The organism is Variovorax boronicumulans NBRC 103145, assembly GCF_001591345.1.
GTDB lineage: Bacteria > Pseudomonadota > Gammaproteobacteria > Burkholderiales > Burkholderiaceae_C > Variovorax > Variovorax boronicumulans.
This window is the reverse complement of the sequence record NZ_BCUS01000024.1, coordinates 1-54,483: the sequence shown is the minus strand read 5'-3', so window position 1 is coordinate 54,483 and position 54,483 is coordinate 1. Positions and strand designations below refer to the sequence as shown.

The 54,483-nt window shown below is 65.7% G+C and carries 56 protein-coding genes, 1 tRNA gene and 1 pseudogene (1 of these 58 only partly in view); 36 read left to right on the top strand and 22 right to left on the bottom strand.

Translation table 11 applies throughout. The annotated features are described in order from the left end of the window. The 3 genes from VBO01S_RS09855 to VBO01S_RS09845 all read right to left on the bottom strand — a co-directional run. Positions 1-58, bottom strand: the start of a protein-coding gene (locus VBO01S_RS09855) for a Gfo/Idh/MocA family protein (RefSeq protein WP_062473475.1). The gene continues 1,118 nt to the left of window position 1, outside the view; 58 of the gene's 1,176 nt are visible here — the first part of the coding sequence; it begins with the start codon at positions 56-58; its stop codon lies beyond the left edge, outside the window. Positions 59-187: 129 nt separating this feature from the next. Beyond that, a complete protein-coding gene (locus tag VBO01S_RS09850; protein WP_062473474.1) occupies positions 188-1,171 on the bottom strand; it encodes a tripartite tricarboxylate transporter substrate binding protein in 984 nt (327 codons plus the stop codon). 155 nt (positions 1,172-1,326) lie between these two features. Further along, entirely contained in the window at positions 1,327-1,983 is a 657-nt protein-coding gene (locus VBO01S_RS09845) for a TetR/AcrR family transcriptional regulator (protein ID WP_062473472.1), read from the bottom strand. A gap of 95 nt (positions 1,984-2,078) precedes the next feature. Between VBO01S_RS09845 and VBO01S_RS09840 the strand changes: the two genes are divergently transcribed. Continuing rightward, complete coding sequence (locus VBO01S_RS09840) at positions 2,079-3,803, top strand: thiamine pyrophosphate-binding protein (RefSeq protein WP_062473470.1); 1,725 nt, start codon at positions 2,079-2,081, stop codon at positions 3,801-3,803. On the opposite strand, the gene VBO01S_RS09835 is transcribed toward VBO01S_RS09840, so the two are convergent. Beyond that, on the bottom strand, positions 3,769-4,062 hold the full coding sequence (locus VBO01S_RS09835; RefSeq protein ID WP_062473468.1) for a hypothetical protein: 294 nt from the start codon (positions 4,060-4,062) through the stop codon (positions 3,769-3,771). The genes VBO01S_RS09840 and VBO01S_RS09835 overlap by 35 nt on opposite strands. Before the next feature lie 94 nt (positions 4,063-4,156). Between VBO01S_RS09835 and VBO01S_RS09830 the strand changes: the two genes are divergently transcribed. Next, the gene (locus VBO01S_RS09830) at positions 4,157-4,936 is read left to right on the top strand and encodes an AraC family transcriptional regulator (protein ID WP_062473466.1); all 780 of its coding nucleotides are present in this window, start codon (positions 4,157-4,159) and stop codon (positions 4,934-4,936) included. Between the two features lie 40 nt (positions 4,937-4,976). On the opposite strand, the gene VBO01S_RS09825 is transcribed toward VBO01S_RS09830, so the two are convergent. Continuing rightward, on the bottom strand, positions 4,977-5,420 hold the full coding sequence (locus VBO01S_RS09825; protein WP_062473465.1) for an SWIB/MDM2 domain-containing protein: 444 nt from the start codon (positions 5,418-5,420) through the stop codon (positions 4,977-4,979). A gap of 155 nt (positions 5,421-5,575) precedes the next feature. Next, on the bottom strand, positions 5,576-6,505 hold the full coding sequence (locus tag VBO01S_RS09820) for a DMT family transporter (protein ID WP_062473462.1): 930 nt from the start codon (positions 6,503-6,505) through the stop codon (positions 5,576-5,578). A gap of 35 nt (positions 6,506-6,540) precedes the next feature. Between VBO01S_RS09820 and VBO01S_RS09815 the strand changes: the two genes are divergently transcribed. Together VBO01S_RS09815 and aceA are read left to right on the top strand one after the other, a co-directional pair. Continuing rightward, positions 6,541-6,933 carry a gamma-glutamylcyclotransferase family protein gene (locus VBO01S_RS09815; protein WP_062473460.1) on the top strand — a complete coding sequence of 131 codons (393 nt, stop codon included), beginning with the start codon at positions 6,541-6,543 and terminating at the stop codon, positions 6,931-6,933. Positions 6,934-7,165: 232 nt separating this feature from the next. After that, a complete protein-coding gene (gene aceA / locus VBO01S_RS09810) occupies positions 7,166-8,497 on the top strand; it encodes an isocitrate lyase (RefSeq protein WP_056579731.1) in 1,332 nt (443 codons plus the stop codon). A gap of 97 nt (positions 8,498-8,594) precedes the next feature. Here the strand turns inward: aceA and VBO01S_RS09805 are convergent, their stop codons facing one another. Next, on the bottom strand, positions 8,595-9,563 hold the full coding sequence (locus VBO01S_RS09805; protein ID WP_062473458.1) for a GlxA family transcriptional regulator: 969 nt from the start codon (positions 9,561-9,563) through the stop codon (positions 8,595-8,597). 120 nt (positions 9,564-9,683) lie between these two features. Here VBO01S_RS09805 and VBO01S_RS09800 point away from each other — a divergent pair, with 120 nt between their 5' ends. The 11 genes from VBO01S_RS09800 (at position 9,684) to VBO01S_RS09750 (ending at position 19,082) form a co-directional block, all read left to right on the top strand. After that, entirely contained in the window at positions 9,684-9,998 is a 315-nt protein-coding gene (locus VBO01S_RS09800; protein ID WP_062473456.1) for a putative quinol monooxygenase, read from the top strand. 17 nt (positions 9,999-10,015) lie between these two features. Further along, positions 10,016-10,813: a thioesterase family protein gene (locus VBO01S_RS09795; protein WP_157627333.1), complete on the top strand. Its 798-nt coding sequence runs from the start codon at positions 10,016-10,018 to the stop codon at positions 10,811-10,813. Between the two features lie 216 nt (positions 10,814-11,029). Next, positions 11,030-12,937 (top strand): threonine--tRNA ligase, encoded by a 1,908-nt coding sequence (gene thrS / locus VBO01S_RS09790; protein ID WP_062473452.1) that lies wholly within the window; start codon positions 11,030-11,032, stop codon positions 12,935-12,937. A 101-nt stretch (positions 12,938-13,038) separates the two neighbouring features. Further along, the gene (gene infC / locus VBO01S_RS09785; RefSeq protein WP_082818065.1) at positions 13,039-13,662 is read left to right on the top strand and encodes a translation initiation factor IF-3; all 624 of its coding nucleotides are present in this window, start codon (positions 13,039-13,041) and stop codon (positions 13,660-13,662) included. A 153-nt stretch (positions 13,663-13,815) separates the two neighbouring features. Beyond that, positions 13,816-14,019: a 50S ribosomal protein L35 gene (rpmI, locus tag VBO01S_RS09780; RefSeq protein ID WP_007832497.1), complete on the top strand. Its 204-nt coding sequence runs from the start codon at positions 13,816-13,818 to the stop codon at positions 14,017-14,019. 24 nt (positions 14,020-14,043) lie between these two features. After that, positions 14,044-14,403 (top strand): 50S ribosomal protein L20, encoded by a 360-nt coding sequence (gene rplT / locus VBO01S_RS09775; protein ID WP_007832499.1) that lies wholly within the window; start codon positions 14,044-14,046, stop codon positions 14,401-14,403. A gap of 112 nt (positions 14,404-14,515) precedes the next feature. Next, entirely contained in the window at positions 14,516-15,592 is a 1,077-nt protein-coding gene (gene pheS / locus VBO01S_RS09770; RefSeq protein ID WP_056579739.1) for a phenylalanine--tRNA ligase subunit alpha, read from the top strand. A 45-nt stretch (positions 15,593-15,637) separates the two neighbouring features. Continuing rightward, positions 15,638-18,079, top strand: coding sequence for a phenylalanine--tRNA ligase subunit beta (gene pheT / locus VBO01S_RS09765; RefSeq protein WP_062473448.1), 2,442 nt, complete (start codon positions 15,638-15,640; stop codon positions 18,077-18,079). Positions 18,080-18,081: 2 nt separating this feature from the next. Beyond that, positions 18,082-18,456 (top strand): integration host factor subunit alpha, encoded by a 375-nt coding sequence (locus tag VBO01S_RS09760; protein WP_062473498.1) that lies wholly within the window; start codon positions 18,082-18,084, stop codon positions 18,454-18,456. A 64-nt stretch (positions 18,457-18,520) separates the two neighbouring features. Continuing rightward, complete coding sequence (locus VBO01S_RS09755; RefSeq protein WP_062473446.1) at positions 18,521-18,979, top strand: MerR family transcriptional regulator; 459 nt, start codon at positions 18,521-18,523, stop codon at positions 18,977-18,979. Positions 18,980-19,005: 26 nt separating this feature from the next. After that, positions 19,006-19,082, top strand: a tRNA-Pro gene (locus VBO01S_RS09750). 15 nt (positions 19,083-19,097) lie between these two features. On the opposite strand, the gene VBO01S_RS09745 is transcribed toward VBO01S_RS09750, so the two are convergent. The 5 genes from VBO01S_RS09745 to VBO01S_RS09730 all read right to left on the bottom strand — a co-directional run bounded on the left by VBO01S_RS09745 (position 19,098) and on the right by VBO01S_RS09730 (position 22,227). Beyond that, positions 19,098-19,907 (bottom strand): site-specific integrase, encoded by an 810-nt coding sequence (locus VBO01S_RS09745; protein WP_062473445.1) that lies wholly within the window; start codon positions 19,905-19,907, stop codon positions 19,098-19,100. Between the two features lie 117 nt (positions 19,908-20,024). Beyond that, entirely contained in the window at positions 20,025-20,768 is a 744-nt protein-coding gene (locus VBO01S_RS09740; protein ID WP_082818064.1) for an antA/AntB antirepressor family protein, read from the bottom strand. A 15-nt stretch (positions 20,769-20,783) separates the two neighbouring features. Beyond that, positions 20,784-20,981, bottom strand: coding sequence for a helix-turn-helix transcriptional regulator (locus tag VBO01S_RS09735; protein WP_062473441.1), 198 nt, complete (start codon positions 20,979-20,981; stop codon positions 20,784-20,786). Positions 20,982-21,347: 366 nt separating this feature from the next. Beyond that, a complete protein-coding gene (locus tag VBO01S_RS32350) occupies positions 21,348-21,500 on the bottom strand; it encodes a hypothetical protein (protein WP_157627332.1) in 153 nt (50 codons plus the stop codon). Positions 21,501-21,591: 91 nt separating this feature from the next. Then, complete coding sequence (locus VBO01S_RS09730; protein ID WP_157627331.1) at positions 21,592-22,227, bottom strand: hypothetical protein; 636 nt, start codon at positions 22,225-22,227, stop codon at positions 21,592-21,594. Between the two features lie 229 nt (positions 22,228-22,456). On the opposite strand from VBO01S_RS09730, the gene VBO01S_RS31720 reads away from it, so the two are divergent. After that, positions 22,457-24,358 (top strand): ATP-dependent nuclease, encoded by a 1,902-nt coding sequence (locus VBO01S_RS31720; RefSeq protein WP_082818063.1) that lies wholly within the window; start codon positions 22,457-22,459, stop codon positions 24,356-24,358. A gap of 91 nt (positions 24,359-24,449) precedes the next feature. Next, complete coding sequence (locus VBO01S_RS32345; protein ID WP_157627330.1) at positions 24,450-24,623, top strand: hypothetical protein; 174 nt, start codon at positions 24,450-24,452, stop codon at positions 24,621-24,623. 256 nt (positions 24,624-24,879) lie between these two features. Here VBO01S_RS32345 and VBO01S_RS09725 read toward each other — a convergent pair whose 3' ends face one another. Next, positions 24,880-26,220 carry a M20 metallopeptidase family protein gene (locus VBO01S_RS09725; protein ID WP_082818062.1) on the bottom strand — a complete coding sequence of 447 codons (1,341 nt, stop codon included), beginning with the start codon at positions 26,218-26,220 and terminating at the stop codon, positions 24,880-24,882. 249 nt (positions 26,221-26,469) lie between these two features. On the opposite strand from VBO01S_RS09725, the gene VBO01S_RS09720 reads away from it, so the two are divergent. The 4 genes from VBO01S_RS09720 to VBO01S_RS09705 all read left to right on the top strand — a co-directional run bounded on the left by VBO01S_RS09720 (position 26,470) and on the right by VBO01S_RS09705 (position 30,506). Then, positions 26,470-27,429, top strand: coding sequence for a Bug family tripartite tricarboxylate transporter substrate binding protein (locus VBO01S_RS09720; protein ID WP_062473435.1), 960 nt, complete (start codon positions 26,470-26,472; stop codon positions 27,427-27,429). Further along, positions 27,430-28,188: an SDR family NAD(P)-dependent oxidoreductase gene (locus tag VBO01S_RS09715; RefSeq protein ID WP_082818061.1), complete on the top strand. Its 759-nt coding sequence runs from the start codon at positions 27,430-27,432 to the stop codon at positions 28,186-28,188. A 108-nt stretch (positions 28,189-28,296) separates the two neighbouring features. Then, on the top strand, positions 28,297-29,490 hold the full coding sequence (locus VBO01S_RS09710; protein ID WP_370680705.1) for a CaiB/BaiF CoA transferase family protein: 1,194 nt from the start codon (positions 28,297-28,299) through the stop codon (positions 29,488-29,490). Further along, complete coding sequence (locus tag VBO01S_RS09705) at positions 29,487-30,506, top strand: Bug family tripartite tricarboxylate transporter substrate binding protein (protein WP_255221087.1); 1,020 nt, start codon at positions 29,487-29,489, stop codon at positions 30,504-30,506. The genes VBO01S_RS09710 and VBO01S_RS09705 overlap by 4 nt, the downstream gene beginning before the upstream one ends. A gap of 105 nt (positions 30,507-30,611) precedes the next feature. Here VBO01S_RS09705 and VBO01S_RS09700 read toward each other — a convergent pair whose 3' ends face one another. After that, a complete protein-coding gene (locus tag VBO01S_RS09700; RefSeq protein WP_082818060.1) occupies positions 30,612-31,574 on the bottom strand; it encodes a Bug family tripartite tricarboxylate transporter substrate binding protein in 963 nt (320 codons plus the stop codon). A gap of 137 nt (positions 31,575-31,711) precedes the next feature. Between VBO01S_RS09700 and VBO01S_RS09695 the strand changes: the two genes are divergently transcribed. Then, complete coding sequence (locus VBO01S_RS09695; RefSeq protein WP_062473427.1) at positions 31,712-32,593, top strand: SMP-30/gluconolactonase/LRE family protein; 882 nt, start codon at positions 31,712-31,714, stop codon at positions 32,591-32,593. Here the strand turns inward: VBO01S_RS09695 and VBO01S_RS09690 are convergent. Next, on the bottom strand, positions 32,590-33,498 hold the full coding sequence (locus VBO01S_RS09690; protein WP_062473426.1) for a LysR family transcriptional regulator: 909 nt from the start codon (positions 33,496-33,498) through the stop codon (positions 32,590-32,592). The two genes, VBO01S_RS09695 and VBO01S_RS09690, sit on opposite strands and share 4 nt — an antisense overlap. 102 nt (positions 33,499-33,600) lie before the next feature. On the opposite strand from VBO01S_RS09690, the gene VBO01S_RS09685 reads away from it, so the two are divergent. Genes VBO01S_RS09685 through VBO01S_RS09640 form a run of 10 tightly spaced genes read left to right on the top strand, consistent with a single transcriptional unit; the run spans position 33,601 to position 43,752 of the window. Beyond that, on the top strand, positions 33,601-34,692 hold the full coding sequence (locus VBO01S_RS09685) for an LLM class flavin-dependent oxidoreductase (protein WP_062473424.1): 1,092 nt from the start codon (positions 33,601-33,603) through the stop codon (positions 34,690-34,692). A 21-nt stretch (positions 34,693-34,713) separates the two neighbouring features. Continuing rightward, positions 34,714-35,655, top strand: a complete 942-nt coding sequence (locus VBO01S_RS09680; protein ID WP_062473422.1) for a flavin reductase — start codon at positions 34,714-34,716, stop codon at positions 35,653-35,655. A 28-nt stretch (positions 35,656-35,683) separates the two neighbouring features. Next, positions 35,684-36,844 carry an acyl-CoA dehydrogenase family protein gene (locus VBO01S_RS09675; RefSeq protein ID WP_062473420.1) on the top strand — a complete coding sequence of 387 codons (1,161 nt, stop codon included), beginning with the start codon at positions 35,684-35,686 and terminating at the stop codon, positions 36,842-36,844. Positions 36,845-36,847: 3 nt separating this feature from the next. Further along, a complete protein-coding gene (locus VBO01S_RS09670) occupies positions 36,848-37,957 on the top strand; it encodes an acyl-CoA dehydrogenase family protein (RefSeq protein WP_062473418.1) in 1,110 nt (369 codons plus the stop codon). After that, the gene (locus VBO01S_RS09665) at positions 37,954-38,715 is read left to right on the top strand and encodes an enoyl-CoA hydratase/isomerase family protein (RefSeq protein ID WP_062473417.1); all 762 of its coding nucleotides are present in this window, start codon (positions 37,954-37,956) and stop codon (positions 38,713-38,715) included. The genes VBO01S_RS09670 and VBO01S_RS09665 overlap by 4 nt, the downstream gene beginning before the upstream one ends. Before the next feature lies 1 nt (position 38,716). Continuing rightward, positions 38,717-40,849 carry an acetate--CoA ligase family protein gene (locus tag VBO01S_RS09660; protein ID WP_062473415.1) on the top strand — a complete coding sequence of 711 codons (2,133 nt, stop codon included), beginning with the start codon at positions 38,717-38,719 and terminating at the stop codon, positions 40,847-40,849. Next, the gene (locus VBO01S_RS09655; protein WP_062473413.1) at positions 40,846-41,604 is read left to right on the top strand and encodes an SDR family NAD(P)-dependent oxidoreductase; all 759 of its coding nucleotides are present in this window, start codon (positions 40,846-40,848) and stop codon (positions 41,602-41,604) included. Before VBO01S_RS09660 ends, VBO01S_RS09655 begins: the two co-directional genes overlap by 4 nt. Further along, a complete protein-coding gene (locus VBO01S_RS09650; RefSeq protein WP_062473411.1) occupies positions 41,601-41,981 on the top strand; it encodes a VOC family protein in 381 nt (126 codons plus the stop codon). The genes VBO01S_RS09655 and VBO01S_RS09650 overlap by 4 nt, the downstream gene beginning before the upstream one ends. Further along, the gene (locus VBO01S_RS09645) at positions 41,978-42,523 is read left to right on the top strand and encodes a nuclear transport factor 2 family protein (protein ID WP_062473409.1); all 546 of its coding nucleotides are present in this window, start codon (positions 41,978-41,980) and stop codon (positions 42,521-42,523) included. The genes VBO01S_RS09650 and VBO01S_RS09645 overlap by 4 nt, the downstream gene beginning before the upstream one ends. Beyond that, complete coding sequence (locus VBO01S_RS09640) at positions 42,523-43,752, top strand: SDR family NAD(P)-dependent oxidoreductase (protein WP_062473407.1); 1,230 nt, start codon at positions 42,523-42,525, stop codon at positions 43,750-43,752. The genes VBO01S_RS09645 and VBO01S_RS09640 overlap by 1 nt, the downstream gene beginning before the upstream one ends. A 34-nt stretch (positions 43,753-43,786) precedes the next feature. Here the strand turns inward: VBO01S_RS09640 and VBO01S_RS09635 are convergent, their stop codons facing one another. From VBO01S_RS09635 to VBO01S_RS09615, 5 genes are all read right to left on the bottom strand, one after another. Continuing rightward, the gene (locus VBO01S_RS09635) at positions 43,787-45,208 is read right to left on the bottom strand and encodes an amidohydrolase family protein (RefSeq protein WP_157627329.1); all 1,422 of its coding nucleotides are present in this window, start codon (positions 45,206-45,208) and stop codon (positions 43,787-43,789) included. A 104-nt stretch (positions 45,209-45,312) separates the two neighbouring features. After that, positions 45,313-46,071 carry a sulfite exporter TauE/SafE family protein gene (locus VBO01S_RS09630; protein WP_062473493.1) on the bottom strand — a complete coding sequence of 253 codons (759 nt, stop codon included), beginning with the start codon at positions 46,069-46,071 and terminating at the stop codon, positions 45,313-45,315. Positions 46,072-46,073: 2 nt separating this feature from the next. Next, positions 46,074-47,327 (bottom strand): MFS transporter, encoded by a 1,254-nt coding sequence (locus tag VBO01S_RS09625; RefSeq protein ID WP_062473402.1) that lies wholly within the window; start codon positions 47,325-47,327, stop codon positions 46,074-46,076. 83 nt (positions 47,328-47,410) lie between these two features. After that, positions 47,411-48,289 carry a polysaccharide deacetylase family protein gene (locus tag VBO01S_RS09620; protein WP_062473400.1) on the bottom strand — a complete coding sequence of 293 codons (879 nt, stop codon included), beginning with the start codon at positions 48,287-48,289 and terminating at the stop codon, positions 47,411-47,413. A gap of 25 nt (positions 48,290-48,314) precedes the next feature. Continuing rightward, positions 48,315-49,046: a fumarylacetoacetate hydrolase family protein gene (locus tag VBO01S_RS09615; protein WP_082818058.1), complete on the bottom strand. Its 732-nt coding sequence runs from the start codon at positions 49,044-49,046 to the stop codon at positions 48,315-48,317. 122 nt (positions 49,047-49,168) lie between these two features. Between VBO01S_RS09615 and VBO01S_RS09610 the strand changes: the two genes are divergently transcribed. Then, positions 49,169-50,146: an AraC family transcriptional regulator gene (locus tag VBO01S_RS09610; RefSeq protein ID WP_255221086.1), complete on the top strand. Its 978-nt coding sequence runs from the start codon at positions 49,169-49,171 to the stop codon at positions 50,144-50,146. 194 nt (positions 50,147-50,340) lie between these two features. On the opposite strand, the pseudogene VBO01S_RS31715 reads toward VBO01S_RS09610, so the two are convergent. Further along, a pseudogene (locus VBO01S_RS31715) lies at positions 50,341-50,535 on the bottom strand (integrase); the annotation flags it as partial. A 134-nt stretch (positions 50,536-50,669) separates the two neighbouring features. Between VBO01S_RS31715 and VBO01S_RS09605 the strand changes: the two are divergent. Then, positions 50,670-51,905, top strand: a complete 1,236-nt coding sequence (locus VBO01S_RS09605; protein ID WP_062473398.1) for an iron-containing alcohol dehydrogenase — start codon at positions 50,670-50,672, stop codon at positions 51,903-51,905. Between the two features lie 3 nt (positions 51,906-51,908). Here VBO01S_RS09605 and gcvA read toward each other — a convergent pair whose 3' ends face one another. Then, positions 51,909-52,805, bottom strand: a complete 897-nt coding sequence (gene gcvA / locus VBO01S_RS09600) for a transcriptional regulator GcvA (protein ID WP_082818057.1) — start codon at positions 52,803-52,805, stop codon at positions 51,909-51,911. Between the two features lie 104 nt (positions 52,806-52,909). Here gcvA and VBO01S_RS09595 point away from each other — a divergent pair, with 104 nt between their 5' ends. Then, positions 52,910-53,287, top strand: coding sequence for a Zn-ribbon domain-containing OB-fold protein (locus tag VBO01S_RS09595; protein ID WP_062473394.1), 378 nt, complete (start codon positions 52,910-52,912; stop codon positions 53,285-53,287). After that, on the top strand, positions 53,284-54,420 hold the full coding sequence (locus VBO01S_RS09590) for a thiolase family protein (protein WP_062473393.1): 1,137 nt from the start codon (positions 53,284-53,286) through the stop codon (positions 54,418-54,420). Before VBO01S_RS09595 ends, VBO01S_RS09590 begins: the two co-directional genes overlap by 4 nt. Positions 54,421-54,483: the final 63 nt, after the last annotated feature.

Below are 54,483 nucleotides of genomic sequence, written 5' to 3'. Positions count from 1 at the left end.
TCATGCCCATGCGTCCGGTGACGCCGTGCATGATGATTCCGAGACGTTGGATTGCCATCGTGGGTTCCTTGGGGAGATGCAGGGGAAAAGAGAAAGGGGCTTCGATCGGCGTGGCGCGTGGCAACGCCGGGGCAGGCCGGGCTGCCCCGCGTGCACGACGCGGTGCGAGACCTCGGTGTGTCTGCTGTTACTGCTGGACCGCGAGGCCGGCGGCCTTCACGAGTTGCGCGTTGCTGGTGATCTCGTCCTTGATGTAGGCGTCGAACTGCTCGGGCTTGAGCGTCCAGGCGTCGGCGCCCAGCTTGAGAAAACGCTCCTTTACCTCGGGCGTGGCCAGGGCCTTGACCACCTCGTCGTGCAGGCGGTTGACGATGTCGCGCGGCGTCTTGGCGGGCGCCATCATGCCGATCCAGAAGTTGAACTCGGAGCCGGGCACGCCGGCTTCGGTGGTGGTGGGCACATCGGGCAGGGCGGCGGCGCGCTTGGGCGAGCCCACGGCCAGTGCGAGCAACTGGCCTTCCTTGATCTGGCCGATGACGGGCGCGATGGGCGAGAAGTAGTAGTCGACGCGGCCCGAGAGCACCTCGGTGACGGCCTCACCCGATCCCTTGAACGGGATGTTGGTCGCATCGATCTTCGCGGCCATCTTGAACTTCTCGGCGTTCAGGTGCGTGGCGCTGCCCTGGCCGGCCGAGGCGAAGTTCATGCTGCCGGGCTTGGCGCGCGCGGCGGCCAGCAGCTGCGGCAGGGTCTTGATGTTCTTGCTGGGCGAGATGACGAGCGCGTTGGGCAGCGACGAGATCGGCGTGACGCCCGCGAAGTCGTGCACCGTGTCGAAGGGCAGCTTGGCGAAGGTCGAGGGGCTCACCGTGTGCGACGACGAATGGATCATCACCGTGTAGCCGTCGGGCGCGGCGGTGGCCACCGCCTGCTGGCCGATGGTGCCGCTGGCGCCGCCGCGGTTCTCGATGATCAGCGCCTGGCCCATGCTGGTGCCCATCTTGTCGGCGATGGCGCGGGCAATGATGTCCGTCGTGCTGCCGGCGGCGAACGGAACGATCACGCGGATCGGCTTGGTGGGGTAGCCGTTCTGCGCGGCCGCCAGACCCGGCAGCAGGGCGGCCAGGCAGGTCAGCGAGGCCAGGAGGGTGGTGCGTGCAAGTTGCTTCAAGGTTGTCTCCGCGCGGTCGGGCCGCAGTTCTTGAGTCATCAATTCACCATTGAGTGAATTAGTGAATTGTAGGAACGGCTGCGCCGCAGCGTCAACCGACGCTGCTTGGTGAAAACCCGGGGGCGTGGAAAAGGGCGCCTGCAGCGCCCGAAGGCTCAGTGCAGGACGTAGCCCAGCACGAGATCGGTCATGTGCGAGAGGCGTTGCGCCATCGCCTTGGGCGCACGCAGGTCACGCCCGAAGATGGCCGACAGCGTGTGGTTGTTCGAGAGGTAGAAATAGCACAGCGAGGCGATCGAGATGTACAGCTGCACCGGGTCGACGCCGGCGCGAAAGAGGTTGTCCTTCTTGCCGCGCTCCAGCACGGTGTCGAGCAGCTGCACCAGCGGCGAGTTCATCTCCTGGATGCGGTCGGAGCGCTTCAGGTGCGCCGCGCCGTGCAGGTTCTCGCTATTGAGCAGCGTGATGAACTCGGGATGCTCCAGGTAGTAGTGCCAGGTGAACGACACCAGCTGGCGGATCGCCTCGACGGGCTCGATCTCGTCCAGGTGCAGGCGCTGCTCGGCGGCGCGGATGTCGGCGTACACGCGCTCCAGCACGGCCAGGAACAGGTCGTCCTTGCTGCCGAAGTAGTAGTAGATGAGGCGCTTGTTCAGGCCTGCGCGCTCGGCGATGCTGTCCATGCGCGCACCGGCCAGGCCGCGTGCGGCGAACTCGTCGCGCGCCGACGCGAGGATGGCCAGTTGCGAGCGGTCGGCGTCGCGCGAGCGCGGCTCGAGCGTTTCGGGCAAAGAGTCCTTGAGGGCCTTCATGACGCGAATTTAACCAATTGGGGAATTAAGACAAGGCGTGGAAGGCAGGCACACATAATCGCCGGAGATATTTGCAACTGAGGTTCGAACTTTCCATGAGTACATCACAACCCGCGGGCCACCTGATCGTCGAGTGCCTGGTCGAACAAGGCATGCAACTCGCCTTCGGCGTGCCGGGCGAGAGCTTCCTGGCGGTGCTCGATGGCTTCCATGCCTACCGCGACCGCGCGCGTTTCGTGGTGAACCGGCAGGAGGGCGGTGCGGCCTTCATGGCCGAGGCGCACGGCAAGCTCACGGGGCGCCCGGGCGTGTGCTTCGTGACCCGCGGGCCGGGCGCGACCAATGCCTCGATCGGCGTGCACAACGCGTTCCAGGATTCGACGCCGATGGTGCTGTTCGTGGGCGATGTCGGCAGCGACTTCCGCGACCGCGAGGCCTTCCAGGAAGTGGACTACGCCAGCTTCTTCGGGCCGAGTACCAAGGGCTTCGCCAAGCGCGTGGAGCGCATCGACGACGCCGACCGCATCCCCGAGTACATCGCGCGCGCCTTCGCCACCGCGATGAACGGCCGCCCGGGCCCGGTCGTGCTGGTGCTGCCCGAGGACATGCTGCGCACCGAGACGGCGGCACGGCCGCTGGCGCGCGTGGAGGCGGTCCAGCCGTGGAGCGACCCGGGCGCGCTGCGCACGCTGCGCGAGCTGCTGCTGAAGTCGCAGCGCCCGCTGCTGATCGCCGGTGGTGGCGGCTGGACGCCGCAGGCCGCGCAGGCGCTGCAGCGCTTCGCCGAGAACTGGCGCCTGCCGGTGGCAAACGCCTTCCGCTTCCAGGACACCTTCGACAACCACCACCCGCAGTACGCGGGCGACGTGGGCATCGCCATCAACCCGAAGCTCGCGCAGCACGTGAAGGACGCCGACCTGGTCCTGGCCATCGGCCCGCGCCTGGGCGAGATGACGACCGGCGGCTACACGCTGCTCGAAGCGCCGAAGGCGAAGCAGACGCTGGTCCACATCCATGCGAGCGCCGAGGAGCTGAACCGCGTCTACCAGGCCGACCTGGCAATCAACGCCGGCATGAGCGCCGCGGCGCGCAGCCTCGAGGTGCTGAGCGCGCCGCCCTCGCTGCCGTGGGAAGCCTGGACGCAGCAGCTGCATGCCGACTACGAAGCCTGGCTGCAGCCGCAGGCGCTCGCCGGCATGCCGGCCGAGACGCCGCGCGGCGCGGTCGACATGGCGGCCGTGGTGGCGCTGCTGCAGAAGCACCTGCCGGCGGATGCGGCCATCACCAACGGCGCCGGCAACTTCGCGAGCTGGGTGCACCGCTACTTCCGCTACCACGGGCTCGCCAAGGGCGCCAAGACGCAGCTGGCGCCCACCAGCGGCGCGATGGGCTATGGCGTGCCAGCGGGCATTGCCGCGAGCATCGCCACCGGGCGCGTGGCTTTCACCATCGCGGGCGACGGCGACTTCCTGATGAACGGGCAGGAGCTGGCAACGGCCTCGCAGCACGGCGGCAAGAGCATCGTCGTGCTGCTCAACAACGGCATGTTCGGCACGATCCGCATGCACCAGGAGCGCGAGTACCCCGAGCGCACCAGCGGCACCGCGCTGCGCAACCCCGACTTCTGCGGCCTGGCGCGCGCCTACGGCTACGCGGCCGAGCGCGTCACCGAGACGTCGCAGTTCGAGGCCGCGCTGCTGCGCGCGCTGGCGGCCGACACCGGCACGCTGATCGAGATCCCGCTCGACCCCGAGGTGATCACCACGCGCGGCACGCTGGCGTCGATCACGCGCGCGGCGAAGCAGCAGGCGCAGGGCTGAGCGTCACGCGATGGCGGGCCACCTCGTCGCGCAGCGCGGGCGAGCGCAGTTCGAAGACGTCGAACAGGCCGAGCGCGTCGAGCGTGGGAATCAGCGCCGCGAGGTCGTCGCGGGCGACGCGGCGTTCGTCGGCCGTGGCGTTCGGGTCTTCGAGCACGCGCGCATTGGCGAGGAAGGCGCCGACCGAGCCCTTGCGCACGGTGTGGCCGTCGATGACGGTGAAGTCCTGTCCGTCGGGAATGATGTCTTGCGCTTTCATGGGGATTCCTTGGTGGAGATGCCTTCGATGCTAGGCAGCGGGGCGGTCCCCGGCTTGCGGCGCGGGGCCAATCGATACCGCGTGCGGGCCAGCCATGGCGGCTGAATCGCCCGCGACGCTCTGGCGCTATGCGCACGAAGCACCGCGCATCACCGGCTACCACGCGCATGAGACCGGCCAGCTGTTCGCGCTGCGCGAAGGCCTGCAGGTCATCGAGACGCCCGCGGGCCGCTGGGTGCAGCCGCCGGGATGGATCGGCTGGATCGCGCCGCGCTGCGCCCATGCCGCACAGAGCTTTGGTGCCACGTCGGGGTGGAGCCTGCACATCGATGCATCGGCCGCGGCGGCGCTGCCGGACGGGCCTCACGTCTTTGCCGCCACGCCACTGGTGCGAGAGCTGGTGGCGCGGCTGATGTCGCTGGACCCATCCGACGTACTGCAGGAGCCCCGCCGCGCGCGATTGGTGGGCGTGCTGGTCGACGAACTGGCGGCCGGCGGGCGAGAGTCGCTGCACCTGCCCATGCCGCAGGACCCGCGGCTGGTGGCGATGGCGCGTGCGCTGGCGGACGATCCGGCGTTGTCCGGCGGCATCGACGACTGGGCCGATCGCATCGCCATGGCCCGTCGCACGCTCACGCGCCGCTTCGCTGCCGAGACCGGGCTGAGCTTCACGCAATGGCGCCAGCAGGCGCGTCTGCTGAAGGCGGTGGAACTGCTGAGCCTGCGCGAGCCGGTGACGGCGGTGGCGCTGACGGTGGGCTACAGCTCGGTGAGTGCCTTCATCGAGGCCTTCCGCAAGCACTTCGGCTGCACGCCCGCGCGCTTCTTCGAGGCGGGTGAGGGCTTGCTGCAGGCGAAAAAAAAGCCCGCATGACGCGGGCTTTTTGACTCAGGAGCACGAGGCCCCCGAACGCTTACTTGACGTGCTTGCCAATCAGCGCAGCCAGTTCGAACATCGAAACCTGGGCCTTGCCGAAGATTTCCTTCAGCTTGGCGTCGGCGTTGATGTTGCGCTTGTTGGCCTTGTCTTGCAGGTTGTTCTTCTTGATGTAGTCCCACAGCTTGCTCACCACAGCGGTGCGCGGCAGAGGCGTCGAACCGACCACAGCGGCCAGTGCCGGGCTGGGGGTCAGGGCCTTCATGAACGCAGCGTTGGGGGTGCGCTTCTTGGCGGGAGCGGCCTTCTTTGCAGGAGCCTTCTTCGCCGGTGCAGCCTTCTTTGCAGGAGCAGCCTTCTTGGCGGGCGCCGCTGCCTTCTTGGCCGGTGCGGCCTTCTTTGCAGGAGCCGCAGCCTTCTTTGCGGGAGCGGCCTTCTTTGCCGGAGCTTTCTTGGCCGGAGCCTTCTTTGCAGTTGCCATGGTTGATTTCCTTTTTTGGTTGAACGTTCACCAATGAAAAACTTGCGTCTCCAGTGGCAATGCGGATGCTAAATGAGAAAAAACGCGTTTCCAAGGGAAAAAGCGCTTTTTTCATTGGGAGCTGTTGTTTTTTCAGAGGGGAGAAGGGACGTTGTTCACGTTCGTCGCCCCGGCCACGTCGCCAGCACCACGCCCACGAGGGCGATTGCGAACGCAAGCAGCTGCGGCGAAGTGAGGTTTTCCCCGAGCACGAGCACGCCCACGAGGGCCGCGCTGACGGGCAGCAGCACGGTGAAGACACCCGCTTGTGCCGCTGGTACGTGGCGAAGTCCGGTCATCCACAGCCACACGGTCCAGATGCTGGCGGCCAGTGCGTAGGCGACCAGCAGCGCCCAGGTGCCGAAGCGCACGGCGGTGAAGTCGAACTGCAGCGCGAACCAGATGCCGAAGGGCATCGACAGCACGAAGCCCCACAGGTTGATGAGCGACGCGATGCGCTTGGGCCCCAGCTTGCCGGTGAGCGACTTGCCGATCACCGCATAGGCGGCCTCGCAGAGCACCGCGCAGAACACGAGCAGGTTGCCCAGCCAGGGCATCGACGGCGCACCGGCCGTGCTGCTGGTGGAGGTTGGTGCATGCGCCGGCGTGAACGCGAGCAGGCCGATGCCCAGTGCTGCGCAGGCAATGGCCAGGCCGATGCGCACCGTGATGCGCTCGCGCAGGAAGAGCCAGCTGGCCACGGCAACCACCGCGGGGATCGACGCCATGATCACGCCCGCCGACACCGCGCTGGTGAGGCTCACGCCGAACAGCATGCAGATCGAGAACAGGAAGTTGCCGAGGAAGGACTCGAGGAACACGAGCCCGCGCGTGCGTGCGCTCATGGGCGGCTCGTCGGGCGTGGGTTGGAGCCAATGCGGCATGGCGAGCGCCGCGATGCCGAAACGCAGCCACGCCAGCAGCAGCACGGGGAAGGCGGCCACCAGCGGCTTGGAGAGGGCGACGTAGATGCCGACGAGCGACATGCTCAAGGCCAGGCAGCCGTAGGCCACGAGGCGGCCGGAGGTGGAAGCGGCGGGGTTCAATAGACTGGGCGCTGGTTGTTGATCGGATGGATTCGATGATGCCCCACGTTCTTGTCTACGGCACGCTGCGGCGCGGCGGGCGCAACGACATCGCGCGCTACCGGCCGGCGCCGGTGTTCGTCGGCGAGGCCGTCATCGCGGGCACGCTGTACGACCTGGGCGCGTACCCGGGCGTGGTGCTCGGCGGTGCGGGGCGTGTGAAGGGCGAGGTCTACCGCATCGCGCCGCAGGTCGAGCGCGAACTCGACCGGCTCGAGGAAGTGGCCGACGACGATTCGGGCGAGTACATCCGGCGCCGCGTGCGTGTGGCGGTGGGCGGGCAATCGATCGACTGCCTGGTCTACGAGATCCATCCGACGCGCATCGCGGGCCACCATGTGATCGACAGCGGCGACTGGATCGCACATGCGGCGGGCGCCGCGGGATAGGCGTGGTTTTCACAACCGAAAGAGTGATTCCGCATCGCGAAAATCCGAACTGCTGCGCCGCAATATTTTTTCTCGATATGAGAAAAATAATTTCTCATTGAGAAATATCTCTGTAAGTTGTTGATTTTGTTGGTTCAAAAATATGTCTTCTATAAGACATAAGAGTCCGCAATCGGATTACAGTAACCCCACGGCCGCAACGCCAACCTTCAATCAACCTCACGGAGTGACCATGCCCCAGACCCTGAACGAACAACTGAGCCGCGAACAGCAAATTGCCGCCCTCGAAAAGGACTGGGCCACCAACCCGCGCTGGAAGGGCGTGAAGCGCGGCTACAGCGCAGCCGACGTGGTTCGCCTGCGCGGTTCGCTCCCCATCGAGCACACGCTGGCCAAGCGCGGCGCCGAGAAGCTCTGGGCCAAGATCAACGGCGGTGCCAAGAAGGGCTACGTGAACGCCTTCGGCGCGATCTCCGCCGGCCAGGCCATGCAGCAGGCCAAGGCCGGCCTCGAAGCCGTGTACCTGTCGGGCTGGCAGGTCGCCGCCGACGGCAACACCTCGGAAACGATGTACCCCGACCAGTCGCTGTACGCCTACGACTCGGTGCCGACGATGGTCCGTCGCATCAACAACACCTTCAAGCGCGCCGACGAAATCCAGTGGGGCCGCGGCATCAACCCGGGCGACAAGGAATTCATCGACTACTTCCTGCCGATCGTCGCGGACGCGGAAGCCGGCTTCGGCGGCGTGCTGAACGCCTTCGAACTGATGAAGAACATGATCGCGTCGGGCGCTGCCGGCGTGCACTTCGAAGACCAGCTGGCGGCCGTCAAGAAGTGCGGTCACATGGGCGGCAAGGTGCTCGTGCCGACGCAGGAAGCCTGCGAGAAGCTGATCTCGGCGCGTTTCGCCGCCGACGTCATGGGCGTGTCGACCATCGTCCTGGCCCGCACCGATGCGGAAGCCGCGAACCTGATCACGTCGGACCACGACGCCAACGACAAGCCTTTCCTGACCGGCGAGCGCACGCAAGAAGGCTTCTACCGCGTCAAGAACGGCCTGGAGCAAGCCATCAGCCGCGGCGTGGCCTACGCTCCGTACGCCGACCTGGTGTGGTGCGAAACCGGCGTGCCGGACATCGGCTTCGCCCGTGAATTCGCGCAAGCCGTGCACGCCGCCTGCCCCGGCAAGCTGCTGTCGTACAACTGCTCGCCGTCGTTCAACTGGAAGAAGAACCTGGACGACAAGCAGATCGCCTCGTTCCAGGAAGACCTGTCGGCGCTGGGCTACAAGTACCAGTTCATCACGCTGGCCGGCATCCACATCAACTGGTTCAACACCTTCCAGTTCGCCCACGCGTATGCCAACGGCGAAGGCATGAAGCACTACGTGAACATGGTGCAGGAACCCGAGTTCGCCGCACGCGACAAGGGCTACACCTTCGTGTCGCACCAGCAGGAAGTCGGCGCCGGCTACTTCGACGACGTGACCACCGTGATCCAGGGCGGCTCGTCCAGCGTGAAGGCGCTGACCGGTTCGACCGAAGAAGAACAGTTCCACTGAGCTGCCTTCGTTGATCGCTGAGTGACGGCGCGTTGCGCTGTCGCCCCCAAGCCCGGCCTCGTGCCGGGCTTTTTCGTGGGCGCCCGACGGGCCGGGCTCAGGCCTCGAGCCGCACCTCGCGCACGCCGCGCCCCAGCCGCTGGCGCAGCAGCGTGCGCAAGGTGACGCCGTCCGCGTAGCCGACCATGCCCGCGATCTGCTCGAGGCTCTTGTTGCTGGTCTTGAGCAGGTGCACGGCGCGTTCGACGCGCAGGTCCTGCACGTACGACAACGGGCTCTTGCCCAGCACCTGCTGCATGCGCCGCGCCAGCGTGCGCTTGCTGGTGCCCGCGGCCTGCGCCGCTTCGTCGAGCGAGAAACCCTCGGCCAGCCGCCCGCGCGCCCAGCGCTCGAAGCGCTCCACCAGCGGGTCGGCGTGCGAGAGGTGGTCGGAGATCGCGTAGGCCGACTGCGAGGGGCGCGAGTCCACGATGAGGTAGCGCGCGACCAGCGCCGCGAGTTCGGGGCTGGCCTGGCGCACCAGCCACAGCGCCATGTCGACGTGGCTCAGCGCCGCGCCCGCCGTGACGAGCGGCCCCGAGCTGACCAGCATGCGCGAATCGTCGAGCAGCACCGCCGGGTAGCGCTGCCGGAAGAGGGTGGCTAGCCACCAGGTGGTGGTCGCCTTGTGGCCCGCGAGCACGCCGGCTTCCGCCAGCACGAAAGTGCCGATGCACGCGGCGGCGATGCAGCCGCCGTCGTCGGCGCGCGCGCGCAGTGCCGCGCAGGCATCGCGGACGTCGGCGCGTTGCAGGGCGGGCTCCAGCGTCTCGGGCATCTTGCAGCCGAGCGCCGGGACGATGAGCCAGTCGGTGGCGGCGCCGGTGTCGGCCAGCGTGTGCGTCACCGGCACGGTGAAACCCTGGGCGGTGCGCACGCGCTTGCGGGTGCCCACGATGGTGACCTCGAAAGGTGCCACGTTGAGCTGCAACATGGCGGTGACTTCGTTCGCGGTGGTGAAGACGTCGAGCACCGTGGCCAAGCCGGAATCGAACACGCCGTCGAGGGCGAGGACATCGAGTTTCATGGCAATAACGATACCAAAGATGTCAAAAAAGCCAATGGTCCAGAGGGCGGGGCTTGCCTAGAGTCCATGCCAGCGCTGCGCAATCCCGTGCGCCGTTGTTGTCCACCCAGGAGATGTCTCATGATCAAGTTCGCACTGTTTGCCCGCCTTGAAGCCAAGCCCGGCAAGGAGGTCGCCGTCCAGCAATTCCTCGAGGCCGGCCTGGCCATGGCGCGCGAGGAAAAGACCACGCCGATCTGGTTTGCGCTGCGGCTGTCGCCCAGCACCTTCGGCGTGTTCGATGCGTTCGAGGACGAAGCCGGCCGCCAGGCCCACCTGACCGGCCCGATCGCCCAGGCCCTGATGGCGCAGGCGCCCGAGCTGTTCGCTGGACCGCCCTCGATCGAGCCGATCGAAGTGCTGGGCCTTAAGAACGTGGCGGCCGCGGCGTCGTGAGCGTGCAGGTGCAGCCCATGACGACACCTATCGGCGACCCGGTGTTCGTCAGCGATGGCGAACGCTTCGTGCCCACCGAGGCGGCCATCGGCCCGTGGTCCGCCGACGCCCTGCAGGGCAGCGCGACCGCCGCCTTGCTTGTGCGCGCGCTCCAGGCGCACGAGGCGAGCCGCGGCCGCGAGGTGGCGCGGTTGAGCTTCGATTTCTGGCGCCCGGCGAGCCGGGCGCCGATCACGCTCGAATTCACGCTGCTGCGCGACGGCGCCAAGGCGCGCACGGTGGCGTTCGACATGGTCCAGGACGGCAAGTCCGTGCTGCGTTGCACCGCCTTGCTGCTGCGCAGCGGGCAGACGCCCGCGCTGCCGGCCGCCGACGCCTTCGCCGCTGTGACATTCGCGCCGCCGGAAGAGGGCGCGCCCATTCCCGCGGTGGCGTCCCGCATGAGCCCGTTCTTTGCCGGCGTGGACGTGCGCATGGCACGCGGGCAGATCCTAGAGCCCGGCCCGGCGGCCGCGTGGTTGCGCCTGGGCCGGCCGCTGGTCGACGACGAGGCCGCGTCGCCGCTGGCCCAGGTGGCCTCGGCGGCCGATCTCGTGGCGGGCATCTCGCAGTGGGCGCATCCGGCGCGGCTGGGCTTCGTCAATGCCGACCTGACGATCAACCTGCGGCGCGCGCCGCGCGGCGACTGGATGCTGGTCGATGCCCTCACGCTTGCGGGCCCGATGGGCACGGGCTATGCCGTCGGGCAGTTGCATGACCGCGGCGGGCTGGTCGGGCAGTGCGTTTCCAGCCTCCTGTTCGAGGCGCGCGGCTGAAGCAGGCAGCGGCTAGAATCGCCCACTCTGCACTCAACAAGAGCGAGAAAGGCACCTTGGTTATGACACCGCGAACTACCCCGCAAGGATTCGGCGGCTTTTTCTTCTTCGAAGGAAAGGGCCGGTAGCCCCGCGCTCGCTGGTTTTTCCAGCGCACCAACCAAGCAAAGCGCGGCATCCACCGCGCTTTTTTGTTTTTCTCCCCGAGGTTTTCACATGATCCAGATCACGCTCCCCGACAACTCGCGCCGCGAGTTCCCCGGCCCGGTTTCGGTGGCCGAAGTGGCCCAGTCCATCGGCCCCGGCCTCGCCAAGATGACGGTGGCCGGCAAGATCGACGGCAAGCTCGTCGATGCCAGCGACGTCATCGACCGCGACGCCAGGCTGCAGATCATCACGCCCAAGGACGACGAGGGCCTGGAGATCATCCGCCACTCGACGGCCCACCTGGTCGGCCATGCGGTGAAGCAGCTGTACCCGACGGCCAAGATGGTCATCGGGCCGGTGATCGACGAAGGCTTCTACTACGACATCTCGTTCGAGCGCCCGTTCACGCCCGAGGACATGGCCGCCATCGAGGCGCGCATGCGCGAGCTGATCGCGCAGGACTACGACGTGATCAAGAAGATGACGCCGCGTGCGGAAGTCATCGAGGTCTTCAAGTCGCGCGGCGAGGACTACAAGCTGCGCCTGGTCGAAGACATGCCCGACGAGCAGGCCATGGGCCTGTACTACCATCAGGAATACGTCGACATGTGCCGCGGCCCGCACGTGCCGAACACGCGCTTCCTGAAGGTCTTCAAGCTCACGAAGCTGGCCGGCGCCTACTGGCGCGGCGACGCCAAGAACGAGCAGCTGCAGCGCATCTACGGCACGGCCTGGGCCGACAAGAAGCAGCTGGACCAGTACATCCAGCGCATCGAGGAAGCCGAGAAGCGCGACCACCGCAAGCTGGGCAAGGAACTCGACCTGTTCCACATCGACGAAGTGGCGCCGGGCGTGGTGTTCTGGCACCCCAAGGGCTGGGCGGTCTGGCAGCAGGTCGAGCAGTACATGCGCGGCATCTACCGCGACACGGGCTACTGGGAAGTGAAGGGCCCGCAGATCCTGGACAAGAGCCTGTGGGAGAAGACGGGCCACTGGCAGAACTACCGCGACAACATGTTCACGACGGAGTCGGAGAAGCGCGAGTACGCGCTCAAGCCGATGAACTGCCCGGGCCACGTGCTGATCTTCAAGAGCGACCTGCGCAGCTATCGCGACCTGCCGCTGCGCTATGGCGAGTTCGGCCAGTGCCACCGCAACGAACCCAGCGGTGCGCTGCACGGCATCATGCGCGTGCGCGGCTTCACGCAGGACGACGGCCACATCTTCTGCACGGAAGACCAGATCCTCGACGAATGTATCGCCTACACGGCACAGCTGCAGAAGGTCTACGCCGACTTCGGCTTCACGGACATTCTCTACAAGGTCGCGACGCGGCCCGAGAACCGCGTCGGCTCCGACGAACTGTGGGACAAGGCCGAGCACGCGGTGATGGAATCGCTGCGCCGCTCGGGCGTGGACTTCGTCATTTCGCCCGGCGACGGCGCCTTCTACGGCCCGAAGATCGAGTACACGCTGCGCGACGCCATTGGCCGTCACTGGCAGTGCGGCACGATGCAGGTCGACTTCAACACGGCGGAGCGCCTGGGCGGCGAGTACGTCACGGAATCGAGCGGCCGCGCCCACCCGGTGATGCTGCACCGCGCCATCGTCGGCAGCCTCGAGCGCTTCATCGGCATGCTGATCGAACACCACTCCGGCGCCATGCCCGCATGGCTCGCTCCGGTGCAGGTGGCGGTGCTCAATATCAGCGAAGGACAGGCCGACTACGCGGCGCAAGTTGCGAAAACGCTGCAAAATCAAGGGCTTAGAGTTCAGCTGGATCTGCACAACGAAAAGATTACGTATAAAATACGGAAGCATTCGTTGCAAAAGCTCCCTTACATCCTCGTCGTGGGTGACAAGGAAAAGGAAGCAGGTGCCGTCGCAGTGCGCGCCCGGGGCAATCAAGACCTCGGTGCAATGTCCCTCGAATCGTTCACGCAACGGCTCGTCCAGGACGTTGCTGACAAGCGTTGATTTGTCTCTGAAACACCCCATATGTTTCTCTGCCACATCGTGCCGCCTGTCCGCGAAGACTGAGCGGCGATCGCTACAGATTTTGTAGCAAACTTTGAAGGATTCTGACCATCGCTACTGCATTTCGCGACCGCCGCCACCGCGAGGAACGCCAACACCGCCTGAACCGGGAAATCATGGCCCCGGAAGTCCGCCTGGTCGGCCCGGAAAACGAGCCATTGGGTGTCATGAGCCTTTCCGAAGCCTTGCGCCTTGCGGGTGAGGCCGACGTGGATCTGGTGGAGGTCGTTGCTGCGGCAAATCCGCCCGTGTGCCGCCTGATCGAGTACGGAAAGTTCAAGTACCACGAGCAGAAGAAGGCAGCCGAGGCGAAGTCGAAGCAGAAGGTCATCGAGGTCAAGGAAATCAAGTTCCGGCCCGGTACCGACGATGGCGACTACAACATCAAGATGCGCAACATCAGGCGCTTTCTTGAAGAGGGCGACAAATGCAAGATCACGCTGCGCTTCCGCGGCCGCGAGATCACGCACCAGGAGCTCGGTCTGGCTCTGCTGCAGCGCATTCGCGACGAGCTGGGCGACACGATCATGGTCGAGCAGTTCCCGAAGCTGGAAGGCCGTCAGATGATCATGATGATCGCTCCGGGCCGCAAGAAGGTTGGCGGCGCGGCGCCGAAGCCGGCAGCAGATGCTGCGCCGGCAGCAGCGCCCACGGCAACCGCCTGAGGCATTTGCAGTAGACGGGTTTTGAAGGGATTTCGCCCTGGCCCGCATTTCGAAAGAAGTGCAGGCGGGGGCGAGATAAAGAAGTGTCTCGGGGCCAACAAGTCCGTGGAGTATCCGCGGCGCCTCACGAGCACAAACTAAAGGAGCATTCACATGCCCAAAATGAAGACCAAGAGCAGCGCGAAAAAACGTTTCCGCGTTCGTCCCGGTGGCACCGTCAAGCGCGGTCAAGCCTTCAAGCGTCACATCTTGACGAAGAAGACCACCAAGAACAAGCGTCACCTGCGTGGTGCAGTCGCAGTGCATGAGACCAACATGGTTTCTGTCGCCGCCATGCTGCCCGGTCGTGGCATTTAACTCAGACGAACAAGGAGTACACACATGCCTCGCGTCAAACGTGGTGTAACGGCTCGCGCCCGCCACAAGAAAGTTCTCGCACTCGCCAAGGGTTTCCGCGGTCGCCGCGGCAATGTCTTCCGCGTCGCCAAACAGGCGGTGATGAAGGCTGGGCAATATGCCTACCGTGACCGCCGTACCAAGAAGCGCGTGTTCCGTCAGCTGTGGATCGCGCGTATCAACGCCGCCTCGCGTGAACTGGGCCTGACCTACAGCCAGTTCGCCAACGGCATCCGCAAGGCCGGTATCGAGATCGACCGCAAGATGCTTGCGGACATCGCCGTGCACGACAAGGCCGCTTTTGCCGGCATCGTGGAGCAGGTCAAGGCCAAGCTGGCTGCTTGATTTTGCACAGCAGGTCGCCGTCTCCGGACGGCTTCTTGCGCCCACGGCTCAAGGGCTGGCGCTTGAAAAGGCTCCAGCTCTTTTTTATTTCCCCTCGAAGATTTTTGTTGCTATGAACGAGTTGGACTCCCTGGTCGACACCGCACGCGCCGCCTTCGCCGAAGCGAAAACGCCCGCAGAGCTCGAAAACGCCAAGGCCCAGTTCCTCGGCAAGTCGGGCCGCATCACCGAGCTGATGAAGGGCATGGCTGCGCTGAGTGTCGAAGAGAAGAAGTCCCGCGGTGCCGCGATCAACGTCGGCAAGCAGGCCATCGAGGCTGCACTGACCGATCGCCGCCAGCAACTCGCCGATGAAGAACTCTCGCTGCAGCTGCGCGCCGAAGCGCTCGACGTGAGCCTGCCCGGCCGCCATCGCGCCGGCGGCGGACTGCACCCCGTGAGCCGCACGCTGGAGCGCATCGAAGAGATCTTCTCGAGCATGGGCTTCGACGTGGCCGACGGCCCCGAGATCGAGAGCGACTGGCACAGCTTCACCTCGCTCAACAACCCGCCGAACCACCCGGCGCGTTCGATGCAGGACACCTTCTACGTCGACCTCAAGGGCGACGACGGCATTCCCTACAACCTGCGTCCGCACACCAGCCCGATGCAGGTGCGCTACGCCCACCAGCACACCAAGAAGTACGCGGCCGAGTTCGCCGCTGCTGCTGCCGACACCACCGGCACCGTGAAGGCGCCCGAGATCCGCGTGATCGCGCCCGGCCGCACCTACCGTGTCGACAGCGACGCCACCCATTCGCCCATGTTCCACCAGTGCGAAGGCCTGTGGCTCGGCGAGAACGTCAGCTTCAAGGACCTGAAGGTTGTCTTCACCGACTTCTGCCGCACTTTCTTCGAGCGCGACGACCTCGTGCTGCGCTTCCGCCCCAGCTTCTTCCCGTTCACCGAGCCGAGCGCCGAGATCGACATCCAGTTCGCGAGCGGCCCGCTGGCCGGCCGCTGGCTCGAAGTCGCCGGCTCGGGCCAGGTGCACCCGAACGTCGTGCGCAACATGGGCCTCGACCCCGAGCGCTACATCGGCTTCGCCTTCGGCATGGGCCCCGACCGGCTCACCATGCTGCGCTACGGCGTGAACGACCTGCGCCTGTTCTTCGACGGCGACCTGCGTTTTCTCTCGCAGTTCCAGTAAGCACGCCCCCTCCACAGATAGAAAAACCAGATCGAGATCGAAGAGATGCAATTCCCGGAATCCTGGCTGCGCGAGTTCTGCAACCCGCCCCTCGACAGCGCCGCACTGGCCGAAACGCTCACCATGGGTGGCTTCGAGGTCGAAGAGCGCCGTCCGGTGGCCCCGCCTTTCACGCGCATCGTGGTCGGCGAAATCAAGGAAGCCGAGCAGCACCCGAATGCCGATCGCCTGCGCGTGTGCCAGGTCGACGTGGGGCAGGGCGCTTTACTGAACATCGTGTGCGGCGCGCCCAATGCGCGCGTCGGCATCAAGGTGCCGTGCGCCCTCGTCGGCGCCGAACTGCCGCCGGGTGAAGACGGCAAGCCCTTCCTCATCAAGCTGGGCAAGCTGCGCGGCGTCGAGAGCCAGGGCATGCTGTGCTCGGCGCGCGAGCTGAAGCTGAGCGAAGACCACGGCGGTCTGCTTGAACTCGACGCCGACGCGCCCCTCGGTGCCGACGTGCGCGACGTGCTCAAGCTCGACGACGCGCTGCTCACGCTCAAGCTCACGCCGAACCTGGCGCACGGCCTGAGCGTGTACGGTGTGGCGCGCGAACTCGCCGCACTCACCGGCGCACCGCTGAAGACGCCGGCCATCGCGGCCGTGGCCACGTCGTTCTCCGATGTGCTGCCCGTCAAGGTCGAGGCACCCGACCTGTGCGGCCGCTTCTCGGGTCGCATCGTGCGCGGCGTGAACACCAAGGTCGCCACGCCCGCGTGGATGGTCGAGCGCCTCGCGCGCTGCGGCCAGCGCAGCGTGACGCCGCTGGTCGACATCTCGAACTACGTGATGTTCGAGTACGGCCAGCCCAGCCACATCTTCGACCTCGACAAGATCCACGGCGGCCTCACGGTGCGCTGGGGCAAGGCGGGCGAACAGCTCAAGCTGCTCAACGGCACGACGATCACCGTCGACGAAAAGGTCGGCGTGATCGCCGACGACCGCGAAGTCGAATCGCTCGCCGGCATCATGGGCGGCGACGCCACCTCGGTGACCGACGACACGCGCAACATCTACGTCGAGGCCGCGTTCTGGTGGCCCGAGGCCGTGCAAGGCCGTTCGCGCCGCTTCAACTTCTCGACCGACGCCGGCCACCGCTACGAGCGCGGCGTTGACCCGAGCCGCACGGTGCAGATCATCGAGCGCATCACGCAACTGGTCATCGAGATCTGCGGCGGCGAAGCCGGCAAGATGGACGACCAGACGCTGCGCCTGCCCGAAGCCGCGCCCGTCACGCTGCGCGTGGCCCGCGCCGCACGTGTCATCGGCATGCCGCTGACGCAGGCGCAATGCGCCGATGCGCTCCACCGCCTCGGTTTCGCGATCACCGAAGGCGAAGGCACGCTGACAGTCACGCCGCCGCCGCACCGCTTCGACCTGCTGATCGAGGAAGACCTCATCGAAGAAGTGGCGCGCCTGATCGGCTTCAACAACCTGCCGACCACCGCGCCGCTCGCGCCCATCACTGCCCGCGTTCGTCCCGAAGCGCAGCGCAGCCGCTTCGCGGTGCGTCGCAGCGTTGCAGCGCTGGGTTACCAGGAAACCATCAACTTCAGCTTTGTCGAGGCGCATTGGGAGCAGGACCTGGCGGGCAACGCCAATCCGGTCAAGCTGCTGAACCCCATCGCCAGCCAGATGAGCGTGATGCGCTCGTCGCTGCTCGGTTCGCTGCTGCAGGTGCTCAAGTTCAACCTCGACCGCAAGGCACCGCGCGTGCGCGTGTTCGAGCTGGGCCGCGTGTTCCTGCGCGACGACAGCGTTGTCACCACCGACAGCACCGTGCGCGGCGTGAACCAGCCCATGCGCGTGGCCGGCCTGGCCTGGGGCGATGCCGAGGCGTCGCGCTGGGACGGCAAGCCGCAGCGTGTTGACTTCTACGACGTCAAGGGTGATGTCGAAGCGCTGCTCGCACCGCGCGTGCCGACCTTCGAAGCGGCCGAGCACCCCGCGTTGCACCCCGGTCGTTCGGCCCGTGTGCTGCTCGACGGCCAGGCCATCGGCTTCATCGGCGAACTGCATCCGCGCTGGCGCCAGAAGTGGGACTTCACCCAGGCGCCCGTGCTGTTCGAACTCGACCTCGACGCCGTCACGGCGCGGCCCGTGCCCGTGGCGCAGCCGGTGCCCAAGCACCAGGCCGTCGAACGCGACATCGCGGTGGTCGTGGCCGAAGCGGTGTCGCACGACGCGCTGATGCAGGCCATCCGCGCGGGCGCGTCCGCCTCGGGCCTGCTGCGCGATGCGACGCTGTTCGACATCTACCGTCCGCAGCCGTTGCGCGAAGGCGCCGTGGCGGCGCCGGGTGCGCTGGCACCGGGCGAGAAGAGCATGGCCGTGCGCCTGACCTTCCAGAGCGATGCCGCCACGCTGACGGACGAGCAGGTCGAACCCGCTGTCCGTGCAATCGTCGAACAACTGGGCGCCACCCTGGGCGGCCGCTTGAGAGGATGAAGATGAACGCCGCCGAATTCACGCTCGAAGCCCTCGAAACGCCGGCGCTCACCAAGGCGCACCTGGCCGACCTGCTGTTCGAGCAGATCGGCCTGAACAAGCGTGAATCGAAGGACATGGTGGAGGCGTTCTTCGAGCTCGTGGCCAGCAGCCTGATCGAAGGCACGGACGTGAAGATCTCGGGCTTCGGCAATTTCCAGATCCGCGTGAAGGCGCCGCGTCCCGGGCGCAACCCGCGCACCGGCGAAGCCATTCCGATCGGCGAACGCCGCGTGGCCACCTTCCATGCGAGCGCCAAGCTCAAGGAGCAGATCCAGGGCAGCATCGAGCCGCAGGGCGGCACTTCCGAAGTCGAGTGGAGCCTGGGCGCGGAATAGTGCTTGGTGCTGTGCGGCCGCGTAGAGTAATCTATGAGGTTTCCCGCGCACAGTCTTGATTTCAATGGAGAAAACGCTCCCGCCGATTCCCGTCAAACGCTACTTCACCATCGGTGAGGTCGGCGAACTCTGTGGCGTGAAGCCGCACGTGCTGCGCTATTGGGAGCAGGAGTTCACGCAGCTGCGCCCGATGAAGCGGCGCGGCAATCGTCGCTACTACCAGCACCACGAGGTGCTGATGATCCGCCGCATCCGCGACCTGCTCTACGACCAGGGCTTCACCATCAGCGGTGCGCGCAACAAGCTGCAGGAACTCACGCAGGGCGAGCGCGACCGTCGCAAGGCAGGTGAAGTGCCGCTCGAAGGCCTGGAGGCCATCGAGATCGGCCAGGAAGAATTCGATGCCGCCGTGCAGGACGAACCTGGGCCCGCCGCGGCCACGCAGACCGTCGACCTGTCGCAGTTGTTGCACCTTCGCCGCGAACTCTTTGAAATTCGTGAGCTGTTGACTGTCGGACACTGAATTTAGCCCGCTATAATCGAGAGCTTCGGTGTGTGGCGCAGCCTGGTAGCGCACTTGCATGGGGTGCAAGGGGTCGAAGGTTCGAATCCTTTCACACCGACCAAAATCAGTAGATAGATCAACGGGTTAGGGCCAAAAGCTCTGACCCGTTTTTCTTTGCGTCTGACAAATGAGGGGGTGTTCTGACAAACCAGCAGGTTTTCAGCCCTCTCCACGCCCCCCAATTGCGGATGGCAAGGGGGGTTCCGACAGGCACCTTGCGCCGGTACACGCGCTTCGTCACCTTGACGTCTTCGTGGTGCAGCAGCTCCTGCGCAGCAACGTCCGAGTCAGCGTCTGAGGCCGCCTTCGCACGCATGTCGTGGAACGTGATCTCCCGGGCCGCCAAGCCGAGCTTCGTGCGCACCACGCGCCATAGGCTCTTGAACGCTTCCTTGCCGTACGGGTTGCCCTGCTTCGTGATGAACAGGTAGTCGCTGGGCAGACTGGCCGCGCCCCCGCGGTTCTTCTTTCGCAGCTCGAGCGCGCGTGTCAGCGCCCGCCAGAGGTCGGGCGTCATGGCGTAGGTCTTCGTCACGTGGCCCTTCTCGTTGCGCTTCTTCGTCACGCGCAGTTCGATGCGGTCTTCGTTGAAGTCGCCGATCCTGATGTCGAAGATCATGCCGGCCCGCGCGCCGGTCTGGGTGCTGATCTCGAGCATGCACTGCAGCACCGGACTCGCCGCTTCGTAGATCTGGCCGTAGCGCTGGTCGCTGACGTACTGGTCGCGTGGTGTTTCCGGCAAGTACTCGATCCCCCCGCACGGGTTGAAGGTGGTCAGGCCCCAGCGCACCCGCGCCAGGCGGAACATGCGCGACAGCAGCTGGATGTCCTTGTTTGCGGACGAGCCGCGCGCACGGTTGGCGTGCAGGTGCTGCGTGATGGTCACCGCGCTCAGGTAGCCCGGCAGCAGGGCCTGCAGTTCGGTCTTCGGGTAGCGCTTCGTGCGAAACGCCTCACAGAAAGCTCAACGGTTGCCGCCGTTGGGCTTTCGCCGTTTCTGGGTTCAATTGGTGGTCGCGGGTGCCAGCACCTCCTGGAGGATGGACTCGTGGTAGCTGTGAACGGCACCGAAACGCGCGTCGCTCACGTCACCGATGACCATGCCCTTTTCACGCGACAGTGCAGCGCACTTCCGCCCAAGCGTGGCCGCGGTACGCACATCGAGTTGCCGCCCTATGAGGTTTGAATAGCCCATCACCGTGAAATGCTTGTTCTCGGGCTGCGTGCGTGCCTCGATCACGGCGACGTTCTCCTGCAGGCGCGCGAGCTCGGTGGCTTGTCGGGCCTGCTCCTGCTCGAGCGCATCCTGACGGACCAAAGCATCGATCAGCGCGGCGGTGCGTGCGTCGCGGACCGCCGGGACCGCCGCAGACTTCACGCGGCGCTCGCACTCCAGGAAGTACTCCCGTACCTCACGGCCCTTGGTCGTACCCGAGAGCATGCCGATGTGCTTGCCGGCCTCGACGGTGAAGTGGTACTCGGTGCTCCACTTCGCGCCGCTGGCGAGCTGCTCCCCCTTCTGGGTGAGCAGCACGAAATCGCGGTTCTCTTCGAAGTGAGCGCGCTTGATCTGCGCCTTTGCCCAAGACGTGTAGTCCTTGCCCACGCCGAGTTCGCGATGCAAGTCGCGGCCGTTGATAGTGGGAGTGAGCTCGTCACCGACCTGGCGCGAGTTGATGGCGATGTTGATGGTCACGGCTAGGCGCCCAGCGCTCCGCCGACGGTGTCCCGTCATGATCGTGTTCATGGTCGATCTCCCTGCTTAAAGGGACGCGATCAGCTTGTCGATGTCAGAGGCTCGCCAGGCACTCGTGCGCGGGCTGAGCTTGATGGCCGCGGGGTAGCGGCCATCCTTGACGCCCTTCCACCAGGACGCCCGGCCGACCGGGACTTTGGTGAGGACATCAGGGAGGCGCAGCAGCTTGTCGGCTGGTGGAGTGGGATCGCTGTCACAGGTCATGGGCGCTTTCAGTTCGAAGCCAAAAAATCCCCGGACCCGGTTAAACTTTTCTTCGTCTCCGCAGACGGGTGCCAGTTCTCTCGGGTTCGGGTGCTCAAGAGGGCCGCTTGTGTTCCATCACTCGCGGCCCTTGCCTTTTGGACGCCGGTAATGCTGTTTAGGTAACCAGTAGTCCAAATCGGTGCTGAGAATGCTAACGCGCGAAAACCGCAGCGTGTGTGGACAAGGTTGTTAATAAGCAGTGAACTTCCGGTGCAGCGCGCAGGGAAAGTCCTTTGTCCGTGGATAACCACCGTAGATCTGCAAGCCCTTGAGCGAGAGCGTGGTGCTGATGCGGCGGGCCCGCTTGCGGATGCAATCGCAACTTCATTGCTGTCCTTGTTGGCGATCTTGAACGTCGAGATCCTTGATGTCGAAGTCGTCGTTGTCGTCGCCGATCCGAACCTTGTAGCCTTGCTCGCCCAGCACAGGCCGTAGACCGTCACGGTTATCTCCCCAGTGGTTTCGCCCGCGTTGCATCTGATGTGCTGCGGTATGCGGGGAATATCGCGGTTTCCTGCGGCGAGCTGAATCCAGCGCGCTGGGACGCCTTACGCGCTCCCAGCAGAGCCTACGGTCTGCCAGCAGACTGCAGTTTTTTCCATTCCCCAATCCAGCCGCGAGCAGTACGGAATTTGACCGGCACCAGCTTTCCCGCAATCGCCTCAGCGGCAGAGTCCATGCTCTTGAACTCAGACATGTTGGAGTCGCACCAATTCATCACGAGGGCTTTCATGGCACGGTTCTCCGCATGTGCAGCATGTGCTCCAGCACGGGCGAAATCGGACGCTGCCTGCTTGTGGCCGACGTTTGAGTGAAACCCTTGAAGGATCCCCAGCCAGCGGGCTGCATCGACGGCATAGGACCACGCCTCAGCAGATCGCTTCTTTGCCTTCATCGCCTGCACCGCGTATGCGCATGCCGTCAGCACAAGTCCAATTTTCATGACGGCATTCCTGCCATCCGGGGTGATCGGCTCTCGCCCCATCCAGTCGGGCATCGTCTCGATTTCCACAAGCTGCGCTGCCTGGTCATACCCCGATGTGTTTTCGTCGTCCCACATCGGCTTGAAGATTTCTTGGATGAAGTCTCTGCCTTCGAACCAGCCATCCCACATATCTATCAATGTGCCCAGCGTGGCGCCAGCTTCAGCGATCGGATTAGTAGTGAATCGCTGCAGTTCTCTAGCTTCTGGTTCGTTGGTCATAGCGGGGTGGAATCAATCACACCCGTGATATTGCCATCAACACGAGGGAAGGGGGAGCGCGACTTCTTTCCTGCGGCGGGCTCCGGGGCTCTGAGAGCCCGCGTCTGCTGGGATCTACCCTAACCCAAAAACTCCCGGAATCCCTTAGGACTCATGCACAATTTGATGCAAACGTGTTAATTCGCGGCGGCGTTCGGCGATTCAGCTAATCTATCGGTGGGAAAGTAATATGAAACTTAAACGTGCAAAGATAAAAAACTTCAGATCGATTGAAGACCTGACAATAGAGTTCAACCATGGCTGTGTGGTTCTTGTTGGGATTAATGAAGCCGGTAAATCGAACATCTTGCGAGCGCTTCAGTTTCTCGATTTAAGCGTGCCAATCACGACTGCTGATTTGAGGGTGGAGCGGCAAAATGAAGAGGCTGTGTCTAAGGGGTTTGTTGAGTTTCATTTCAACCTCGAAGAAGATGAAATTGAAGCGATATTCAAAAAGTTGGCGAATTTCTTTTATGGCCCATGCTTGGATGCCGCGATTGTCAAGAGTGCGGATGGAGATCTTACGCTCCGAGAGTACTGCTCTCGTGTTTCGACTGCCTCTCATGAGGCTTGGCTACATACAGGCAGTCGGCACACATTAACTTGGTCGAATTCTGATGATTATTCGGTTATTCCCGGGTGGTTCAGGAATGATTCAAGCTTTCTCCAAATTGAACTTAATGTTGGCACGGTGAATGTCCCCCCGGCATTGGTGGCATACAGTCCGAAGAATGCGAGCAATGCGAATCTCGCCCATCTGTCAATTGAGCAGCTTGATGCGCTAGTTTCCCCTCTCATTACTAAGCGAGTGGATGCGGCACTTCCTAAATGTATTTTTTGGAAATACGGTGAAAATTATTTGCTGCCTTCGCATGTAAAAATTGCCGAATTTTCTGACGATCCGAGTTGCTGCATACCCATGCGAAGCATGTTTGAGTTGGCAGGAATAAAAAGCGCCGATATTGGATCGACGATCGAGGCCGTAAGATCTCAATCGCATTATCGATATACCAAGCTGCTTAAAAGAGTTTCTAATGCGGCGACACAGCATGTGCGTAGCCTATGGCATGACTATAAGAGCATTCGGATTGATCTGACGCCTGATGGTGAATTGATTGTCCCCCTTGTAACTGACCATGAAGTACAACTTGATATGGCGAGTCGCAGCGACGGCTTCAAGCGATTTGTGAGCTTTCTGTTGATGATTTCGGCACGCGTTCGAACGGAGGAGATTAAGGGTGTATTGATTTTGGTGGACGAGCCGGAAATTGCATTGCACCCAAGTGGCGCCAAAAGCCTGGCTAAAGAACTGATTAAAATTGGTGCCGCAAATACCGTTGTTTATTCAACCCATTCAATTTTCATGATCGATAAGGAAAATGTCGGACGGCATTTAATTGTGGAGAAGAAAAAGGAAGTAACCACAGCGGTGGCGGCAGAAAAATCAAAAATGCAAGATGAGGAGGTTCTTTATGCTGCAATTGGGTATTCAATCTTTGAGAGTTTGAAGCTGCATAATGTAATATTTGAAGGGTGGCGAGATAAGGAGATATTTCGGGTTGCGCTGGAGGATCTGCAAAAACGCGATGACTCTTTTCGAGAAAAAACGAAAAATTTGGGTGCAGTGTTTGCAGAGGGTGTAAAAGACATAAAGCATGTTTCTCGGATACTTGAGTTGGCGTCGAGAAAGTGTTTAATAATAAGTGATTCAGACAAGCCTGCCCTTGAAAAGAAAAAAGATTATGAGGATGCGCGCGCGTGGGGCGAATGGGTCACCCTCAAAGACATTCTTGGAGAAGGCTTTGAGAGCGGCGAAGATCTTTTTTCCTTGGTGGCTTTGATTCGAAGAGCAAATGAGTTTGCTGATTCGGTTGGAGGGCTCCCTCACTTGGCCCTCGAAGAATTTGCTCCAAAGCAATCTCGATGGCCAATAATTCAGAATTGGATTGTTAAATCGAATTTAAAGGGGGTTAAGCCCGATCAGCAATTGCATAATTTTAAAAACTATCTTTATCGAGATCTCGCGCGTGGTGATCTTTGCGACGAGGTTGACCAGCTCGCTCAATATGTAGCGGAGTACGATTTCGGATAGTTCGCGATTCGGCGGAGGCGACGATGAACTATCGAATCACGCTCGAAAAACCCGTGTTCAAGCTTTTCGGAGATCCGCGCTAGAAAAGCGTATGCCTGAACCTCGCAGCCGTCGCCACCCTCTGTTTCTTCGGCTGACCAAGCCGATCGATCCGATCTACCCCGACGTGGTGACGCCCGTGGCCTGGGACGATGACGAGGCGCTGGAAGAGGTGGAGGGCGTGGTCTATATCGTCACGAGGCAGTGCGCTCGGATGCGAACCTAGGCGCGGCAGCTACGTGCGCTGCACCAGGCCGACGAGACGCACGAGACGGAGGAAGGCATCAGCCCACTCAGCGCCGCACCGCTGCGGGAGGCGAATCTGCGGGGGCTCGGGACCAGCCTCGACCTTTATTCGGAGCACGGCGGCGAGCTTCTCTCGGCGAGGTCCGCAGTGCGCGCATACTTGACCACGGACCCTTCCGCGAGTTGTGGGCGAAGTTTCAAGGGCATGTGCCGCGCGGCTTGCACCATCCGATTCATCAGGGCGTGCCTGTCCTTGCACGTGTCATTTGCGCCAGGGTCGCACTGGTCAAGGCTCTCACCCCGATGCGCATCGCGGACTCATCGACGGTGAACAACGGCGAATGATTTGTCGGGCCAGCGCGATCGGGGTACGGCGAGGCGTTCAAAATCCAGAACACCACCGGAACGCCCGTGCCGCCGAAGGCGCCAAAGTCTTCCGATCCCATTGACGGCAAGATCTCCGTGACCTTGTCTTTTCCTGCTGCAGCCTTCAATGCATCGACGAGCGTCATCGTGGTCGGCGCATCGTTGACAAGCACGCCGTAGCCCCCACCGGTATCGATGCGCACATTGGCCTTGACGCCGTAGCTGGCCGCGATGTGCTCGGCTTTCATGCGAATCTGCTCGTGGGCGACCTTCTGGTTCTGCGCCGACAGCGCGCGTACCGTGCCCGAGAGTTCTGCGGTCTCGGGCAGGATGTTGAAGCGGTTGCCACTTTGCAGCATGCCCACCGTCACCACGGTGGCGCCTCCATCGATCGTCGGGTTGGTGCGGTGGCTGACGATGTTCTGCAAGCCCAGGGCAATTTCCGCCGCCGCCAACATGGGAGAGTTGGCCGCCCATGGCGCGGCACCGTGCCCACCAGCGCCGTTGAGCTTGATGTTGAACACGTCGATGCTGGCCAGCATGGCACCAGGTCGATAGGAGATGGAGCCCTTGGGCGCTTGTGCGCCGATGTGCTGGCCCAACACGACATCGACCTTGGGATTGTCCAGAGCGCCGGCCTTGACCATTGCCAGCGCGCCGCTGGGGTTTTCGGCGCCGGGGCCGATCTCTTCGGCCGGTTGGAACAGGAAGACCACCGTGCCGGGCAGATCCTCTCGCATGGCCGAAAGGGCTTGAGCCGCGCCCAGCAACATGGCTACGTGTGTGTCGTGGCCGCAGACATGCGACACCGAAACTTCCTGGCCACGCCACAGAGCCTTGGCCGTTGAACGGAACGGCAGGTCGTTGCGCTCCTCGACAGGCAGGGCGTCCATGTCGGCGCGCAACGCAACCACCGGGCCGGGCTTGCCGCCACGCAATACGGCCTTGATGCCAGTCTTGGCAATGCCGGTCTGGACTTCGACACCTGGGATCTTGCCCAATGCGGCAGCAATGTACTTGGCCGTCTCGACTTCTGCGTACGCAAGTTCTGGATGCTGATGGAGATGACGACGCCATGCGATGACGTCGGGCTCGGCTGCATCGGACAAGGCGAGCGCGCGTTCAAGCAAGGGCTGCGGTGTCGCCGCGGAAGCGATGGCCATTTGAATGGCGATTGCCGCTGCACACAGGAGTGGTTTCAGGACGTTCACGATGTCGTTTTTCCTTCTGATGGATGTGAGGTTGTGAAATCTTGCGAAGATGAAGCTGCGTTTCGTCCCCGTGCAGCGCCGGTGGCCAGCTGACATCCAGCTTCCGAGGGCGGTTCACTGTAGGTGGACACCTCTCGGACGTTCCTCCCGAAACTACAAAGCACCTTTTCATCCCTTGATGCATGCCGCCGAGCCCGCGCTCCTAAACTGAGGAAAGCCATCTCGGCACCCCATTCAGGAGACATCGCCATGCAATCCCGGAAGCGCCTCGGCGGCTTTCTGCTCGGCCTCGTCCTCGCCGTCGGCACGGCGCAGGCCCAGCAACCCCTTCGCATCGTCGTGCCCTTTGCGGCCGGCGGCGGCACCGACCAGTACGCGCGGCTGCTGGCCGCTGAACTCACCAAGCGCGGCACCCAGACCATCGTCGACAACAAGCCAGGCGCCAGCGGCATCGTGGCCGCCGACAACGTCGCGCGCTCCAAGCCCGATGGCACCACCGTGCTCATGAGCTCGCTGAGCATTCTGGCCAGCAACACCGTGATGTACGAGAAGCTGCCTTACGACCCGGTGAAGAGCTTCGCGCCAGTCACGCAGATCGCCTACCAGCCGACCATCATCGTGGGGCGCGCGGACCTGCCTTACAAGAGCATCAAGGAAATGGTGGCCTATGCCAAGGCCCATCCGGACAAGATCAACCGCGGCTCGCCGGGAGCCTCCATCCTGACCAACCTGGCGCCGCTGGCCTTCGAGGGCATGGCCGGCATTCGCACGACGCACATTCCGTTCAATGGCGATTCGCCCGGCTTGCAGGCGCTGCTGGGCAGCCAGATCGACATCCAGGGGACCTCCATCACCGGGCCGCTGCAGCACGTCAAGGCGGGCAAGATGCGCGTGCTGGGCGTCATGGACGCCAAGCGCCTGCCCCAGGTGCCCGATGCGCCCACGTTCAAGGAGCAGGGCTACGACATCGAGGCACTGCTGTGGTACGCGCTGTCCGCGCCGGCCGCCACGCCCACGGACACCATCGACAAGCTCAATCGCGCCGTCAACCAGGTGCTGGTCGATCCGGACTTCATCGCGCGCTCCCAGGCGATCGGCATGGAGCCGCGAGGCGGAACGCCGCAGGCGCTGGCCGCCTATGTGAAGGCCGAGACCGAGCGCTGGGTTCCATTGCTTCAGCGCCTGGATCTGCCCAAGCAGGGGCATTGAATGCGTCCGTTGTTCGATGACACGGTGGCCTTGGTCAGCGGGGCGAGCCAGGGCATCGGCTTCGCCATTGCGACCCGCCTGCTGGAGGCCGGCTGTCGCGTCGCGTTGACCGACATCGACGCCGACAAAACGCGCGAGGCCGCCGCGCGCACGGGCCATGCGGCGGACCGCGTGCGCCCGTACGCGCTGGACGTGCGCGACGCCGCGCAATGCGAGGCCGTGGTCGCCGACCTGCAGCAAGCCTGGGGCCCCGTGGGCGTGCTCGTGAACAACGCGGGCGTCGGCGGCCGCAGCGCGGCGTTCGAGGCGCAGTCGCTCTCGGATGACATCGACCACGTGATGGCGGTGAACGTCAAGGGCGTGCTCAACCTCACCGTGGCCTGCACCGAAGGCCTGCGCAAGACGCGGGGCACCATCGTCAATGTGGCGTCCATCACCTCGCTCGTGGCGACCTCGGCCCACATGGCCTATGGCGCGTCGAAGGGGGCGGTCGGTCAGCTCACGAAATTCCTGGCGCGCGACTTCGGTCCGCATGGCGTGCGCGTCAATGCCGTCGCACCCGGGCTGGTCATGACGCCGATGACCGCCCACATCGCGGACGACGCGGAGCGTCGCGAGCGGATGGTGCGCCGCACGTTCCTGCGCCGCGTGGGCGACCCGCAGGACATCGCGGGCCCCGTGGTGTTCCTGGCCTCGGAGCAGGCGCGCTACGTCACCGGAACCATCCTGCCGGTCGACGGCGGCTACACCGCCAACTGATGGAGGCCGCGCGGCTGCGCCGTGCGCGGTCGTCCGGCGATCGCCCGGGCGAACAGGCGAACCGCATCGAAGACAAGACCCGAGAACCATCGAATGAACCCAACTTTCATGCAACCCCTTGCAGGCGTGCGCGTGCTGGACCTGTCACGCGTCATGGCCGGCCCTCTGTGCGGCATGGCGCTGGCCGACCTGGGCGCCGACGTGATCAAGGTCGAACATCCTGAACGCGGCGACGACACGCGCGACTGGGGCGTGCGCATCGGCAGCCACAACACGTCCTACTTCAACAGCTGCAACCGCAACAAGCGCTCCATCTGCGTGGACCTGCAGGACAAGGAAGGCCAGGACATCGTGCGCCAGCTCGCCGCGCAGTGCGACGTGGTCATCCAGAACTTCAAGTACGGCGGCGCGCAGAAGATGGGACTGGGCTACGACGACCTGCGCAAGCTCAACCCGAAGCTCATCTACTGCTCGATCTCCGGCTACTCGGTGCTGAGCCAGGAAAAAGCGCGGCCGGGCTACGACCTCGTGATCCAGGGCGAGACGGGCCTGATGGCCATGAATGGCGAAGAAGGCCAGGGCCCGCTGAAGTTCGGCATTGCCGCGGTCGACATGTTCACCGGCATGTACTCAGCCCAGGCCATCCTGGCCGTGCTCTACGAACGCACGCGCACCGGCGAGGGCCGCCACATCCAGATGTCGCTGTACGACAGCGGGATGATGATCACCTCGTACTACGGGCTCACCGCCTGGCTCAACAAGGGCGACCCCGCCAAGTTCGGCAACTCGCACCCGTCGATCGTGCCCTACGGCGTGTTCGAGGCCGCGGACGGTCCGGTGGTGATCGCGGTCGGCAACAACGGCCAGTTCAGGAAGTTCTGCGACGAAGTGATTTTTTGCCCCGAGCTGCCGGTCGATCCGAAGTTCGCCACCAACACCGAACGCTCGAAGCACCGGCACGAGTTGCTGCCGCTGCTGCTCGCGAAGATCGGGCAGTTCTCGCGCGCCGATCTCATCGCACGCATGAACACGGCGGGCATTCCCTGCGGGGAGGTGCTCGGTCTCTACGACGCGCTGCAGTCCGACCGCACGGCGCAGACACAGGTCTGGCACCGCTTCGAAGACACGCAGGCGGGGCCGCAGGCCGTGCACGCGCCGCCCTACATCATCGACGGCGCACGCGCGGGCGTGCGCCACCACCCGCCGCACCTGGGGGAGCACACGGCCGAAGTGCTGCGTGAGCTGCTCGACATGGGCGACGGCCAACTTGATTCCCTGAGCCAAAGAAGCGTCATCAAATGAACGAACACCGCATGCGCGAAACCGAACCAGCCGCCCCGCGCCGGCTCCTGCTGAAGTCGTGCCTCGCGGCCGGCGCAGCGCCCTGGCTGGCGTCGCTGTCCGCCGGCGCCAACGCGGCGAGCCGCTGGCCCGAAAAAACCGTTCGCATGGTCGTGGCCTTTCCGGCCGGCGGCCCGACCGATGCGACCGCGCGCCTGGTCGCGCAGAAGCTGGCCAGCGCGCTCGGCCAGCCTGTCATCGTGGACAACCGTCCCGGCGCCTCGGGGTCCATCGGCACCACGTCGCTGATCAAGTCGGCGCCCGACGGCTACACGGTGTCGATGTTCGGCATGCCCGCGCTGGTGGCACCGATCGTCTACAGGAACAACCAGTACGACGTGCGCAAGGACTTCACCTGCGTGGCGTCGGTCTACGATTTGCCGCTGGTCTTGATGATCAACCCGCTGGTGCTGCCGGGCGTGAACGATCTCAAGGGCTTCATCGCGGCCGCCAAGGCGCAGCCGGTCAATTACTCCACCGCGGGGTCGGGGAGCATCGGCCACCTGGCGATGGAGCAGCTCAAGGACATGGGCGGCTTTCCCATGCAGCACGTGGGCTACAAGGGCAGTGCGCCGGCCATCACCGATCTGCTGGGTGGGCAGATCGGCGCCATGTTCGTCGACCTGGTCGCGGCCATGCCGCACATCCGCAGCGGACGCCTCAAGGCGCTGGCGCTCGGCTCCGCCGATGCCCGGGCCTTCCTGCCCGAGGTGCCGTCCATCGCGCAGCAAGGCTTCGCTGGCTTCAATGTGAGCAGCTGGAGCGGCCTGATCGTGCCGAACGGCACGCCGGCCGGCGTGGTGACCCGGCTCGACTCGGAACTGCGCCGCATCCTGGCCGAAGCGGACACGAAGCGCGGGCTCGAAAACATCGGCGCGCTCAGCGCCTACCAGCCGCCCGAAGTCATGAAGCGGCGAATGGCCAGCGAGTTCGAGCGCTGGAACAAGGTGGCGTCGGAGAAGGACATCTCGATCTGATTTGGGGTTGGCACCCTCGGGTGCCGACGCCCTCGCAACAACGCCCCGGAACCCGAAGCCCTTTGGGGCTTGAGTTCCGGGGCGTTGTGCATGGGACCCTGAGGATCAGTGCGATTGCTTCGGCAGATTCAAACTGCGCAAAATCGGAAGCCAGCGGTCCGCCTCGACCTTGATGAACCGGGCCAGCTCTTCGGGCGTGCCGCCGCGGGGCTCCATGCCGATGGCGCGGGCGCGGGCCACGAAGTCGGGGTCGGCGATCACCTGGTTCACGGCCTTGTTCAGCCGGTCGATCGCCGGCTTGGGCGTGCCGGTAGGCACCGAGAGCGAGTACCAGAGCGTGGCTTCCATGTCGAAGCCCTGTTCCTTGAACGTGGGGGCGTCGGGCACCTGCGGCAGGCGCTGTGAATCCATCACGCCGAGCACGCGCAACTTGCCCGATTTCACGTAGGGAAGCGATCCCGTGATGGACGTGCCGTGAATGTCGATCTGGTTGCCCAGCAGGGCCTGCAGCGCGGGGGCGTCTCCGTTGAAAGGAATGTGCAAGGTGCTGAAGCCTTGTTCCTTTTCGAAAGCGATGGGTGCCAGGTTGGTCAGGATGGCCGCGCCGGGCGAACCGCGGTTGATCTTGCCGGGGTTCTGCTTGGCGTAGGCCACCATTTCCTTGATGTTCTTGTAGGGCAGGTCGGTGCGGCCCACGACGATGGCGGGCTGGTAGGCGATCTGCGTGACCGGCGCGAAGTCCTTCACGGGGTCGTAGGGCAGCTTCTCGTAGAGCACGCTGTTGTTCGCGAGCGTGCCCAGCGACGACACGAGCACGGTCTGGCCGTCCGGCTTGGCGCGCGCCACGTAGTCGGCGGCCAGGATGCCGCTGGCGCCGGGCTTGTTCTCGATGATGACGTTCAGCCCTTGTTTGCCGAGTTCCTGGGCCAGGATGCGGCAGTACTGGTCGGTGCCGCCGCCGGCCGCAAAGGGCACGACGAGGCGGGTCACCTGTTGGGCAAGGGCGAGGGCCGGGGCGAGCGCGCAGGCACCCAGCGCCAACCCCATGACGAGTTTTCGATAGCTCATTCTTGTCTCCTGTTCTGGTTCGAATCGAACGCTGGATTCAGTCTAGGGCGCAGCTCCCAGCAGTGATCTGCAAGGAATGAAAAGCAGCTTTGCGGGATGCGCCGACAGGGGCGCCAGCGCGCCCGCACACTTGCCCGATGACCGTGAAGATCACCCGGGTCGGGACGACCAAAGATCAACTGGGCGAGAGCCCCTGCTGGGATGCCGATGCACAGGCGCTGAGCTGGATCGACGCGCTGGCCGGCACGCTGTGGCGGTTGAACACCGAGACCGGGCTGCCCGAGCGGCACCCGTTGCCCGCGCCCGTGGGTTCGATCGCGCCGTGCCGCAGCGAGGCCGTCGTGGTGGCGCTGCGCCACACCTTTGCGCGCTATGACTTCGCCACGCGGACACTGGCGCACCTGGCCCGCATTCCCGTGGACGATCCGAAGGTCCGCTTCAACGATGGCAAATGCGATCCGGCGGGCAACTTCCTGGCGGGCACCATGCACGTCGATCGCCAGGCCGGCGAGGCGGTGAAGGGCGGGCTCTACCGGCTGCGCCCCGACCTTCGCGTGGAGCACCTGGCCGACGACATCGGTTTTGCCAACGGGCCTTGCTTCAGCCCCGACGGCCGCGTGCTGTACCTGGCCGACAGCCTGGAGAGAACCCTCTGGGCCTATGACTACGATCCGAGCGGTCCCCTGCGCAACAAGCGCGAGTTCGCGAAGACGCACGCGTTCGACTCCGGGCCCGACGGGGCGACGGTCGACTCACAAGGGTTCCTCTGGACGGTGTTGACCCGCGCCGCCAAGCTGGCGCGCTATGCCCCGGACGGCACGCTGGAGCGCTTGGTCGAGTTGCCGGTGAGCTACCCCACGAGCATCTGCTTCGGTGGGCCCCGCCTGGAGCACATGTACCTGACCACCATTTCACGCAGCGCGCGGCTGGAGGGCAACCAGGCGCAGGATGGCGGGCTGTTCGTGATCACCGGCCTGCCCGCCACGGGGCGTCTGCCCCATCACTTCGCCGACGTCTAGCGGGTCTCGCTTCTGAGTGCGTCTGCCACGTAGTCCACGAAGGCACGCACCTTCAGCGGCAGCACGCGGCTCTGCCGGAAGACGGCGAAGACACCGTTGGAGAACGCCCGCACGGCAAAGCGGTATTCGGGCAGCAGCCGCACCAGCGTGCCGTCGCGCAGGTCGTCGCGCACGGTGGCCTCGGACAGCAGCGCCACGCCCATGCCGCCGATGGCAGCCAGCCGCAGCAGCTCGCCGTTGTTGGCGCTGAGCACGCCCTGGATGGCCAGCTCCTGCTGTTCACCCGCCGGGTCGATGTACTTCCAGGTGATGACTTCGCGCTCGCGCCGGTAGGTGAGGCAGCGCACGTGCGGCAGGTCGCTGGGATGCCGGATGCGCGAGTAGGTCTTCACGAAGGCTGGGCTGGCCACCAGCACCTCGTCGCTGGACTGCAGCCGCTTGATGACGAAGCCTGAATCGTTGGACTCTCCGGTGCGGATGTCGACGTCGAAGTCGTGCTCCACCAGGTTGATCGGATGCTCGGAGAGCTCGAGCTCGACCCGGATGTCGGGGTAGAGCTCCGCGAAGCGCGGCAGCAGCGGTGCCAGCACGCGCAGGCCGATGTGCGTGCGCGAATGCACGCGCAGGCGGCCTTCTGGTCGCTGGCGCGCGTTGTGCACGGCCTGCTCGGCCTCGCTCATGAGTTCCAGCATCGCCTCGGCCCGCTCCAGGAAGGCCTGGCCTGCTTCCGTCACCTTGAGGTTGCGGCTGGTGCGATCCACCAGTTGCACGCCCAGTTCTTCTTCCAGTGCGCTGATGCGCCTAGAGATGGTCGCGGGCGAAAGGCTGAGGCTGCGGGCCGCGGCCGAGAGGCTGCCTTTGCGCTGGGTGGCCACAAAGATGCGCAGCGAGTCGAGGGCCTTCATTTCGAAAGACGCAAAGAAGCTGTGCGTTCGCTGGTGATCCACGCAGGCATTGAGTTCCTACGATGGACCTCGATCAACACCAGCCAACCAGGAGCAACAGCGATGGATTTCGGAATCTTCATTTTGATGCAGCAGCGGAACAAGCATAAGACCTCCCACCAGATCCTGCGCGACGCCATCGAGCAGACGCGTCTGGCGGACGAACTGGGTTTCGGGGCCGCGTGGTACGCCGAGCACCACTTCAGCAACTACGGCATGTGCTCGTCGCCGTTGACCATGATCGCGCACTGCGCCGCGGTCACCCGCAACATCCGGCTGGGAACCGGCATTGTCGTCGCTCCGCTGTACACACCGGCCCGCCTGATCGCCGATGTGGCGATGGTCGACCAGTTGTCGAACGGCCGTTTGAACCTGGGCATCGGCTCGGGCTACCAGCAGTTCGAGTTCGAGCGTTTCGGCGTGTCGCTCGAATCCGCAAAGGGCCGCACCTTCGAGATGCTCGACATGCTCGAGGCGGGCCTGCGGGAGCCGAAGTTCAGCTACGACGGCGCGTACTATCAGCAGCCGATGAGCGCCATCAGCCAGCGCGCGGTGCAGCGACCCATGCCGCCGATGTGGATCACCAGCGTCGACCCGGCCTTCCTGTCGCGCGCCGTGAAGTCCGACCACCACGTGTTCGTCTCCGGCGGCGACGGCGGCCTGGAGAAGCTGGCCAGCACCCGGGCCCTCATCGACAAGGTGGCCACGGCAGAGGGCAAGGACCCGGCCGGCGTGCAGGTCGGCCTGTTGCGCGCGGCCTATGCCAGCAACAACAAGGATGAGGTGGAGAGTTACCTCGAGTGCGCCCGCTACCAGCGCCGCATCGCCGTCAGCCTGAAGCGCCGCACCGCGCAGATCGCCGACGACTACCAGGTCGAAGAAGGCATCGTCGAGGGCGAGCCCACGCTGGACGAGATGCGCGCGCTGCTGCCCGTGGGCGACATCGACACCGTGATCGAGCGCGTGGTCAACGAAATCCGCACGCTCAAGCCGGTGCACTACTGCTTCCAGACGCAGATGGGCGATTTCGATCACGCCACGATGCTGCGCCAGCTCGAGGTCTGGGGCAAGGTCATCATTCCGACGGTGCAGCAGGAGATCGCCAACGATCCGCCGCATCGGCCCGCGGTCCAGAGCGAACTCGCTGCGGCCTGAGGCCGAGCGCCAGGAGACGCCATGTCCGAAGTCGCTGAAGAAGAAAGCACCCGCGGCGCCATCGAGCCTGCCCAGTTCCGTCAGCTGCTCGGGTGCTTTCCGACCGGCGTGGCGGTCATCACCACCTGCACGCCGGACGGCCAGCCGGCCGGCCTGACCTGCAACTCCTTCAGTTCGGTCTCGCTGGACCCGCCGCTGGTGCTGTTCAGCCTGCGCAATGCGAGCCGATTGCTGGGCACGTTCCAGGCGGCGGACGGCTTTGTCATCAACATCCTCTCCGAGCAGCAGGATGCGCTGTCGGGCCGGTTCGCCTCAAGCAAGATCGAGGACAAGTTCGAGGGCGTGCCGTGGCGCGCCGGCGCGCTGGGCATGCCGCTGATCGACGATTGCCTGGCGAGCTTCGAATGCCGCGTGCATGCGGCTCACGAAGCCGGCGACCACACCATCTTCATCGGCGAGGTTCGGCACCTGAGCGCCGGAGCGGCCGACCAGGCGCTGGTGTTCTACAAGGGCGCCTACATGAAGCTGGCCGAGTCGCTGCGCAAGCTGGTCGTGGAAGGGCGGCTGGGAGACGCCGACATCGACGAGGCCTATCGCACGCTCTATGGCACGTTGCTGCGCCTGGCCAGCGAACGCGCCACCGAGGCCGAGCTCGACGCCGTGCATGAAGCCGCCGGTGCCATTGAGGCCCACCCCGACGACGCGCCGCTCAAGGAGCGCATCGCCTCCGCCAGTGCGTTCTTCTCTTCGATCGCCACGGCCGGCCACAACGAAGCGCTCACGCTGATGGCGCAGACCATGACCAGCGTGCTGCGCGAGCGCATGACGCATGTGCTCTCGGTGCGCCCGCGTCCCGACCTGTTTCCGCTGCGTCGCAAGGTGGCGCACAACCTGCGCCGGCGCGACGCCGCCGGTGCCACCGCCGCCCTGGACGAGCTGATCACGCAGCTGCGCAAGGGTTGAGCCTTTCCGAAATTCCACAGGAGACAAGATGTCCATCGACTACGCCGGCTTCCGGCGCGAACTCGAATCGTTCGTGCGCAGCGCCTGCCCGCCAGAGATCCGCGCCGTCGTCGCGGCCGGCCAGAAGATCACGAAGCGCGAATACCAGGCCTGGCAGAAGATCCTCAACGCCCAGGGCTGGGGTGCGCCGAGCTGGCCGCGCGAAGCCGGCGGCACGGGCTGGGACATTCGCCAGCGCCTCATCTTCGAGGAGGTGATGGCCGAGAAAGACTGTCCGCCCCTGTACCACCACGGGCTGGGCCACATCGGTCCGGTGATCATCCGTTTCGGCACACCCGAGCAGAAGGCGCGGTTCCTGCCGCGCATCCTCGACGGTTCGGACTGGTGGTGCCAGGGCTATTCGGAGCCCGGCTCGGGTTCCGACCTGGCCTCGCTGTCCACCAGCGCACGGCGAGACGGCGACGAGTGGGTCGTCAACGGCCAGAAGATCTGGACCTCGCATGCCCACGAGGCCAGCATGATCTACATGCTGGTGCGCACGTCGAAGGAAGCGAAGAAGCAGGAAGGCATCTCGTTGCTGCTGGTGCCCATGGACACCCCGGGCATCACCGTGCGCCCGATCCAGACCATCGACGGCTGGCATCACCTGAACGAGGTGTTCTTCGACGAGGTGCGCGTGCGCGCCGACAACCTCGTCGGCGAAGTCGGCAAGGGCTGGACCTGCGCCAAGTTCCTGCTCGAGCGTGAACGCCTTCCGCCGGCCAACGTGGCGCGGCTGGAACTCATGCGCCGCCAGGTCACGCAGCTGGTGGACGTGGCGAGCCGCGCCGCCGCAGGGTTGCGCGACTTCAGCGGCCTGCACCACAAGCTGCTGCTGTGCGAGGCCGACGTGAAGGGGGCGCGCGTGATGATGGCGCAGGCCACCGACGATCTGATCCACCAGCGCCCGCTGGGCGTGCAGCCCTCGGTCATCAAGATGACCTGCGCCGACGTCGCACAACGCCTGACGACCATCGCCCTCGATGCGGTCGGTCCCGATGCCGCGCATCGCTTTCTCGCCGAGGCGGGGGACGACGTGCCCGACGCCACCTGGATCCAGAACTACATGTTCACGCGCGCCCGCACCATCGCCGGCGGCACCTCCGAGGTGCAGCGCAACGTGGTCGCCAACGAACTCCTGGGAGCCTGAGCCATGTCCACCTCTTTCCCGTCGCTCTTTCCCGGCATGCTGCTGGACGCGGCGAGCCGCTATGCCGAAGACCATATCGCCGTCGCGATCCAGGGCGACCCCGTGCGCGAACTGGGCTGGACGGCCACCCTCGTGCCCGAGGAGACCGGCGGTGTCGGCGGCAGCCTGAGCGATCTCGCGTCCATCGTGGAGGGGCTCGCCACGCATGGCCTTCAACTGCCGGTGGTCGAGACCTGCGCCGTGGTGCCGCTGCTGCTGCAGGCCGCGGGTGCCGAAACGGCCCGGCGCTGGCTGGAAGCCGTGGCCGAGGGCAGCGTGCAGATGGCACCCTTGACCGCCTTGTCTGCCACGCCCGACGTCCATGCCGTGACGGCCAGGCACCTCGACATCGGCTACGAGTTGAGCGGAACTGTGCAGGGCGTCGACGCGACGCTGCCTGCCACGCATTACCTCGTGCCTGCGCAAGTCGATGGCGAGGACGCCATCTTCCTGGTCGATGCCGAACGCATCGGCGCACCGAAGGCCCGCTACCGGACGATGGAGGCCCGCGTGGGCGCGGACTTCATCCTGGCGCAGCTGGCCGCGCCCGAGAGCGCTTGCATCGCGCGTGGCGCTGCTGCACGCGATGCGTGCGCCAAGGCCACCGATGCCGCCTTGCTGCTGACGGTCGCCGACACGGTGGCTGCGCTTGCGACCCTCATCCGCCAGACCGTCACTCACCTGAAGGAGCGGCGCCAGTTCGGCGTGGCGCTCTCGAGCTTCCAGGTGCTGCGCCATCGCGTGGCCGACATGTACGTGAAGTACCTGGGCGCCAAGGGCCTGGTGATCCATTGCTTCAACGAATACGAGCAGGACGCGCCCGATCTGCGCCGCACCTTGCGCCTGGCCAAGGTGTCGCTGGCCGAGTCGGCGCGCGCCTGTGCGGAAGCGGCCATCCAGATGCACGGGGGCATGGGCGTGAGCGAAGAGGTGCTGGCCACACGCACGGCGCAGCGCCTCATCGCCTCCGAGTTCCGCTACGGCGACCGGCTCCTGCATGTCGCCCAACTGCTGGCGCCACAGGCGTGTGCACCGCAAGTTTCTTTTTCCAACCAAACCGGGAGTGTGCGATGAGCATCAATCTGGAAGTTTCCGACTACATCGCCGTCGTCCGGCTCGACAAGCCGCCGGTCAACGCGCTGGACCGCGCCACGCGTCGCCGCCTGATCGAGATCTTTGATGAAGTCTCCGAGCGCTCCGACGTGCGCGTGGCGATCCTCACGGGCACGGGCAAGTTCTTCTGCTCCGGCGCGGACCTGAAGGACCGACCCAATGCCGACAAGGCCGGCGACTTCCTCGACCACAACCGCTGGACGCGCGAGACGGGCAATGCCATCCGCGAATGCGCCAAGCCCGTGATCGCGGCCATCAACGGCCCCGCGCTGGGCGCGGGCTTCGGTCTCATGGCCGCTTGCGACATTTTCCTGGCGAGCGAGGACGCCACCTTCGCCATGCCCGAGATCAACGTCGGGCTCGCAGGCGGTGTCTCGATGCTGCGCACCATGGTCGGGCGTTCGTTCACGCGCCGCATGTTCTTCACCGGCATGAAGGTGCCGGCCGCCGAGCTGTACCGCCGCGGCGTGATCGACGAGGTGGTGCCCGCCGAACAGCTGATGCCGCTGGCGCTGGAGATCGCGCAGGAGATCGCCTCCAAGGCGCCGCTGGCCATCGCCTATGCCAAGCAGGCCGCCAACATGATGGACCTGATGCCGCAGCGCGACGGCTACCGCTTCGAGCAGAACTTCACCATGGCGCTGGCCCGCACCGAAGACGCGCAGGAAGCCCGCACGGCCTTCCTCGAGAAGCGCAAACCCGTCTACAAGGGGCGCTGAGATGCCGGTCGTGGAAGTGGGGCGCGGCATGGACGCGCTGTTCGAGCCGCGCTCGATCGCCATCTTCGGGGCGTCGGACGACGTCACCAAGATCGGCGGCCGGCCCCTGCAGTTCCTGCAGAAGTACGGCTATGCGGGCGACATCTATCCGATCAACCGCAAGGCGGGCCTCGTGCAGTCGCTGCCGGCCTATGCAACCCTGGACGACGTGCCCGAAGTGCCCGAATTGGCCGTGGTCGCCGTGCCGCCTGCGGGCGTGCTCGACGCGGTGAAAGACTGCGCCCGGCGCGGCGTGAAAGCCGCGGTCATCCTGTCGGCCGGCTTTTCCGAGATGGGTGAAGAGGGCAGCCGCCTGCAGGCCCAGATCGGCGACGTCGCGCGGGCCACCGGCCTGCGCGTGGTCGGCCCCAACTGCCTGGGCGCGATCGGCGTGCCCGACAAGAGCATCGCCACCTTTTCGGTGGCGCTGGAGTCGTCCTTTCCCGTGGCCGGCCCGGTGGGCATCGTCTCGCAGAGCGGCAACCTCGGCAGCTTCACCCTGCGCCTGGCCGGCGAGCGCGGCCTGGGCGTCAGCCGCATGCTGACCACGGGCAACGAATGCGACGTGGACATCGCCGATGCCATCGCCTCGCTGGCGGCCGACCCCGGCACGCGCGTGATCCTTTGCTGCATGGAAACCTGCCGCGACGGCGCCAAGCTGACGCAGGCCATGGCGATGGCCCGCGAAGCGGGCAAGCCGCTGGTGGTGTTGAAGGTCGGCGTCTCGGAGGCCGGCAGCGAAGCGGCGGCCTCGCACACCGGCGCGCTGGCCTGTTCCGACGCGGTGTTCGATGCCGTGCTGCGCAACGGCGGCGCCATCCGCGTGCCCAGCATCGAGCAGTTGCTCGAAGTCGGCCATGCGCTGTCGGTCGTCGGTCCTGCGCATGTGTCCGGCGGCCATCGCGTGGCCGTGCTCACGGCCTCCGGCGGCTTCGGCGTGCTGCTGGCCGATGCGGCCAGCGCGCAAGGCCTGGCGCTGCCCAAGCTCGCCGCGCAGACGCAGGAACGCATCCTGTCGGTCGTGCCCTTCGCCGCGCCCTCCAATCCGGTGGACATGACGGCGCAGGTGTCGAGCCGGCCCGAGGTGCTGGCCCAGATGCTCGATGCGGTGGCGCGCGACGACAGTTGCGATGCGCTGATCCTGCAATCGGCCAATGCCTTCCATGTGCCCCGGCTGCGCGATGTGTTTCTTGCTGCTCTGGAACAGGTGCGCAAGGACCATCCTTCGCGCCTGATCCTCCTGTGCGCCCGCGCGCCGCAGGAGGTGCGGGCCACGCTCAACGCCATGGGCTTTCCCGTGGTCGAAGGCATCGATGCGGCCTGCGCGACGGTGGCGGCACTGCTGCGCTTCGGCGCGCGCGACACCGCACGGGCGGCAGCGCCGGCCATCGAGCGCGTGCCGTTGGCTGCGCAGGCCTTCGCCACCGAGGCGAGCGCCAAGGCCGTGCTGGCCGAAGCCGGCCTGCCCGTGCCGCGTGAGGCGATTGCCGCCAACCGCGACGAGGCGCTCGCCGCGGCGCGCGCGATGGGCTTTCCGCTGGTGCTCAAGATCGTCTCGCCCGACATCGCCCACAAGACCGAGGTCGGCGGCGTGTTCGTCGGCGTGCGTTCCGAGGCGCAGCTGCTTGAGGAATACGGGAACCTGCTTGCGCGCGTGGCGCAGAAGGCGCCCGCGGCCCGCATCGCCGGCGTGCTCGTCGCGCAGATGGTGCAGGGCGGCGTCGAGCTGATCCTGGGCACCAAGAAGGACCCGATGTTCGGTCCGATGGTGATGGTCGGCCTGGGCGGCATCTTTGCCGAGATCTTCAAGGACGTGGCGCTGCAGCCGGCGCCCGTGGACGAGGCTCAGGCCACCGCCATGCTGCAGTCGCTCAAGGCCTTCCCGCTGCTCGACGGCGCGCGCGGCCGGCCCAAGGCCGATGTGCCGGCGGCGGCGAAGGCCATCGTGGCGCTGTCGCGATTTGCCGTGCGCCATGCCGACAGCGTGTCCGAGATCGATATCAATCCCTTGGTGGTGCTGGACCAGGGGCGCGGCGCGCATGCGCTGGACGCCCTGCTGGTGCCCGAGCCACCCCTCACGAAAGCCCACCCATGACCATGTCTCTTTCAGGCCGAGCGGCCTTCATCAGCGGCGCCGGCCACGGCATCGGTCGCGCCACCGCACGCGCCATGGCGCGCCTGGGCGCCACGGTCGGCATCAACGACCTGAAGCCCGAGTTCGTGGAAGAGGCCGTGACCGAGATCCGCGCGCTGGGCGGCCGGGCCATCGGCCTGCCCTGCGATGTATCGACGCGCGAAGGCATGCGCGAGGCCGTGGCGCAGTTCGTGCGCGATGCGGGACGGCTGGACATCATGGTCAACAACGCCGCCTGGGTGCGCTACCAGCCGCTCGCCGAGATCACGCCGGAGGTCATGGACCGCATGGTGGAGATCGGCTTCAAGTCGGTGATCTGGGGCATCCAGGCCGCAGCGGAAGTCATGGACCCGCAGCGCGGCGGCTCGATCATCAACGTGGCGTCCATCGCGGCCTTCAAGTCGCCCATGCGATCGGTGGTCTACAGCGGCATCAAGGCCGGCGTGCTGGGCATCACCCGCGCATCGGCGGCCGACCTGGGCGCGCGCAACATCCGCGTGAACGCGGTCGCGCCCGGTGCCGTGCCCACCGAGGGCACGGCCAAGCATCGCAACGCCGAACTCGACGCCCGGCGCATCGGGCGCACACCGCTGGGCCGCCTGGGCACGGTGGAGGACATCGCCGATGCCATCTGCTTCCTGGCCGGCGACGGCTCGCGCTTCTTCAATGCGGATGTGCTGCGCCTGGACGGCGGCGCTTCGGAGACCTCGCTGTGAGCGGCGCCGTTGCATCGCCCAAGCGCGTGCAGAACGTGTTCGTCGTGGCGAAGGAGCCGGCCCGCCTGCATGCCTTCTACGAAGGTGCGCTCGGCCTGCCGATGAAGTTTCGCGATGGCGACCGCTGGATCCAGTACGGCGTGGGCAACACCAACGTGGCCCTGGCCTGCCTTGAAGAAGCGGCGCCCGCCACCAGCGGGCTGGTGATGGTGCTGGAGGTGGACGACTTCGAGGGCGCGCAGGAACGCATCGTTGCCGCCGGCGGGCAGGTCCTGGGCCTGCGCGACATGGGCGACCACGGGGCCGTGCTGTCGCTGCGCGATCCCGAGGGCAACCTGGTGCAGCTCTTTCGGCGCGCCGCGCCCACTGCTGCATGAGTACACCCGAGCCGATGCCGGCGGCCTTGCAGTCGCTGCTGGACCGCGAGGCGATCCGCGACTGCCTGCTGCGCTATTGCCGCGGCATCGACCGCTGCGACGAGGCCGCCTTGCGTTCGGCTTACTGGGAGGACGCCACGGACTGCCACGGCGCGTGGAACGGCAGCGCCGCCGGCTTCATCGCGCAGGCGCTGCCCAGGTTGCGGCAAGGCGGACGCCGCGTCCACCAGATCACCAACGTGCTGATCGAACTGCATGGCGAGGTGGCTGCGGTGGAAAGCAGCTTCTTCGCGCTGCAGGCCACGGCCACACGGCCGGACCTCGAGACTTTCCTTTGCGGGCGTTACGTGGACCGTTTCGAACGTCGTGGCGGCGAGTGGCGCGTGGCCGCGCGCACCGTGGTCTACGACTGGATCGAAGAGCGCACACGGCCCGAGCTGACGCAGGACGACGCCACGCTGTTCGGCGCGCGCCAGCCGGTCGGCAGGGCAGCGCCGCTCGACGCCGTGTACGCGCTGTTGCGCGACGTGCGCGGCACCTGATGCCCACCGTTCTGCTCACCGGCGCCGCTGCAGGCATCGGCCGCGCCACGGCGTTGGCCCTGGCGCGCGCAGGATGGCGCTGCGTGCTGGTCGACGCCGATGCGCAGGCGCTGCAGCGCCTCGAAGCCGCCTGGCCGGCCGACGCCGCGCCACCGATGAGCCTCGTGGCCGACCTGACGGATGCGGCGCGGATCGAGCGCCTGGGGCACGAGATTCCGCCGCTCGATGCATTGATCAACAACGCGGGCCTGTCGGCCGGTGGCGCCGAGGCCACGTCGGGCCACGACGACGGCTCGGCGGATCGCCTTCTTGCGCTCAACCTGGCCGCGCCGGCGCGCATGGTGCAGGCCTGTGCGCCGCACCTGCGGCCCGGGGCGCGCATCGTCAACGTGGCGTCCGGCGCAGGCCTGCGCGCCATTCCGTGGCGCGGTCTCTACAGCCCCAGCAAGGCTGGACTGATCGCGCAGAGCCGCGCGTTGGCGCAAGCCCGGCCCGACTGGACGGTGACCACGCTGGCACCTGGCTTCGTGCGCACCGAACTCGTGCAGCACCTGATCGATGGCGGCCGGCTGAACCCGGCGCAGGCGGTGTCGAAGATCCCCATGGGCCGGATGGCCGAGCCCGAGGACATGGCGCACGCGTTGTGCTTCCTGGCCAGTCCCGGCGCGCGCGTGCTCACCGGACAACTGCTGGTGCTCGACGGCGGCTCGTCCGTGTGCGGAGGAAGCCAGCCGCTGCCGGCCGGCGCGCATCCGCCCCTTCCGTTCGATGCGCCCTTGCGCCCGCATCTCGAGTCCGTGCGCGAGCCGGCCTGGCATGCGGCACTGGGCGTGTGGGTGCGCGCGCATGCAGGCCACCTCGAGCGCGCGGGCTGTCCGGCGGTCATCGACGCGCGCGCGCTGGAGGCACAGCCCGGCACGCGGCTCGATGCCGTGCTCGATGCGGCGCGCTGCTTTCGGTCGAGCCACGCTGCGCTGGCCAGTCTCACGCTGCTGCTGCCTGCGTCCGAGCCGGAGCTCGATTGGCCACTGGCCGGCGACGCCGATGCAGTCCGGATGCTGGTGGCCACGCTGGCCGCCGAATGGGGCGCGCACGGGCTGCGTATCAACGCGCTGGAGCTGACGCACGGCCTGGCGCCACAGGCCTGCCTGCCTCTGCTCGACTACGTGGCCGGCCCGCGCGCGCAGTTTCTGACCGGTCAGGTGCTGAGGCTCGGCGCCGGGCATTGAGTTCCTGCGCCGCGTGTGAATGGCCGCAGGAGCTTCAGGCCTTCAGGGCTTCGCTCGCCGCAGCGCGAATCCGGTCCGCCGATTGCCGCGCGCGGCGCATGATGCCGCGCGTGTCGTAGGCCAGTAGCCGGCCGTTGCGCTTCACGATCCGCCCATCGACCATCACGGTGTCGACGTTGGCGGCACTGCCGCTTTGCACGATGGCGGTCTCGACGTTGCCGACCGGGCCCATGTTCAGGTCCTGTGTGCGCACCAGGATGAGGTCGGCGCGCTTGCCTTCGGTGATCGAGCCAGTGACCTCGCCCAGCCCCATCGCGATGGCGCCGTTGAGGGTCGCCATCTCGATCGCCTCGGGCACGCCGATCGCCTTCGACTGCGCGCTGGGCGTGCCGGCCCACGGCACGCCCAGGTTCCAGGTGAAGCGCATCGCCTCGAACATGTCGGGCGGGGCGATGGAGGTCGCATCGCTCGACAACGAAATGATCAGGCCCGCGTTGCGCATCGCGAAGAGCGCGGCACGCGCGTCGCCGGTACCGCTGAGCCGCAGTTCGGAGTGCGTGGCAAAGGACAGCGGCGTTTTCGTGCGCGCCATGGCCGCCAGGTCGGCTGTGCTGGCGGGCACGTAGTGCGCGAGCATGAAATCCGGCCCCAGGTAGCCGCGTCGTTCGTAGTCGACGGCATCGACGTTGTTCGGTGCCTCCTGCGGTGCGTGGATCGCGACGGGCAATCCGCTGGCCTTGGCGGACTTCATCTCTTCGTGGAACACGGCGTCGGTGCTTTGCTGCGGGCCGCGCAGGTTCAGCCCCAGGTGCACCAGTCCGTCGAAAGGCGAACGCTCGCCGAACCACTCGCGCCGCACGCGCGCCAGGTCGTCATAGCGGTTGAGTTCGTCGGCGGGCATCTTGTCGACGTGGCCGTAGGCGTAGCGGGCGCGCAGCAGCGCGTGCTGGTGCGCACGCAGCTCGGCATCGGCATGGGCGGGGGAGCGGGTGTTGTGCGACCAGTTGTGCACGGTCGTCGTGCCGCCGTTCGCCAGCTCGGCGCAACCCAGCATCACGCTGTTGTAGAAATCGTCGGGCGTGTACAGGGTCGAGGTCGCGTTCTTGGCGGGGTAGTACGAGAAGCCGCCGTCGCGCGCGGTGAAGCTGCGGCCGATGGCGCTCCACATGTGATAGTGCGAATTGACGAAGCCCGGCATGACGATCATGTCGGTCGCATCGATGATCTCCGTGCCAGCCGGTGCGCTCAGGCCGCGCCCGATCTTCTCGATCACGCCGTTGCGGACCCACACGTCGGCTCGCGGCAGCACGCCCTTGCTGCGGTCGACCGTGATGACCGCGCCGTTGCGGATGAGGTAATTGCCGCGTCGAAGGCCGGGCGATGTGGGCGCACGCGCCGTGCGGGCCGACACCGATGCCGAGCCGACCAGCGCCGGTGCACCGGTGGCGGCGACCATCAGGGCGCCTGCAAAACGAGTGAAGTCTCTTTTGGTTGTTTGCATGTCCAGACCCAGTAGTTGCCAGTGATTGAAGTGATGGAAAGAGGAGACGAAAGCCCCGCTCAGTACGCCTTGAGAAGAAACGCCGCGGTCATCGCCAGCCCCGTCAACACGACGAAGCCGCGCACCACCTCGGGCTTCAGTCGCCGTGCGAGCATGCCGCCGGCATAGCCACCGACCGTGGCACCGAGGGCCATCCACAGCGCGTAGGTCCAGACGATCGCGCCACTGGCCGCGTAAATCGCCACGGCGATCAGCGTCAGGATCGCGGAGACGAAGTTCTTGATGCCGTTCATGCGTCCCATGTCCGTGTGCCCCAGCGCACCAAGCACGGCGAGCAGCAGGATGCCGAGGCCGCCGTTGAAGTAGCCGCCATAGACGGCGACCGCGGCGATGCCCAGGTCGGCGAGCCACCGGCCTCGTGGCTTGTGGTTGTCGGCCGTGGCGAGCCTGCGGCGCACCAGGCCGGGCCCGATCGCGAAGAGCAGCGTCGCGGCCAGCAGCAGCCACGGCACGATGCGGGCAAAGGCATGGTTCGAGGTCGACAGCAACAGCGCCGCACCGGCCGCGCCGCCGAGCACCGACAGCACACCCAACCGCAGGAGCGAAGGCGACATCGGCCCAGACAGTTCCTTGCGCAATGCCCAGGCGCCGGCCAGGTAGCCCGGCAGCAGCGCGGCGGTTCCGGTGGCGTTGGCCGACACCAGCGGCACGCCGACCATCGCCAGTGCCGGCAGCGTCAGGAAACTGCCGCCGCCCGCCACGGCATTGAGTGCGCCGGCCAGGGCCGCGGCGCCGCCGAGCAGCGCCCCGTCGAGCAGCATCACGGCTTGCGCGCCGGCAGCGACATGCGATCGGTGTGCAGCAGCAGCGTGAGCAGCACGCCGACAGCCGCCAGCAGCGTGATCTGCACCAGTCCGGCCGTGCTCCAGCCGAAGCGCGAGGCGATGCCGCCGATGACGAAGCCCGCGACCGCACCCGCGCCGTACAGCGTGGTGACGAACACGCCCGTGGCGCGGCTCGTGAGAGAGGCATGCACCGCCTTGATGTGATACCCCGCCAGGTTCACGTACAGCACGCCGCTCACCACGAAGCCCCACGCGAAGGACAGCGCCGACTGCACCACCATGTCGGTGGGGCCCGAGAACATCAGGAAGCCCAGCAGGCCGGTGCCCATGAAGCTCGCCGAGAGCACGAGCTTGGGATGGAAGCGGTCGCCGAGCCAGCCGCCGAAGATCGACGCGAACACACCGAAACCGAAGATGCTCATCACGCGGCCGGTGTCCGACGGCGTGTAGTGCAGGTGCTCGCGCAGGAAGGTCGGGTACATGCCCAGGTAGCCATAGATGCAGAGCCCACCGATGACGCTCATGCCAGTCAGCAGAGCCGTGTTGCGGTTCCACAGCGTGGTGGCGCCGCGCTGGTCGGCGCGCCCGCCGGTGGCCGCCACGTTCTCGGTCATGCGCTTGCTCACGGTGAGCGCGATGATCGCCATGGCCGCGAAGCCCGCGACGCCGAACACGATGAGCGGCAGGCGCCAATCGCGCTCGACGCCGATCAGGTGGCCGCCGAGCAGCGGCCCCAGGATCGCGCCGATGCCGAAAGAGAAGTTGATGGCGCCCACGGCGGTGGCCCGGTAGCGCGCGAAGTAGCTCGCGGCAATGGCGATCACCACCGTCAGTTGCATCGCTTCGCCGATGCCGGTGACGGCCCGGTAGACGATCATGTCGGCGAAGCCGTACGAGTAGGCCGCCAGCAGCGTACCCAGCGAGAAGATCGCAATGCCGATCTGCAACACCGTCTTGCGCGACAGCCGCGCCAGCAGGTAGCCCGTCGGGACGCCGGCCACGGCCATGCCCAGCGTGAAGATGGTGGACAGCAAACCGGTGTCTGCCAGACTGAAGCCGAACTCCTTGCGCACGTCCGCGGCGATGAGTGGAAAGATCTGTCGGTCCATCGCGTTGAGCGCGTACGAGGCGAGCAGCACCAGGAACATGCCGATCTCCAGTGCGGTGATGGGCGCCTCGCGGCGCGCGCCACCGACCGCCGGTGAAATGACGGAGGTTGAGGAATGCACGTGTTGTCTCCTTCTCGCCGAGCGAGAAATCTGTTTGTTGTTCGTTCGTTGCACGGGGTCGCCGGCGCTGTGCCGGCGAGGGTTCACGCAGCGGGGCTTGCCGCGCCGTACCAGTCGAGGATCTGCTCGCCGGTCATGAAGGCCACGCCGTCATGCGTCTGGATGTGCGCCAGCGCTTCTCGGAAGTAGCGCAGGCGGTGCGGCGCGCCCATGATGTACGGGTGCACCACCAGCGCCATGACACGGGCCGAGTCTTTCGCGTCGGCATAGAGCTGTTCGAACTGGTCGATGGCGCGGTCACGGTACTCGCTGGCCTTGTGGTGCTGGATCAGCATCATTGCCACGTCGTTGCATTCCTGCGTGTAGGGCACGTTCACGATCGTGCCGCCGTCGCGCGTCTTCAGCCGCACCGGCTGATCGTCGAGCACCCAGTCGCACACGTACTCGTAGCCCTGCTCGGCCAGGATGTCGGGCGTGTGCCAGGTCTCGGTGAGCCCCGGGCCGAGCCAGCCGCGCGGGCGCTTGCCGGTGTAGGCGCGAATGGCCTCGGTGGTCTTGGCGATGTCCTCGACCTCGTCGGGGACCTTTTGCATGTTGCGCTGCCCGAAGCCGTGGCCGATGAACTCCCACTGGCGTTCCTTCGCCGCCTTGGCGATGGGCTCGTAGGCGCCGATGGCCGAACCGTTGATGGCGAGCGTGGCATTGATGCCGAGCGCGTCGATCACTTCGAGCATGCGCCAGAAGCCGACGCGGTTGCCGTACTCGTGCCAGGCCCAGTTCGGGATGTCGGGCATCGGCGAACCGCCGGCCGGTGGTGTCAGCACGGTGCGGGGCATGGTCTCGTCGATGTTCCATTCCTCGACGTTGACGATCACCCAGACGGCCAGTCGTTTGCCGCCGGGCAACTTCAGTGCGGGACGGTCCGCGATGGACGAGTACGAGATGCGTTCGAGTGGTTTCATGGTGTCTCCGTGTGCTGTTGCGGGCTCAGACGATCTCGACCTGCAGGGGCGCGAGCCCGTCGATGCGGCCGGTGAGCTTGTCGCCGCGCTGCACCGGGCCGACTCCTTCGGGCGTGCCGGTGAAGATCAGGTCGCCGGGCAGCAGGCGGTATTGCTTGGACAGCTCGCTGACGATCTCGTGGACGTTCCAGATCATCTTTTCGAGCACCGAGTCTTGCCGCACCGCGCCGTTCACCGAGAGATTGAGTGTTCCCGAGCGGATGTGCCCGACCTTCGCTACCGGATGGATCGGGCCGCAGGGCGCCGAGTGGTCGAAAGACTTGCCCTGTTCCCACGGCAGGCCGCGCTTGTTGCATTCGCGCTGGCGGTCACGTCGGGTCATGTCCAGGCCCGCAGCGTAGCCAAAGACGTGATCCAGCGCCTCCTCCGGCGTCACGTTCGACGCATGAGTGCCGATGGCCACGACGAGTTCGAACTCGAACTGGAAGTCGTCCGTCAGCGTGGGGTAGGGCACGCGCCCGTCGGTCACCACCGAGTCGGACGGCTTCTGGAAGAAGAACGGCGGATCGCGCTCGTCGCCTTCCTTCATCTCCCGGATGTGGGCCAGGTAGTTGCGGCCCACGCAGTAGACGCGGCGCACCGGAAAGCGTTGGTCGCTGTCCACGATGTCGATGGAAACGGGCGGGACCTGCAGGGCGTCGGTATTTGCGGGGACATCGGTCGCTTGCGCGAGCTCGGCCGTCGGGTGGGGGGACATGGGTTTGTCTCTCTGGAAGGTTTGGAAAGGAGTGGCTAGAGTCTAGGAACGAGGCCTTCTCACCTCAACGCGCAGGCTTGCGCAAAGATATGCAATCCTTGCGATCTTGAGATCAGCTCTTCATGCCACCCACGCCTTCCCCCGACGAATTCGTGCCGCCGCCCCGCGCCGGTGCCGCGCGTGCCGCCATCAGCAACTACACGATGGCGGCGCGGGCACAGCGCGCCTATTTCGGCATTCACGACCAGAGCAACTGCCTGCCGAATCCGGTGCCGCACCGGCATGAGTACTTCCAGATCTACGTCAACACGCGGGGCGAGACCACGCACTACATCGGCGGCAACCAGCGCGCCATCGGCGCCGGCACGGTGAGCTTCGTGCTGCCCTTCCTGGTTCACTACATCCCGAACGCGGCCGACGGCGTGTTCCATGTGATCAATATCAGCAAGGATTACCTGCTGCCGTCGCTGGACCTCGACGTGTTCGAGCTGTCGGAGGTGCCGTTGTCACGCGCGCCCGAGCTCGCGCCTTTCCGGTTCCAGCATTGCCTGGATTTCCGCTTCGATGAAACTGAGACCCACCAGCTCCAAGCGCTGTGCGAACACATGGCGCAGGAAGCGCAGCGGCCGCCGGGCGAAGACACCGCCAGCCACCTGCTGATTCGCAGCCATCTGCTTCACCTGATCGGCATGGTGTGGCGGCGCTACGGCGAGGAGTTTCGCAACTGCGAGGCGCAGGGGATGGCCCTGCAGTCGTACCGACCGGCGGTGCTGCGCTGCATCCGCTACATCAGCCGCAACCTCGCGCAGGAGCTGACGTTGGGCGACGCGGCGCATGCGAGCCATGTGTCGCCCACGCATCTGGCCCACCTGCTGAAGAGCGAAACGGGCAAGACCTTCCTGGAGCTGGTGACCGAACGCCGGATCGAGCGCGCCAAGACGCTGCTGGTCTTTACAGGCGCCTCTGCGGCGGAGATCGGCGAAAGCACCGGTTTCGGAGAGCCGACGCAGTTCGCGCGCCGTTTCGGACAGATCGTCGGGGCGACGCCTTCTGCGTACCGGCGGCAATTTCAGCGAGGAGGGAATCGGACGTGGGACTGACGGCGCGATGCTCCCAGCAAGCAATCAGGCTCTCGAGCTTGACGTCGGTGGCTGCAAGTCCGACGTGGGCATTCGTTGCATGGCAGTCCTTCGCGTGCGGCCGCTCCAGACTGATTGCAGCCGCTCAGATCTTGAGTCCAAATGATTGCCTGCCTCGGAAGCAGTCATTCGTTGGCTGCCAGCGACCGTGCGCTTCAGATCTCGGTCTGCTCTGAAATCTCCAACGCGTCGTCGACCTCAATGCCGAGATATCGCACGGTGGACTCGAGTGTCGAATACCCGAGCAGCAGCTGCACCGCGTACGGATTCTTCGTGCACCGATAGATCAGCGCAGCCTTGGTGCGTTGCATCGGATGGGCCCCGTAGTCGGCACGATGAAGCCCCGGTTCAATTCGCTTCTACGGCAGTCGTCCGACAGGCAATCCTTAGGCGAACTCAATGATCAAGCGATGGAATATGCATTGTGGACCGGCATGACCATCTCTAACCTTGGGCGACATCCTCCACCGCCCAAAGCTTCGACATGTCTTTTGACGAACCGGCCATTCACGACTTTCACGCCCGAACCTATCCGCTGAGAATTTACTCGGGGACGGATGCGCTGATCGAACTCCCCCGGGAACTCCAGCGCGCCGGCGCCTCCCGTGCGCTGATCCTGTGCGGGCGCAGCGTCCGTGAGCGCACCGGGCTCACGCAAGTGATCGAGACCTTGGCGGGTGGCCGCATCGTCGGCATCTTCTCGGGCATCTCCGAAGGCGCGCCTGCGGAGTGCCTCGAGGAGGCTGCTGCGAAGGCGCGCGAGGTGCAGGCCGACGCGCTCATTGCTGTCGGTGCAGGCAGCGTGATCAAGGGCGTGCGCATCGTTGCCATGTTGCTCGGGGAGAACCGTTCCCTGCTGGAAATGGCAACGGTCCATCGCGATGACGAGCCGCCGGTGAGCCAGCGTCTGAATGCGCCGAAGATGCCGATCTTCAATGTGCTGACTTCGCCAACCTCGGCACAAAATCGTGGCGGTTCGGCTGCGCGCTATCGCGGTTCCGCGCATCACCTGGAATTTTTCGATCCCAAGACCCGGCCACGCGCGGTGTTCTGGGACACGAGGGCGCTGGCCACTGCGCCGGCGGCGCTCGCGCGCTCCACGAGCTTCGAGGTCTACTGGTGGGCCTTGATGTGCATGGGGGCCGTGCGCACAGCCAACCCGCTGGTCCAGGCCAGTCGACGGCACGCGTGGGAACTGGCACGACACGCCTATCCGAAGCTGGGCGAAGCGGACGATGCGGCTGCCCGGATCGACCTGTGCGCCGCTGCGTTGCTGCAAAACCGCGACGAGGAAGATGGCGGGCGGCCCTGGTCATGCCAGCTGCTGGCGCGCGCGGCCTACGCGTGCGCCGTCGGCGTCTTCAACCACTACGAAGGGGTGACGCAATCGCGCGGCTATGCGGCCTTTGCACCGGCCATGATCCGTGAACTGGGCGCGGCAGTGCCCGAGGTGGCGCACGCGATGGGCGAGGCACTGGGCACGGAACTGCCATCGAGCGGCAACGGCACCGAGACGGCCGCGCAGGTCGCGGCGCAAGTGGCACGCAACTTCCAGGCGCAAGGGTGGCGGACTGACTTGCACGATTGTGGAATCCCCGCCGCCGATGCGCCCCGGCTGCTCGCGCTCGCACTGCGCAACTTCAACGCCAATCACGACCGGCTGCTGGATCGCCATCGCGAGGCGATGCTCGCCGCCATCACCAGGACGATCGCTCCCTAGCGCTCAGGTGGTGCTGTTTCGCACCTCCTGCCGGATCCATTGAAGAAAGGATCCGAAGGCCGGTGTTGCCGCGCGCGCGGTAGACCACACGAGGTAGTAGCCGTTGTCGCTGCGCGCGACCAGGTCGAAGGGGGCGACGAGTGTGCCGACCTTGAGCAACTCCACAGCGTAGGCGCGCTGGACGATGGCGACGCCCAGCCCATCGACAGCCCCCTGGATCGCGAGCGAGGAGTTCTCGAACGACAAGCGGCGCTTGGGCTTGAGCTTCGCCAACCCGGCGTGGTCGAGCCAGCGTTGCCAATCGTCCATGCGACGCACGGAATGCAGGAGCGTCGCCTTCGACAGGTCGGCGGGTGTCGCGAGCGGGCATGTGTCGCGCAGGAACGCGGGGCTGCAGACGGGTTGGAAGGCGTCGTCGAACAACCTCAGACCGTCAAGGCCTGGAGGTACATCGGTTCCCATGAAGGAGGCCATGTCCACGTCCTCGGCTTCAAAGCGGATTTCGCGAAAGCTCGTCATGAGCTGGATGTCCAGCTCGGGATGCGCCCCGTGGAAACGGGACAGGCGGGGCACCAGCCACTTCTCTGCGAGCGTGGGCAGCAGGCACAGCTTGAGCGTGTCGTGACGCGGTCCGCGCGCGATGGCGTTCAGCGTCAGTTCGATCGTCTGAAATGCCTGCGTGAGCGCGGGCCGCAGCACTTGGCCCGCGTCCGTCAGTTCGACCGAGCGGCCCTTGCGCCGCAGCAGCGGCACGCCCACGACTTCCTCGAGCAGTTTGACTTGCTGGCTCACCGCGCCGGGTGTGACGCACAACTCCGCCGCAGCATTCGAGACGCTTTGATGGCGCGCGGTGGCTTCAAAGGCTCGCAGGCCGAGAAGGGGCAGGCGGCTACGGTTCATTTGATTTAGTACTTCTAAAAGATGCAGGGGAAAAAACTGCCTTGTTTGAGGATGGGCAGCTACATAAACTGAAATCTAGCCAATCTAAAACGACGAGGCAAGACATGGAAATCACCAAGTACCCTGAACCGCACTTCCGCAATGATGCGGACGGCATGACGCTGCTGGGGGCGCGCTACCGCGACACCGGCGAGTTGCGCTTCCCACCCCCCGAGTTTCTCCAGGCCGGAGAGGCCGCGGAGCCGGTTTCCATGGGCGCCAGCGGGCGTCTGTACACCTTCACCACGGTTCATCCCGCCAAGGCGGCCGCGTACGCGCTGGGCATGGTCGACTTCGACAACGGCCTGCGGGTGTTTGGCCGCCTGGCCTGGCCCGAGGGCAGCGAGCCCGCCATCGGTGACCTGGTGCATGCCGTCGCGTTCGAACTCCCGGACGGCACGCCGGATTACGCCTTTGCGCCGCTGAAGGGAGCCGCAGCATGAACGAGCCGTTGATCATCGGTGTCGGCATCTCCGACTTCGGCCGCTTTGCGCATCTCAACGAAGAGGCGCTCGCGCAGGCCGCCATCCTGTCCGCGTTGAAGGACGCAGGGGTGGGCATGCGCGATGTGCAGGCCTTTTACTGCGGCAACGCGCTCGGCGGCCACCTGCCCGGCCAGCGCGCGCTGCGAGAGCTGGGCACCGGCGGCGAAGCCGTCTACAACATCGACAACGCCTGCTCGAGCGGGGCCACCGCGTTTCACCTGGCGTTGCAGGCGCTTCGCGCGGGGCAGTACGAGACGGTGCTGGTCTTCGGCATGGACCACCTGAGCGGTCTCGGCGGCGGCGCGCTGCCCATGAACGAACGCGACTGGAACAACCGGCGCGGCATGATCATGCCCGCGCTCTACGCGATGCGCGCGAAGCGCTACATGCACGAGCGCGGCGTTCCGGCCGAGGTGCTGGCGGATGTGGCGGTGAAGAACCGACGCCACGGCATGCTCAACCCCATCGCGACCTTCTGCCGCCCCGTGACGCGCGAAGAGGTGTTGGCTTCACGCATGGTGGCCGATCCGCTGACGCTGCTGCAGTGCTGCCCGGGTGTGGTGGACGGCGCTGCCGCGCTGGTGCTCAGCACACGTCCTTCCCGAGGCACGGCGAAGCCGGTGCGCGTGCTGGCCTCGGTGGTGCAGTCGGGCCTGTTCGAGATCAACCAGGTGGACATGACCGAGGCGGAAATCACGCGGCGCGCGGCGCGGCTGGCGTACGAGCAGGCCGGTGTCGGCGCTGGCGATCTCAGCCTGATTGAGCTGCACGATGCCTTCACCATTTCCGAGCTGCTGTACTACGAGGCACTCGGCCTGTGTGAGCCTGGGGAAGGGCCGGGATTGCTGGCCAGCGGCGCCACGGCGCTCGGCGGGCGCATTCCCGTGAACGCGAGCGGCGGTTTGCTGGCCAAGGGGCATCCGCCGGGCGCCACGGGTGTCGCGCAGATCGTCGAGCTGTGCGAGCAGCTGCAGCAGCGCGCCGGCAAGCGGCAGGTGCAAGGCGCCCGCCTTGGCCTGAGCCAGGTGACGGGCGGCGGCATCTGGGGCGTGGACCATGCCGCGTGTTCCATTCACATCCTCGCTGCGTGAAGAAGGAGCCCGTCATGACAGACCACATCATCCCCAACGAGTTGGCCGGCCTGACCGCCATCG

Excerpts from the sequence above, each read along its gene's own strand:
- VBO01S_RS09845 (WP_062473472.1), bottom strand. The coding sequence starts at position 1,983 with ATGAAGGCCCTCAAGGACTCTTTGCCCGAAACGCTCGAGCCGCGCTCG.
- VBO01S_RS09840 (WP_062473470.1), top strand. The coding sequence starts at position 2,079 with ATGAGTACATCACAACCCGCGGGCCACCTGATCGTCGAGTGCCTGGTC.
- VBO01S_RS09835 (WP_062473468.1), bottom strand. The coding sequence starts at position 4,062 with ATGAAAGCGCAAGACATCATTCCCGACGGACAGGACTTCACCGTCATC.
- VBO01S_RS09830 (WP_062473466.1), top strand. The coding sequence starts at position 4,157 with ATGGCGGCTGAATCGCCCGCGACGCTCTGGCGCTATGCGCACGAAGCA.
- VBO01S_RS09825 (WP_062473465.1), bottom strand. The coding sequence starts at position 5,420 with ATGGCAACTGCAAAGAAGGCTCCGGCCAAGAAAGCTCCGGCAAAGAAG.
- VBO01S_RS09815 (WP_062473460.1), top strand. The coding sequence starts at position 6,541 with ATGATGCCCCACGTTCTTGTCTACGGCACGCTGCGGCGCGGCGGGCGC.
- aceA (WP_056579731.1), top strand. The coding sequence starts at position 7,166 with ATGCCCCAGACCCTGAACGAACAACTGAGCCGCGAACAGCAAATTGCC.
- VBO01S_RS09805 (WP_062473458.1), bottom strand. The coding sequence starts at position 9,563 with ATGAAACTCGATGTCCTCGCCCTCGACGGCGTGTTCGATTCCGGCTTG.
- VBO01S_RS09800 (WP_062473456.1), top strand. The coding sequence starts at position 9,684 with ATGATCAAGTTCGCACTGTTTGCCCGCCTTGAAGCCAAGCCCGGCAAG.
- VBO01S_RS09795 (WP_157627333.1), top strand. The coding sequence starts at position 10,016 with ATGACGACACCTATCGGCGACCCGGTGTTCGTCAGCGATGGCGAACGC.
- thrS (WP_062473452.1), top strand. The coding sequence starts at position 11,030 with ATGATCCAGATCACGCTCCCCGACAACTCGCGCCGCGAGTTCCCCGGC.
- rpmI (WP_007832497.1), top strand. The coding sequence starts at position 13,816 with ATGCCCAAAATGAAGACCAAGAGCAGCGCGAAAAAACGTTTCCGCGTT.
- rplT (WP_007832499.1), top strand. The coding sequence starts at position 14,044 with ATGCCTCGCGTCAAACGTGGTGTAACGGCTCGCGCCCGCCACAAGAAA.
- pheS (WP_056579739.1), top strand. The coding sequence starts at position 14,516 with ATGAACGAGTTGGACTCCCTGGTCGACACCGCACGCGCCGCCTTCGCC.
- pheT (WP_062473448.1), top strand. The coding sequence starts at position 15,638 with ATGCAATTCCCGGAATCCTGGCTGCGCGAGTTCTGCAACCCGCCCCTC.
- VBO01S_RS09760 (WP_062473498.1), top strand. The coding sequence starts at position 18,082 with ATGAACGCCGCCGAATTCACGCTCGAAGCCCTCGAAACGCCGGCGCTC.
- VBO01S_RS09755 (WP_062473446.1), top strand. The coding sequence starts at position 18,521 with ATGGAGAAAACGCTCCCGCCGATTCCCGTCAAACGCTACTTCACCATC.
- VBO01S_RS09740 (WP_082818064.1), bottom strand. The coding sequence starts at position 20,768 with ATGAACACGATCATGACGGGACACCGTCGGCGGAGCGCTGGGCGCCTA.
- VBO01S_RS09735 (WP_062473441.1), bottom strand. The coding sequence starts at position 20,981 with ATGACCTGTGACAGCGATCCCACTCCACCAGCCGACAAGCTGCTGCGC.
- VBO01S_RS32350 (WP_157627332.1), bottom strand. The coding sequence starts at position 21,500 with ATGCAACGCGGGCGAAACCACTGGGGAGATAACCGTGACGGTCTACGG.
- VBO01S_RS09730 (WP_157627331.1), bottom strand. The coding sequence starts at position 22,227 with ATGACCAACGAACCAGAAGCTAGAGAACTGCAGCGATTCACTACTAAT.
- VBO01S_RS31720 (WP_082818063.1), top strand. The coding sequence starts at position 22,457 with ATGAAACTTAAACGTGCAAAGATAAAAAACTTCAGATCGATTGAAGAC.
- VBO01S_RS32345 (WP_157627330.1), top strand. The coding sequence starts at position 24,450 with ATGCCTGAACCTCGCAGCCGTCGCCACCCTCTGTTTCTTCGGCTGACC.
- VBO01S_RS09720 (WP_062473435.1), top strand. The coding sequence starts at position 26,470 with ATGCAATCCCGGAAGCGCCTCGGCGGCTTTCTGCTCGGCCTCGTCCTC.
- VBO01S_RS09715 (WP_082818061.1), top strand. The coding sequence starts at position 27,430 with ATGCGTCCGTTGTTCGATGACACGGTGGCCTTGGTCAGCGGGGCGAGC.
- VBO01S_RS09710 (WP_370680705.1), top strand. The coding sequence starts at position 28,297 with ATGCAACCCCTTGCAGGCGTGCGCGTGCTGGACCTGTCACGCGTCATG.
- VBO01S_RS09705 (WP_255221087.1), top strand. The coding sequence starts at position 29,487 with ATGAACGAACACCGCATGCGCGAAACCGAACCAGCCGCCCCGCGCCGG.
- VBO01S_RS09700 (WP_082818060.1), bottom strand. The coding sequence starts at position 31,574 with ATGAGCTATCGAAAACTCGTCATGGGGTTGGCGCTGGGTGCCTGCGCG.
- VBO01S_RS09695 (WP_062473427.1), top strand. The coding sequence starts at position 31,712 with ATGACCGTGAAGATCACCCGGGTCGGGACGACCAAAGATCAACTGGGC.
- VBO01S_RS09690 (WP_062473426.1), bottom strand. The coding sequence starts at position 33,498 with ATGAAGGCCCTCGACTCGCTGCGCATCTTTGTGGCCACCCAGCGCAAA.
- VBO01S_RS09685 (WP_062473424.1), top strand. The coding sequence starts at position 33,601 with ATGGATTTCGGAATCTTCATTTTGATGCAGCAGCGGAACAAGCATAAG.
- VBO01S_RS09680 (WP_062473422.1), top strand. The coding sequence starts at position 34,714 with ATGTCCGAAGTCGCTGAAGAAGAAAGCACCCGCGGCGCCATCGAGCCT.
- VBO01S_RS09675 (WP_062473420.1), top strand. The coding sequence starts at position 35,684 with ATGTCCATCGACTACGCCGGCTTCCGGCGCGAACTCGAATCGTTCGTG.
- VBO01S_RS09670 (WP_062473418.1), top strand. The coding sequence starts at position 36,848 with ATGTCCACCTCTTTCCCGTCGCTCTTTCCCGGCATGCTGCTGGACGCG.
- VBO01S_RS09665 (WP_062473417.1), top strand. The coding sequence starts at position 37,954 with ATGAGCATCAATCTGGAAGTTTCCGACTACATCGCCGTCGTCCGGCTC.
- VBO01S_RS09660 (WP_062473415.1), top strand. The coding sequence starts at position 38,717 with ATGCCGGTCGTGGAAGTGGGGCGCGGCATGGACGCGCTGTTCGAGCCG.
- VBO01S_RS09655 (WP_062473413.1), top strand. The coding sequence starts at position 40,846 with ATGACCATGTCTCTTTCAGGCCGAGCGGCCTTCATCAGCGGCGCCGGC.
- VBO01S_RS09645 (WP_062473409.1), top strand. The coding sequence starts at position 41,978 with ATGAGTACACCCGAGCCGATGCCGGCGGCCTTGCAGTCGCTGCTGGAC.
- VBO01S_RS09640 (WP_062473407.1), top strand. The coding sequence starts at position 42,523 with ATGCCCACCGTTCTGCTCACCGGCGCCGCTGCAGGCATCGGCCGCGCC.
- VBO01S_RS09635 (WP_157627329.1), bottom strand. The coding sequence starts at position 45,208 with ATGGTCGCCGCCACCGGTGCACCGGCGCTGGTCGGCTCGGCATCGGTG.
- VBO01S_RS09620 (WP_062473400.1), bottom strand. The coding sequence starts at position 48,289 with ATGAAACCACTCGAACGCATCTCGTACTCGTCCATCGCGGACCGTCCC.
- VBO01S_RS09615 (WP_082818058.1), bottom strand. The coding sequence starts at position 49,046 with ATGTCCCCCCACCCGACGGCCGAGCTCGCGCAAGCGACCGATGTCCCC.
- VBO01S_RS09610 (WP_255221086.1), top strand. The coding sequence starts at position 49,169 with ATGCCACCCACGCCTTCCCCCGACGAATTCGTGCCGCCGCCCCGCGCC.
- VBO01S_RS09605 (WP_062473398.1), top strand. The coding sequence starts at position 50,670 with ATGTCTTTTGACGAACCGGCCATTCACGACTTTCACGCCCGAACCTAT.
- gcvA (WP_082818057.1), bottom strand. The coding sequence starts at position 52,805 with ATGAACCGTAGCCGCCTGCCCCTTCTCGGCCTGCGAGCCTTTGAAGCC.
- VBO01S_RS09595 (WP_062473394.1), top strand. The coding sequence starts at position 52,910 with ATGGAAATCACCAAGTACCCTGAACCGCACTTCCGCAATGATGCGGAC.
- VBO01S_RS09590 (WP_062473393.1), top strand. The coding sequence starts at position 53,284 with ATGAACGAGCCGTTGATCATCGGTGTCGGCATCTCCGACTTCGGCCGC.